Annotated in this window: 56 protein-coding genes, 7 tRNA genes, 1 pseudogene and 2 riboswitches (1 of these 66 cut by a window edge); of the genes and pseudogenes, 10 read left to right on the top strand and 54 right to left on the bottom strand. The window is 39.5% G+C overall.

Going from position 1 to position 57,671, the window contains the following annotated elements; all coding sequences use genetic code 11:
* Positions 1 to 199 carry the final stretch of a methyl-accepting chemotaxis protein gene (locus L634_RS0100840; protein ID WP_026580798.1) on the top strand. 1,547 nt of this gene lie to the left of the window's left edge, so 199 of the gene's 1,746 nt are visible here — the last part of the coding sequence; its start codon lies beyond the left edge, outside the window; its stop codon occupies positions 197 to 199.
* 321 nt (positions 200 to 520) lie between these two features.
* Here the strand turns inward: L634_RS0100840 and L634_RS0100835 are convergent, their stop codons facing one another.
* The 8 genes from L634_RS0100835 to L634_RS0100790 all read right to left on the bottom strand — a co-directional run bounded on the left by L634_RS0100835 (position 521) and on the right by L634_RS0100790 (position 7,746).
* On the bottom strand, positions 521 to 1,069 hold the full coding sequence (locus L634_RS0100835) for an MEDS domain-containing protein (RefSeq protein ID WP_026580797.1): 549 nt from the start codon (positions 1,067 to 1,069) through the stop codon (positions 521 to 523).
* A gap of 128 nt (positions 1,070 to 1,197) precedes the next feature.
* A complete protein-coding gene (locus L634_RS32115; protein WP_084028790.1) occupies positions 1,198 to 1,851 on the bottom strand; it encodes a TetR/AcrR family transcriptional regulator in 654 nt (217 codons plus the stop codon).
* Between the two features lie 361 nt (positions 1,852 to 2,212).
* Positions 2,213 to 3,844, bottom strand: coding sequence for a pyridoxal phosphate-dependent decarboxylase family protein (locus L634_RS0100825; RefSeq protein WP_026580795.1), 1,632 nt, complete (start codon positions 3,842 to 3,844; stop codon positions 2,213 to 2,215).
* 160 nt (positions 3,845 to 4,004) lie between these two features.
* Entirely contained in the window at positions 4,005 to 4,127 is a 123-nt protein-coding gene (locus L634_RS32375; protein ID WP_084028788.1) for a DUF2187 family protein, read from the bottom strand.
* A 448-nt stretch (positions 4,128 to 4,575) separates the two neighbouring features.
* Positions 4,576 to 4,791, bottom strand: a complete 216-nt coding sequence (locus tag L634_RS0100805) for an aspartyl-phosphate phosphatase Spo0E family protein (protein ID WP_026580793.1) — start codon at positions 4,789 to 4,791, stop codon at positions 4,576 to 4,578.
* A 2-nt stretch (positions 4,792 to 4,793) separates the two neighbouring features.
* Positions 4,794 to 5,984 (bottom strand): Acg family FMN-binding oxidoreductase, encoded by a 1,191-nt coding sequence (locus L634_RS0100800; protein WP_034261606.1) that lies wholly within the window; start codon positions 5,982 to 5,984, stop codon positions 4,794 to 4,796.
* A gap of 17 nt (positions 5,985 to 6,001) precedes the next feature.
* A complete protein-coding gene (locus L634_RS0100795) occupies positions 6,002 to 6,649 on the bottom strand; it encodes a TetR/AcrR family transcriptional regulator (RefSeq protein WP_026580791.1) in 648 nt (215 codons plus the stop codon).
* Positions 6,650 to 6,876: 227 nt separating this feature from the next.
* Positions 6,877 to 7,746: a DMT family transporter gene (locus L634_RS0100790; protein ID WP_026580790.1), complete on the bottom strand. Its 870-nt coding sequence runs from the start codon at positions 7,744 to 7,746 to the stop codon at positions 6,877 to 6,879.
* A 118-nt stretch (positions 7,747 to 7,864) separates the two neighbouring features.
* Here L634_RS0100790 and L634_RS0100785 point away from each other — a divergent pair, with 118 nt between their 5' ends.
* Complete coding sequence (locus L634_RS0100785; RefSeq protein WP_026580789.1) at positions 7,865 to 8,773, top strand: LysR family transcriptional regulator; 909 nt, start codon at positions 7,865 to 7,867, stop codon at positions 8,771 to 8,773.
* Positions 8,774 to 9,054: 281 nt separating this feature from the next.
* On the opposite strand, the gene L634_RS0100780 is transcribed toward L634_RS0100785, so the two are convergent.
* The 8 genes from L634_RS0100780 to L634_RS0100740 form a co-directional block, all read right to left on the bottom strand.
* Positions 9,055 to 10,155 (bottom strand): GerAB/ArcD/ProY family transporter, encoded by a 1,101-nt coding sequence (locus tag L634_RS0100780; protein ID WP_026580788.1) that lies wholly within the window; start codon positions 10,153 to 10,155, stop codon positions 9,055 to 9,057.
* Between the two features lie 148 nt (positions 10,156 to 10,303).
* The gene (locus L634_RS0100775) at positions 10,304 to 11,509 is read right to left on the bottom strand and encodes a Ger(x)C family spore germination protein (RefSeq protein WP_026580787.1); all 1,206 of its coding nucleotides are present in this window, start codon (positions 11,507 to 11,509) and stop codon (positions 10,304 to 10,306) included.
* A gap of 149 nt (positions 11,510 to 11,658) precedes the next feature.
* Positions 11,659 to 11,892, bottom strand: coding sequence for a hypothetical protein (locus L634_RS0100765; protein ID WP_026580786.1), 234 nt, complete (start codon positions 11,890 to 11,892; stop codon positions 11,659 to 11,661).
* Between the two features lie 141 nt (positions 11,893 to 12,033).
* Positions 12,034 to 13,638 (bottom strand): spore germination protein, encoded by a 1,605-nt coding sequence (locus tag L634_RS0100760; protein WP_026580785.1) that lies wholly within the window; start codon positions 13,636 to 13,638, stop codon positions 12,034 to 12,036.
* Between the two features lie 482 nt (positions 13,639 to 14,120).
* Positions 14,121 to 14,726 carry a hypothetical protein gene (locus tag L634_RS0100755; protein ID WP_051428131.1) on the bottom strand — a complete coding sequence of 202 codons (606 nt, stop codon included), beginning with the start codon at positions 14,724 to 14,726 and terminating at the stop codon, positions 14,121 to 14,123.
* Positions 14,719 to 15,336, bottom strand: coding sequence for a TetR/AcrR family transcriptional regulator (locus L634_RS32110; RefSeq protein WP_051428130.1), 618 nt, complete (start codon positions 15,334 to 15,336; stop codon positions 14,719 to 14,721). The genes L634_RS0100755 and L634_RS32110 overlap by 8 nt, the downstream gene beginning before the upstream one ends.
* Before the next feature lie 384 nt (positions 15,337 to 15,720).
* Positions 15,721 to 16,641 carry an endonuclease I family protein gene (locus L634_RS0100745; RefSeq protein WP_026580783.1) on the bottom strand — a complete coding sequence of 307 codons (921 nt, stop codon included), beginning with the start codon at positions 16,639 to 16,641 and terminating at the stop codon, positions 15,721 to 15,723.
* 329 nt (positions 16,642 to 16,970) lie between these two features.
* Complete coding sequence (locus L634_RS0100740; protein ID WP_026580782.1) at positions 16,971 to 17,963, bottom strand: S8 family peptidase; 993 nt, start codon at positions 17,961 to 17,963, stop codon at positions 16,971 to 16,973.
* Positions 17,964 to 18,379: 416 nt separating this feature from the next.
* On the opposite strand from L634_RS0100740, the gene L634_RS0100735 reads away from it, so the two are divergent.
* Positions 18,380 to 19,714, top strand: a complete 1,335-nt coding sequence (locus tag L634_RS0100735; protein WP_026580781.1) for an N-acetylmuramoyl-L-alanine amidase — start codon at positions 18,380 to 18,382, stop codon at positions 19,712 to 19,714.
* Between the two features lie 304 nt (positions 19,715 to 20,018).
* Here L634_RS0100735 and L634_RS0100730 read toward each other — a convergent pair whose 3' ends face one another.
* The 11 genes and pseudogenes from L634_RS0100730 to L634_RS0100675 form a co-directional block, all read right to left on the bottom strand.
* Complete coding sequence (locus tag L634_RS0100730) at positions 20,019 to 21,389, bottom strand: sensor histidine kinase (RefSeq protein ID WP_026580780.1); 1,371 nt, start codon at positions 21,387 to 21,389, stop codon at positions 20,019 to 20,021.
* Positions 21,386 to 22,054, bottom strand: a complete 669-nt coding sequence (locus L634_RS0100725) for a response regulator transcription factor (RefSeq protein WP_026580779.1) — start codon at positions 22,052 to 22,054, stop codon at positions 21,386 to 21,388. Before L634_RS0100725 ends, L634_RS0100730 begins: the two co-directional genes overlap by 4 nt.
* Positions 22,055 to 22,905: 851 nt before the next feature.
* On the bottom strand, positions 22,906 to 23,289 hold the full coding sequence (locus tag L634_RS0100715; RefSeq protein WP_051428128.1) for a hypothetical protein: 384 nt from the start codon (positions 23,287 to 23,289) through the stop codon (positions 22,906 to 22,908).
* A 22-nt stretch (positions 23,290 to 23,311) separates the two neighbouring features.
* Entirely contained in the window at positions 23,312 to 23,515 is a 204-nt protein-coding gene (locus L634_RS0100710; protein WP_026580777.1) for a helix-turn-helix transcriptional regulator, read from the bottom strand.
* A gap of 147 nt (positions 23,516 to 23,662) precedes the next feature.
* Entirely contained in the window at positions 23,663 to 23,962 is a 300-nt protein-coding gene (locus L634_RS0100705) for a hypothetical protein (protein WP_026580776.1), read from the bottom strand.
* Positions 23,963 to 24,073: 111 nt separating this feature from the next.
* Positions 24,074 to 25,591 carry a tripartite tricarboxylate transporter permease gene (locus L634_RS0100700; protein ID WP_026580775.1) on the bottom strand — a complete coding sequence of 506 codons (1,518 nt, stop codon included), beginning with the start codon at positions 25,589 to 25,591 and terminating at the stop codon, positions 24,074 to 24,076.
* Positions 25,592 to 25,605: 14 nt separating this feature from the next.
* Complete coding sequence (locus L634_RS0100695) at positions 25,606 to 26,064, bottom strand: tripartite tricarboxylate transporter TctB family protein (RefSeq protein ID WP_026580774.1); 459 nt, start codon at positions 26,062 to 26,064, stop codon at positions 25,606 to 25,608.
* Between the two features lie 67 nt (positions 26,065 to 26,131).
* Positions 26,132 to 27,136: a tripartite tricarboxylate transporter substrate binding protein gene (locus L634_RS0100690; protein ID WP_026580773.1), complete on the bottom strand. Its 1,005-nt coding sequence runs from the start codon at positions 27,134 to 27,136 to the stop codon at positions 26,132 to 26,134.
* A 347-nt stretch (positions 27,137 to 27,483) separates the two neighbouring features.
* Complete coding sequence (locus tag L634_RS0100685; RefSeq protein WP_026580772.1) at positions 27,484 to 28,779, bottom strand: hemolysin family protein; 1,296 nt, start codon at positions 28,777 to 28,779, stop codon at positions 27,484 to 27,486.
* A gap of 50 nt (positions 28,780 to 28,829) precedes the next feature.
* Positions 28,830 to 29,114 (bottom strand): annotated as a pseudogene (locus L634_RS30315) (zinc metallopeptidase); the annotation flags it as partial.
* 60 nt (positions 29,115 to 29,174) lie between these two features.
* A complete protein-coding gene (locus L634_RS0100675; protein WP_232233678.1) occupies positions 29,175 to 29,597 on the bottom strand; it encodes a MerR family transcriptional regulator in 423 nt (140 codons plus the stop codon).
* Positions 29,598 to 29,897: 300 nt separating this feature from the next.
* On the opposite strand from L634_RS0100675, the gene L634_RS34570 reads away from it, so the two are divergent.
* Together L634_RS34570 and L634_RS0100665 are read left to right on the top strand one after the other, a co-directional pair.
* Positions 29,898 to 30,029, top strand: a complete 132-nt coding sequence (locus L634_RS34570) for a hypothetical protein (RefSeq protein ID WP_269521396.1) — start codon at positions 29,898 to 29,900, stop codon at positions 30,027 to 30,029.
* A gap of 271 nt (positions 30,030 to 30,300) precedes the next feature.
* Positions 30,301 to 30,837 carry a DUF3231 family protein gene (locus L634_RS0100665; protein ID WP_026580770.1) on the top strand — a complete coding sequence of 179 codons (537 nt, stop codon included), beginning with the start codon at positions 30,301 to 30,303 and terminating at the stop codon, positions 30,835 to 30,837.
* Positions 30,838 to 30,934: 97 nt separating this feature from the next.
* Here L634_RS0100665 and L634_RS0100660 read toward each other — a convergent pair whose 3' ends face one another.
* Positions 30,935 to 31,606, bottom strand: a complete 672-nt coding sequence (locus L634_RS0100660; protein WP_026580769.1) for a response regulator — start codon at positions 31,604 to 31,606, stop codon at positions 30,935 to 30,937.
* Between the two features lie 5 nt (positions 31,607 to 31,611).
* The gene (locus tag L634_RS0100655; RefSeq protein ID WP_026580768.1) at positions 31,612 to 33,207 is read right to left on the bottom strand and encodes an ATP-binding protein; all 1,596 of its coding nucleotides are present in this window, start codon (positions 33,205 to 33,207) and stop codon (positions 31,612 to 31,614) included.
* Positions 33,208 to 33,440: 233 nt separating this feature from the next.
* Between L634_RS0100655 and L634_RS0100650 the strand changes: the two genes are divergently transcribed.
* The gene (locus tag L634_RS0100650) at positions 33,441 to 35,078 is read left to right on the top strand and encodes a bifunctional metallophosphatase/5'-nucleotidase (protein WP_026580767.1); all 1,638 of its coding nucleotides are present in this window, start codon (positions 33,441 to 33,443) and stop codon (positions 35,076 to 35,078) included.
* A 52-nt stretch (positions 35,079 to 35,130) separates the two neighbouring features.
* On the opposite strand, the gene L634_RS0100645 is transcribed toward L634_RS0100650, so the two are convergent.
* Genes L634_RS0100645 through L634_RS0100630 form a run of 4 tightly spaced genes read right to left on the bottom strand, consistent with a single transcriptional unit; the run spans position 35,131 to position 39,371 of the window.
* A complete protein-coding gene (locus tag L634_RS0100645) occupies positions 35,131 to 36,642 on the bottom strand; it encodes a tripartite tricarboxylate transporter permease (protein WP_026580766.1) in 1,512 nt (503 codons plus the stop codon).
* 14 nt (positions 36,643 to 36,656) lie between these two features.
* Complete coding sequence (locus L634_RS0100640) at positions 36,657 to 37,130, bottom strand: tripartite tricarboxylate transporter TctB family protein (RefSeq protein WP_026580765.1); 474 nt, start codon at positions 37,128 to 37,130, stop codon at positions 36,657 to 36,659.
* A gap of 44 nt (positions 37,131 to 37,174) precedes the next feature.
* Complete coding sequence (locus L634_RS0100635; protein WP_026580764.1) at positions 37,175 to 38,161, bottom strand: Bug family tripartite tricarboxylate transporter substrate binding protein; 987 nt, start codon at positions 38,159 to 38,161, stop codon at positions 37,175 to 37,177.
* Positions 38,162 to 38,210: 49 nt separating this feature from the next.
* Positions 38,211 to 39,371, bottom strand: a complete 1,161-nt coding sequence (locus L634_RS0100630; protein WP_026580763.1) for a PrpF domain-containing protein — start codon at positions 39,369 to 39,371, stop codon at positions 38,211 to 38,213.
* Positions 39,372 to 39,527: 156 nt separating this feature from the next.
* Here L634_RS0100630 and L634_RS0100625 point away from each other — a divergent pair, with 156 nt between their 5' ends.
* Positions 39,528 to 40,394, top strand: coding sequence for a LysR family transcriptional regulator (locus L634_RS0100625; RefSeq protein WP_026580762.1), 867 nt, complete (start codon positions 39,528 to 39,530; stop codon positions 40,392 to 40,394).
* Between the two features lie 292 nt (positions 40,395 to 40,686).
* On the opposite strand, the gene L634_RS0100620 is transcribed toward L634_RS0100625, so the two are convergent.
* Both L634_RS0100620 and L634_RS0100615 read right to left on the bottom strand, forming a co-directional pair.
* Complete coding sequence (locus tag L634_RS0100620; RefSeq protein WP_026580761.1) at positions 40,687 to 41,223, bottom strand: DUF3267 domain-containing protein; 537 nt, start codon at positions 41,221 to 41,223, stop codon at positions 40,687 to 40,689.
* A 420-nt stretch (positions 41,224 to 41,643) separates the two neighbouring features.
* Entirely contained in the window at positions 41,644 to 42,147 is a 504-nt protein-coding gene (locus L634_RS0100615) for a VOC family protein (protein WP_034261633.1), read from the bottom strand.
* 237 nt (positions 42,148 to 42,384) lie between these two features.
* Between L634_RS0100615 and L634_RS0100610 the strand changes: the two genes are divergently transcribed.
* Complete coding sequence (locus tag L634_RS0100610) at positions 42,385 to 42,813, top strand: hypothetical protein (RefSeq protein WP_026580759.1); 429 nt, start codon at positions 42,385 to 42,387, stop codon at positions 42,811 to 42,813.
* A gap of 428 nt (positions 42,814 to 43,241) precedes the next feature.
* On the opposite strand, the gene L634_RS0100605 is transcribed toward L634_RS0100610, so the two are convergent.
* The 12 genes from L634_RS0100605 to L634_RS33715 all read right to left on the bottom strand — a co-directional run bounded on the left by L634_RS0100605 (position 43,242) and on the right by L634_RS33715 (position 53,982).
* On the bottom strand, positions 43,242 to 44,261 hold the full coding sequence (locus L634_RS0100605; protein ID WP_026580758.1) for a MoeB/ThiF family adenylyltransferase: 1,020 nt from the start codon (positions 44,259 to 44,261) through the stop codon (positions 43,242 to 43,244).
* Positions 44,258 to 45,025 carry a thiazole synthase gene (locus L634_RS0100600; protein ID WP_026580757.1) on the bottom strand — a complete coding sequence of 256 codons (768 nt, stop codon included), beginning with the start codon at positions 45,023 to 45,025 and terminating at the stop codon, positions 44,258 to 44,260. The genes L634_RS0100605 and L634_RS0100600 overlap by 4 nt, the downstream gene beginning before the upstream one ends.
* Before the next feature lies 1 nt (position 45,026).
* Positions 45,027 to 45,230 (bottom strand): sulfur carrier protein ThiS, encoded by a 204-nt coding sequence (gene thiS, locus L634_RS0100595; protein WP_026580756.1) that lies wholly within the window; start codon positions 45,228 to 45,230, stop codon positions 45,027 to 45,029.
* Positions 45,227 to 46,366 carry a glycine oxidase ThiO gene (gene thiO, locus L634_RS0100590; protein WP_026580755.1) on the bottom strand — a complete coding sequence of 380 codons (1,140 nt, stop codon included), beginning with the start codon at positions 46,364 to 46,366 and terminating at the stop codon, positions 45,227 to 45,229. Before thiO ends, thiS begins: the two co-directional genes overlap by 4 nt.
* A 3-nt stretch (positions 46,367 to 46,369) precedes the next feature.
* Entirely contained in the window at positions 46,370 to 46,975 is a 606-nt protein-coding gene (locus tag L634_RS0100585; RefSeq protein ID WP_026580754.1) for a thiamine phosphate synthase, read from the bottom strand.
* Positions 46,976 to 47,062: 87 nt separating this feature from the next.
* Positions 47,063 to 47,168: riboswitch (TPP riboswitch) on the bottom strand.
* A gap of 29 nt (positions 47,169 to 47,197) precedes the next feature.
* Entirely contained in the window at positions 47,198 to 48,982 is a 1,785-nt protein-coding gene (gene thiC / locus L634_RS0100575) for a phosphomethylpyrimidine synthase ThiC (RefSeq protein ID WP_026580753.1), read from the bottom strand.
* A gap of 127 nt (positions 48,983 to 49,109) precedes the next feature.
* Positions 49,110 to 49,224, bottom strand: a riboswitch (TPP riboswitch).
* A 140-nt stretch (positions 49,225 to 49,364) separates the two neighbouring features.
* Positions 49,365 to 50,231 (bottom strand): cation diffusion facilitator family transporter, encoded by an 867-nt coding sequence (locus L634_RS0100570; RefSeq protein WP_026580752.1) that lies wholly within the window; start codon positions 50,229 to 50,231, stop codon positions 49,365 to 49,367.
* A gap of 164 nt (positions 50,232 to 50,395) precedes the next feature.
* Entirely contained in the window at positions 50,396 to 50,953 is a 558-nt protein-coding gene (locus tag L634_RS0100565; protein WP_026580751.1) for a hypothetical protein, read from the bottom strand.
* Positions 50,950 to 51,588 (bottom strand): SCO family protein, encoded by a 639-nt coding sequence (locus tag L634_RS0100560; RefSeq protein WP_026580750.1) that lies wholly within the window; start codon positions 51,586 to 51,588, stop codon positions 50,950 to 50,952. The genes L634_RS0100565 and L634_RS0100560 overlap by 4 nt, the downstream gene beginning before the upstream one ends.
* Positions 51,589 to 51,648: 60 nt before the next feature.
* Positions 51,649 to 53,343, bottom strand: a complete 1,695-nt coding sequence (locus L634_RS0100555; protein ID WP_026580749.1) for a cbb3-type cytochrome c oxidase subunit I — start codon at positions 53,341 to 53,343, stop codon at positions 51,649 to 51,651.
* Positions 53,344 to 53,358: 15 nt separating this feature from the next.
* Positions 53,359 to 53,823: a cytochrome c oxidase subunit II gene (locus L634_RS0100550; RefSeq protein ID WP_026580748.1), complete on the bottom strand. Its 465-nt coding sequence runs from the start codon at positions 53,821 to 53,823 to the stop codon at positions 53,359 to 53,361.
* Positions 53,824 to 53,835: 12 nt separating this feature from the next.
* Entirely contained in the window at positions 53,836 to 53,982 is a 147-nt protein-coding gene (locus tag L634_RS33715) for a hypothetical protein (protein WP_198029658.1), read from the bottom strand.
* A 1,050-nt stretch (positions 53,983 to 55,032) separates the two neighbouring features.
* Between L634_RS33715 and L634_RS0100530 the strand changes: the two genes are divergently transcribed.
* Together L634_RS0100530 and L634_RS0100525 are read left to right on the top strand one after the other, a co-directional pair.
* Positions 55,033 to 55,395, top strand: a complete 363-nt coding sequence (locus L634_RS0100530) for a DUF2294 domain-containing protein (protein ID WP_026580747.1) — start codon at positions 55,033 to 55,035, stop codon at positions 55,393 to 55,395.
* 140 nt (positions 55,396 to 55,535) lie between these two features.
* Positions 55,536 to 56,543, top strand: a complete 1,008-nt coding sequence (locus tag L634_RS0100525) for a sodium-dependent bicarbonate transport family permease (protein ID WP_026580746.1) — start codon at positions 55,536 to 55,538, stop codon at positions 56,541 to 56,543.
* A gap of 523 nt (positions 56,544 to 57,066) precedes the next feature.
* Here the strand turns inward: L634_RS0100525 and L634_RS0100515 are convergent.
* The 7 genes from L634_RS0100515 to L634_RS0100485 form a co-directional block, all read right to left on the bottom strand.
* Positions 57,067 to 57,140, bottom strand: a tRNA-Ile gene (locus L634_RS0100515).
* A gap of 6 nt (positions 57,141 to 57,146) precedes the next feature.
* A tRNA-Gly gene (locus L634_RS0100510) sits at positions 57,147 to 57,220 on the bottom strand.
* Between the two features lie 13 nt (positions 57,221 to 57,233).
* Positions 57,234 to 57,307: transfer RNA gene (locus L634_RS0100505), tRNA-Cys, on the bottom strand.
* 7 nt (positions 57,308 to 57,314) lie between these two features.
* Positions 57,315 to 57,389: transfer RNA gene (locus L634_RS0100500), tRNA-Gln, on the bottom strand.
* Between the two features lie 26 nt (positions 57,390 to 57,415).
* Positions 57,416 to 57,491 (bottom strand) — tRNA-His (locus L634_RS0100495).
* A gap of 11 nt (positions 57,492 to 57,502) precedes the next feature.
* A tRNA-Trp gene (locus tag L634_RS0100490) sits at positions 57,503 to 57,576 on the bottom strand.
* A 7-nt stretch (positions 57,577 to 57,583) separates the two neighbouring features.
* Positions 57,584 to 57,667 (bottom strand) — tRNA-Tyr (locus tag L634_RS0100485).
* Positions 57,668 to 57,671: the final 4 nt, after the last annotated feature.

Raw genomic sequence — 57,671 nt, 5'->3', positions numbered from 1 at the left:
TTCAGCTGGAACAGAAGAAGTGACAGCTTCTGTAAATGACCTTGCAGCAATTGCTCAAAGTAACTCTAATTTTACCCAGGATATTAAAGAAAGCACTGTACTACAATTAGATTCGATCAACCAATTATCTGAAGCCTCAAAAGAATTGAATGCTTTAGCAAACGAATTACAAGGAATGATTACTAAATTTAAAGCATAATAAAAATCGACAGGGATTCTAATGCCTGGTCTTGCCCCTGTCAAATTGACAGCATAAAATAACTATGCAGCGAGCGCGTTGATATTTGCGCTCGTTTTTTTACAGCCTCATGGCAGTTCAAAAAAAGCTGCCTAAAGTTTGGCAGCTTTCATAAAGGAACGTATCCATTACCCTCAAATTAAATACCACTTCTCCAACCTTATATTTCTTGTTGACCATTTAGTTTTCCAGAATGCGAGCGAAGGCTGAAAGAAGGAAGAAACCAGCCTTCGCTGAATTAACCTCATTTAGCGGACCAAAGGAACAGTAGGGAAAAGTATTTTATAATTTAATAATTGCAGTATCAGTCATTAAATGAGTATGGGATATAAATAACGATTTTATCAGGTTAACAGGAAGTCTTTGTCCATTATATGCGCAAACTGAAAGCAGCTTCAGCGAAGTCACACTTTCTTGGGCTGCCTTTTCAAATTGTGATATAGCATCCTCTATATCATCTATCTGTCCCAACTCCACATGTGCCCATGTTCTTACTGGTATGTTTTTTTTCAGGAAAGGTTTTAGGATCTTTGTAAAGTTAGCAATGATTTTTGAACTGTTAAAGTTGCCCGCAGACCAATAAAAATCATAATTGTTAATATAGTGTATTCTTTCCATTTGAGTTGAACTTAACCTTAATTTTAATCTATTAAAGATAGTAGAATAGATTCGGTGGTTTTCTATGAGTATTATATGATTGCCATCTTCTATTCCAAGAAGTAAAAAATTTACAGCATTGTCAATATAACATTCCAGGGTCAGGTAGAAATAAAACAAATGACCACCTGGTAGATTAGGCAGAGCTTTAATAGGATTGTTCAATTTTTCCATTTCGACAGTCCCCTTCCTTTAAGTGATGGTGAAATACCAATAGGCTCCTCCTTTCGTAATGGCTTAAATTCTAAATTTATGTTAGTAATTACCAACATACATTATCACTTAAAGGGCTTTGGCATACTTCAAGTAAGAGGATTGAATGTATGCCCTTCAAAAGTGTCATATATAGATTCCATTTCGGGCTTTATATCCGATATGCCCGTCCAGTAATTTATCCATAGACTTTTTATTGTATGTCTGTCCAATTGTTTTTCATCATATAACAGTGTAAAAATGGCGCCATCTATTAGACAAAAATAGCTTTTTATTAATTCAGAAATAGCTTGTTCTTTTATATCCCCTTTTTGAATCCCTTCAGAGAAAAATACTGCAATCTTATCTTTAAAGTAGTTTTTGATCAGTAAATTATGAATTTCTTGCAGTTGTTTTTTTAAATGTTTAGGGGGAAAAATAACAGCTCTTTTCCAAAACTTTGATATTGATATATCCTTTTTTATTGTATTTATATATAACTCAAAGGTGATTCCCAGTTTTCCTTGTATGGAACAATTCATTTGCTCTAGAAGAATAAAATGCTCCCTCATGACTTTCTGATAATGGTTAGCAATATCCTTATAAATACTTAGGAATAATTCATCCTTATTTTTAAAGTGTGCATATATCGAAGATTTTCGAATGCCGGCTCTTACAGCGATATCGTTTAAAGAGGTTCCTTCAAACCCATACTCTGAAAAAAGCTGAAAAGCTCCTTTTTTTAAAGTCATATATTTACTCATTTATTCCTTTACCTACCTATCGTTCGTTTATTTGATAATATAATATCATGACAAATGATATTATTCTATCCTTTTTTATGTGAATAGTCCCAAAATAAAGAAAATTTTTCGAAGATTGATAGGTAAAAACGATTAGGGGCCCTATTTTTTCGAATTGATTGACTTCATTCCCAACTCAGCTATAAGACGATCGGTCAATAAAAGTTACAGGCCAAATAATTGCACATAAGGTTGCGATAGGTTCAAGAATAATAACCAGGCTGAGCGAAATGGCTAAAAATTTAAATGATGCCCCATCAATAAAAGCGACAAATACTATTTGCCGCCTTTTTGGTTATTCCTATTTGACCGATTTTTTCACTTAAGCCAAAACCAGTGATTTGCTATGAGCATTGATATGTTCTTTTAAGAAAGAAATATATCTATTTACATCTTCAATTGTGGTATATGGAGAGATTGAGAAGAATTTATGTGCATAAACTGCTAATCTTTTATCACAGTCGCGTACATTAATTAATCTTTGTTTAGAGGTATTCCCAAAGTATATACAATCCCTTTCAATACCAATTAATTCAGCAAATTCGTCATTATACTGATTAATATCAATAACCTCTTCTCTGGTTAGTTTCCCCTCTTTTTCTTCTTTCCAAAGGACTTTATCTGGATACAACCTAAAGGTTGTAACTGGAGAGACTTCGTTAGTAACTGCTGCATTAGGTAATTCCTTTAATAAGGATTCTCTAAAAGCAATGTTTACAGAAATATAATTAGCTAATAAGGATTGATACCCCTCTATCCCCATTGATAGCAGCGCAGCATAAATAGGGATGGCACTGCCCATGCGAGAGCATTCCAATGTATAGCTAGTATGATAACTTCCATAACCTCTGTTGCCGACATAAGGTGTTTCAGAAGAATCTAAATCTACATATCTCAAATCTTCTTTGTTTTTCAATAAGAACAGACTGGTTATATAAGGTGTTTGACCTAACTTGTGGAAATCAAAGACCATACTGTCAGCGAGGTGAATGCTTTTAAATTTCCGCTGGTAGTTCTTCAATACGGAACAAACTTCTTCTTCAAAATTTAACGGGTTAACCTCAAAATCATAATCGTTAAAGAATGTATACATGCCTCCCATTGCAGAATCAGCATGTACATAGATAGGCTGTAACTTATATTGGTTCTCTAGCTCGCTTGTAATCTTCTTAATACGATCGATATCATCAATTCCAAAGGTGTCTGTTGTACCCATAGTCGCAAGGACATACACAGGTATTCCTCCATTGGAAATAACTTTTTCCATTTTTGATTTTAGATCTTCCAAGTCCATAGAATGATCCTCATTTATTTTTACTCGAATCATATTGTTGATCCCTATACCAGTAGCTTCCGCTGACTTATAAAGACTGTAATGGGATAATTCCGAGCAGAAACAATATATATTATTAGGAATCCCTTCCTTATTTGATTTCGGGAATTGGCGGGCTATCGCAATTCTCAGCGAGTTAAAAACTGCTCCTTGGCCTCCCCACGTTGTATAACCTGCACTTGTATTTTCGTCATACCCAACAACTTTGGACAACATACTAGTCACTTTAATTTCCGCTTTAGCTGCTCCTGACCCTTCAACGTCCCATAAAGCATTACCATTTAGCAAAACCATTACTAAATGCCCTAAAATACTAGCTATATTCGGAAGTGGAGCGGCATTGGCTACATAATTACTATTAACAAATCGATGTCCCTTTGCAAGATCCATCAACTCTTCGATTGTGACATCCATTGGTAGCCCTTTTTTAGGAACAGCTGCTTCGACAAGCAAACGATTATAATAATCCTCAGTATAATCAGGCATTCTCCCTAAGGTTAATTTTGAGGGATCCTTTAATTCATCCATATTTGTGATAATAGTATTAATATACTCTAAAATTTTTCCCCTTTGCTGACCATTTCCATCAGCGCTAGGAAATAGTTCTTGAAGCTCTTTCATTGTTGCCATAAAAAAATCCTCCAAATCTATCTATAAATAAAGCCTATTTTTGATTTCCATTGTTCCTGCTTTGATATTTTCACATTCCTTTCTGCACAAGATTCGATAGTTGTTATGTCCGACAACTGTTTTACTTGTTTTATAATCAAGGTGCTCCCCTTTATTCATTTTTAATATCGACTAAAACGCTCCTATCATTTACTTTAAATACAATTCCGGTATGAATCATATCTTTTCTCTCAAAAGAAACCCTATCACCAATTCTTGCTTTTATTCTTTTCATACTTGTCACTCCTGCTTAGTAGTTACAAAAAAAAGGCCCAAAATAAAGAGTCGCATAAACAACTCAGTATTTTGGGTTAGCTGACTATGTAGCGCAAAATCAGCACTGCACCATAGAGATAGAACTGTAATATTTAATAAAGGAAGTTATTTTTTTAGAGTTTTTTTGAGGGGTTCGTTTTTTTAATAATGTTTTTTTTATTTTTAAATTTAAAAAATTTTAATGATAATTTTGATAATTTTTTATTAACTTTATGTACAGACATTCTTATTCCTCCCAATGCTGCTCATGATATTAATAATGTATTTCAATGGCTTTGTTTTAAACTGCTCTCCCCGTTAGGACAAGAAGAAATCCGCCATATGCTGACTTTAAATCTTGACCCATAGGTCAAAAGGACCAATAATAGGCATCAACCCTTCTTGAAATCAGCGCTCTGGTTTGATATTCAGTTGGTTTTTAAAATTGGTTTCTTATTGTTGTAATGATTTAAAAACAAGCTTTGCTGGCTGTACTCTAGTTTTTTATTTTGGTGTATAAGAATTAGAACATCTAATTCTTGGCTTAATTGAATGGTTTTTTCATGTGAAAGCCCATTATGCTTAATACTTTCAATCATTAAAAGCCTGGTTTTTTCAATTTCTTGTTTTAGTAGTTCATTCATATCTATCTGTCCCTTAAGATATCGCCTACATCTTGTCTCATTGTTAAAGGAGATGCCGATGTTGGACTTCCTATCCGAACAAACATTTGAATGGTGTATCCATCTTTAGCATATTTAGCATGGATTTTTTCGTATTGCTCTTTCATTTCAGGGTATTCTTCCAAAACTTGACTAGGCGGTTGGACAACTATGCCTAAACTATGAGACTTTAAAACAAATCGACTATATAGCCTACCTGCTTTAATTTGACTCACTCGACTATTATCTTTTGAAATAATCATTGCATAGGCCGGTGTGTGGTCTACAGCTGTTTGAGTTGACTTTACAAACAAATCAGCAGAGGTCTTTTCACTATTAATAGCCGGGAAAAGTGTGATTAACCCTTGCATAATATGCTTTTTCATTCCGGATATACCTTGCCCTTCAACTGAATAGCCATATCGATATTTATTTTTCTGGTATTCATTTGCCCGGAATAAATTCGCGGATTCTTCATTTATTCTTTTAAGACTGGACTCAATCTTTGCTCCATTTACAGCAAACTCTCCTAGGGTCTTACGGTCAGAATCACTTTGGAATATTTCCAGCTTCAAGTCCGGTTCGTTATTAATCTCTTTTAACGTTTTGATCTCTTGGGAAGTTAATTCTTTATCCTTATAAGGAGATCGGTTAGTATCAGGCTTAAATAAATGCTCGTAGAGTGGATTTTCCTTAGACTTATCAGGCTGAATAGATATTTTTGCAACTGGTTTTGTCTTCATGCTGGTTTTTAAATCGTTTTCATCATATTCACCTTCTGGAAACAGTTCAATTTCTAATTTATACCCTAATCTTTCTCCTGCAGCCTGAAGGTACTCGAGAAAAGTTCCTTGTGAAATTAAAGTTTGTCGTGCCAGTGGGTCAGCTAAAGGCACTAGTTTATTTGGATCGGAGTATAAATAAAATATTTTAGGGTCTGGGTCAAGACGCACCTGCCATGGCTGCATATTATGACCGCTTGGAGCAAGAATTCCATGTGCAGCCAATTGTACCCTAGGGTCACTATACCTTTTATAATAAGAGTTCATCCAAGGTTCTGAGTATCGATCTTTCATGAAAGCACCACTTGAAATAAGTAAAATGGAAAAAAGAACTAATAAGAGAGCAATGGCTGAAATGATGATAATTCCCATTCTCTTTTTCACCTTTTTCATTTTTATTCTTCCCTTCACTATCGTTGGATGGAGTGAATTAATACATCATAGGTCCTATGAATTAAATCTTCCGGATTTCTATTATGGAACTTCCTAATGTAATTAGCCTTTTTCTTGGCGATAGTAAAGGCACCTATTGTACTTGACCATAGAACAAATGCAGTATCCAGAACATTTAGTCCTTCTCGGATACTTCCATCCTTCATCCCCTGTATCAGTGAGTCAGTCAAAAACGATAGCACCTTTTCGCCCTGTTGATAACATTCATCTCTCGAATGATCCGGGATTCCTTTTTCAAAATCTTTTTCTCCCGTTTCATATTCAACAATTGCCTCAAAATAATTGGGGTGCTTGTTTTTAAATTTAATAAGTGTTATTCCTATTTGCTTAACCCTTTCTATTGCACTTCCCACCCCAAGTTGACTTATATCTTCCTCGAGCATGGCAATCAATAGCTTATAACCCTTTAACATAATCTCAAAATAGATTTGCTCTTTACTATTGAAATACAAATAAACTGTCCGCTTGCTAAACTCGGCTTCCTTTGCAACGTCGTCCATTGTGGATGAAGTATATCCTTTTTCGAAAAAAACTCTTTCGGCTGCCTCTATTATGTCATTTCTCTTCAGTTCTTTTTCTCGCTGTTTTCTTTCAAATGCACCCAATCCTACCATCCTTTCATTAATACGCAATAAGGTAAACTCTAAGTTTACTTAATTACATATTAATGCATTTATAGTTCTTTGTCACTACTAAAATGAAATAACAGGAGATTTTTCCGATCCAAAAGATGGAGTGTTAACACTACTGTTGCGGATTCCTTAAAAATCGGGTATGTAATCATACCTCTCAATTCTTTTCAACAAATTTGTGGAGTTACTGGCACCAAACATTATAATGAGTGGTCCGATGAGTGTTTTGAATCCGTTCCTTGCTTTCTGAATATCACCAAACCGCCTCCTGCTATGAAAATCACTCCAAGCACCTGTGAAATACTTGGCACCTTATGCCAAAATATCCACGATAGCATGAATCCAAATATAACTGAACTATACATCAAGGATGAAACCATATTGGGATGCATATATTTTAGTACATATGATAAAAGCTGCTGTGATCCAACACTCGTTAATGCGATCCCGAGTATTAACAAAATCCCTTTAAAACTTATATATTCTATTCCGTTACTGATCATATAAAAAAAGGAAATCACTGTTGAAAACAAGAAAAAATAAAAGATAATTGTAAAGCTATCTTCAGTTCTCCTTAAGGTTCTTATAAGGACGTTTGAAGCAGCTGAACAGACAGCCGATAATAATGCTAAGATGGAAGCAAAGTTAAGATAGTCAATGGAAGTCGGATTAATTGTAAAATAAACACCTAAAAAGCCCAGAGTAATTCCTAAAAGGACAGTCTTTTCAATTTTTTCTTTAAAGAATACAAGTAAAATGATTGGAATAAAAAAAGGATAGGCAGAATTAAGTGCCAAGGCATTCTCTACCGGTATAAATTGTAATGAGATTGTATACAAGGTAAACATTAGAAAACCAAAGAAACCACGTAATAAATGAAGTAAAGGGACTTTCGTGCCAATCTTCGGCTTTCCGCCGACAAAGTAAAGAGGAACCAGGATCATAAGCGATGAGAAAAAGCGAAAGAAAGTAACGGAGGATTCATTTGCATATCCATTAGCCATTTTAATCAGTACAGACATTAAAGAATATAAGAAACCTGCTAAAATAGTCATTATGATATTAAGCAAATGGCTCACTCCTCATACAAATTTTTGATTTATATGAGTGTATATCATAATGCGTGGTTATGTATAATACTCTTTGCTTATATATACATAAGTTTTACTTATATTTAGGAGGTCAATAATGAATCTTGAGCAGATGGAATACATAACAGAAGTATCAAAGACTCAATCTATTTCGCTTGCTGCACAAAATCTTCATGTTTCACAAGCGGCTGTTAGTCAATCCATTTCATTGTTAGAAAAAGAATTAGGGCTGAAATTATTTACTCGTTCTCGTTTAGGTACAATTCCAACTGATGAAGGTAACATCATTATAAGGAAAGCATTTGAAATCATGAAAAAAATGGGGGAAATTAAAGAAGAGGCTAAATCTATAACATCGTTGTATACGGGAGAATTAACTATTGCTGCTATACCTAGTTTATTTTTGACCTTATTGCCTAAAACTCTATCTAAGTTTAAGAAAGATTGCCCTCATGTGACCGTTTCCATCAGTGAAATGGGCGGGAAAGAAATAATTGATGATATTAGGCAACATAAAGTTGACCTTGGATTAATCGTATTAAATAAAGAATCTTTAATTGACTCACAAGAGACACTTATCTTTCAATATCTGTTGCAGGGAGAAATGAGAGCCTGCGTTCACAAGCACTCTCCTCTGGCTTTAAGTAAAAAATTAAGAGTCCAGGATTTAATTGATTACCCCTTTGTCCTTTATAGTGGCCATAACTGGGAATCAGCCATCCAACAATTTGAAAAGAAATATGGACCTCTCAACATCCTTTTTACTTCAAATAATTCAGAACTAATAAAGAAAACTGTATCAGAGGGATTGGCTATTAGCATATTATCGAATTTTATGCTGAAAGATGACCCATACATAGAAAGCGAAAATATTATCACAATACCAATAATTGATTACAAACCCACTCCAATTTCGTTTGGATGGGTATATTCAAAAAGTAATCCAAGAAAAAGTAATATTAAAAAGTTTTTACACTATTTACACGACTATGTGCAACAACTATAAAAAAGCAAATTATTGTAATAAGCTAGCGAATAGGAAATATACATTTATTCTGATTTAACATTTAGACTAAAAAAAGCAATCTCCTTCGCTGATAATTTTGCTGGAGAAAGTGGATCCAATAACTATAACGACTATACTTATTATCTGAAATTCCAGTAGACCATAGAACGGTATTTCTCCTGGATCATCTCCCCCAAGAGTGTTTTTCGCAGATCAATATAAGGACCAACATAGACTTAAACAGAAGGATTCTTACAGCTAACTATTTTCATGACTCTCTGTTATCCTTTCTCGATTCTTCTTCGGCATACAGCCACTGCTAACAGTAATAGAGGAAGGAATAACCCGACAGTTAAAGAGTAAGCCATTCCTGTTTTTAAATCCCACTCTTGCATATATGCGACATTGGGATATACCACAAGGGAAAGGACAATGGCAATCATTCCTAAAGGTAAAGTAAAAGGGCGAAATTCTTTAATGTTAAGTATTTGTGTAAACCCTAAAACAGAGGCGTAAAAATAAACAACCAGCTTAAAATAGATGGTAATCATCCACATTCCAGCCATAATAGCTTCAATTCGTGTAATAAAATTGCCAATATTAATCCGTTTCGCCAACTCATAACCTGGATACACTAGATTTTCTGAAAAATAGGGACCAAGAACCAAAAGGCTTAATAAAGTGATGATGATCATCACCAGCCCGCCAATTACAGTTCCGATCAAAAAAGATTTTTGAGCTTTTTCCGGCTGATTGACATCAGCAGGAAAAATCATCAATAACACCACAGCATTTATTGTAGACGTGACAACAAGAAACAATGTTCCGTGAAGTAATGGTTTAATCTTCACTTCAAACATAGGCTGAAGGTTTTCAATCTTAATCTCGGGTATGACAGACAACACCAGGCAGATTAAGAAGAAAAAGAAGAGCAGGATAAAAAGCTCTGCGGAACGCGCAAATGTTTCCAGCCCCTGTCGCACTGCCATCACCATAATGGCACCCATAAGAATCACAGTAGCCTCGAGTGGCGTTTCCGGCATTATTTCTACAATGAAAAAATTACCGGTATAAAATAAAAGAGCAGAAGAATATAAAAATGCCAGCGAAAAAAATAAAAGAGAAATCGATTTGCCCAGCCATTTTCCTAAAACCTCTTCATTCATTTGTACAATTGTCATCTTTGGAAACATAAGACCGAGCTTGTTATATAGCAGGATGATCAGCAAACTGAATCCCACACCGAGGACGGCTGCAATCCAAGCATCTTGTTTCGCCTCGGTCGCCAGGGCTGATGGTACAATTAAAATAGATGTACCAATGTTAAATAAAATGACTAAAACCCTGAATTGACGGACCGATATTTTCTCGCATTTAAACAACGCATCACCTCCTTTTCCATTGAATGTAAAAGTGAATATAAAATTAACATGCGATTTAATAATGACGCAAAATCTAAGTTTATATAATCCTCCAACCTTTTCGGCAGCACTTCAAGAAAGTGTAAATGCTTTTTCCAGTATAACTATCCTACTCTTTTATATTTTCCAGCGGCGAATTTCCAATTGTGCCTGTCCGTCGAAGCTTTATATCTATTTTTACTTCTATTGGCATGTTAGTGAATTTCTCATCCCATTCCTTCTTTGCCTTTTTCCAATAGTCAGGATTCGAACGATGAATCGCCTCGCCAAAGCCAAAAACATCAACGTTAAATTCTTCCTGTGTTTTTGCTATACTCGATTCAATTATTTCTTTAAGTGTTCTTTCCGCTTCCTTTTCCAAATCATCTATCGTTTTCGTTTTCGATAAATCCAGCTTCCGGCATTGAACATCTCCAACATTTCCTTCTAGCTGAATTTCAACAGTTCCTTTTGGTGATCCATTTTCAACATTCGCTTTCAGATCCGTTTTCGTACTAATGACCTCAATTCCTACCTTCCCTTTTTCGTCAGGGCAAGACACTTCGCCAATCGTACTTTTTACATTGCCTAGAATATAATTAACCGTTTTACTTTCATCTTCGTTCAGCCAGCCGATTAATTTATCCTCTTTAAACACTGCTAAACCGCTATATTTCAATGTAACATCTGGGGCAATTTCTTGAACATGTTCGCTCTTTTCTGCTTTTTGGATATCCCCCGATATCTGGAGCCCGGTTAATTGTGCCTCTTTTCCCTCAGCCACGATATCCCCTATCAGTTCGTCCATGGTCACTGCCATTGAAGGGGCCCATGCTTTCTCAGACGTTTCAAGTGATTTAAATAGCTTGCTGGCAGGAATATTTTCTAATCCCGTCAACACTTTTAATACGTTCTCCGCATTCGTATCTTTCGCAATCACAACGTAAAAGTCTGATCGCAATTCATGATCCCTTGATAAAAAATCCAACACTTCACTTAATCCTTTTTCAGCTAACTCTTCACTTAATACCAGAATTCGAATATGCGGAAAATAAAGTTTTCTAGCCGTAACCGTTGTCATTCTTCTTATCGCTTCAAAGACAGTGTCTCCTTTTTCTTGATATGTAGTCACTGGTGTTTTCTGACCGCCTCCTTGTTTGGCAGCAACTTCCCCAGGATTGACGACCTGGGTTGTAATAATAAATTGATCATCTTCTTTATCTATCGCCATACCGACCGTGATCGCAAGATCATTCAATTCCTTCCGGTTCCAACAACCTGATAAGAGATTAAGCAACAGGAAAATCATAATAAATAAACTACTTTTTCTTTTCACATTGAATCCTCCCTTCTTGCTATAATGGCAATACTATTATCCGCCTTTTGAAATTTTGTTTATCGCTTTAAGTTTTCCTTTCTTGCCCCAGCTTCTAAGGTTAAACCTCACCCTGCTATTCCTGCTTCCCAGGCCCCTCTCCATCCTCTTTACCTCATTAAAGCCATCAATAGATCACTTAACGGTTTAAACATTGCTGCAATCCAATCGAAAGGATTGGGAATTTTCATATCCAAACCTTTCGCAATACTTAACCCGCTCCCGCAAAGCAGCAACAGTGAAAAAACCCCTAATTCTTTCATCTGCCTTTTCTCCAAAAGCGGCGGTACCTCCAAAACAATGATCATAATCGCTCCGAGAAGTATTCCTATAATGACCCACATATTGAACTGCTCCTTTAATTTTTCGAGTTCTACTGCATTTACCGCACTAAAGAATATTTAGTTCTCCTTACAGTTTCAAGAACGTCCTCTCATTATTATTCAGCCATAGCTTTAACTGTTCATTTACCTTTCCTCCAAAACCTACTTTTGATTGCGAGGATCTGGCTTTGGTAAAGGAGTATCTTCTCGTTTTATATTTTTCTGACTGATCAAGCGCGGACGCGAAAATAATCCCCAGCGAGGAAAGCGGAAAATGACATCTTTTTGATCTTCAACAATAAATGGAGCAAGCGGAGACATATAAGGAATTCCAAACGAACGCAAACTGCAAAGATGATTACTAAGAGCAATCAAGCTGACAATGATCCCGAATAATCCAAATGAGGCGGCCAATCCCATAAAAACAAAACGCAGCATTCTTACCGAAATAGACAGGCTGTCAGAACTAACAAGAAAGCTTGAAATCGCTGTAATTGCCACAACAATAACCATTGCTGCGGAGACAATACCAGCATCCACTGCGGCAGTTCCAATTACCAATGTCCCTACAATCGAAACAGCTTGACCAATGGCTCTTGGCATTCGAACACCGGCTTCGCGCAAAATTTCAAAGGTGACTTCCATCATGAGCGCTTCGATGAAGGCAGGAAAAGGAACTCCTTCTCGTTGAGCAGCCAGGTTAATAAGAAGCGGAGTCGGCAGCATTTCCTGATGAAAGGTCGTGACGGCAATGTAAAATGATGGACCAAGCAGCGCTATAAAAAATCCAATAAAACGAAGTATGCGGAGAAGAGTGACAATATCAGCCCGTTGATAATAATCATCAGCAGTTTGAAAAAATTGAACAAATAGTGAAGGGACTATAAGAGCATGCGGGCTCCCGTCAACAAAAATAGCGACACGCCCTTCCAATAAATTTGCGGCAGTTACATCAGGACGTTCTGTATGGAAAATAGTTGGGAATGGTGTAAAGGTTTTATCCTGAATTAACTCTTCAACATAACCGGTCTCTAAAATTCCATCAATATTAATTTGATCGAGACGCTTCCGAACTTCCTCAACCACTTTGTCATTGACGATGCCTTTAATATATGCCATTGAAACGTTAGTTTTTGTAACAGTCCCGAGCTTCTTCGTTTCAAACCAAAGATTTTGATCATTTATTTTCCGTCGCAGCAATGCTGTATTCGTCCGTAAGCTTTCTGAATAAGCTTCTTTTGGACCACGTACTGTATTTTCACTTGTTGCTTCCGGAACGCCGCGTTCCTTTCCGCCCTTCATACCAATTGCAAAACCTTGTGTATAACCGTCCAGTAAAAGAATGACATTGCCTGCTAACATTAAATTAAATAAATGGTTATAGTCTGTTAACTCTTTTAAATCTCCGACTGCCAAAACAGAATCCTTCAACAGCTGCAAAAGGTGATCCTTTGAAGCAACATTTTTGTCTATATCTATATCCTGTATATTGAACATGAGAGATTCCAAAACGAAATTTTGAATTGAGGCTGTATCAATTAAGCCATCGGTATAAAAAATTCCTGCCTTTAGCTTTCTTTCCTTACCTATGCGAAATTCCCTGATGATAATATCATCGCTGTCACCAAGAGTTTCCTTAACTTTTCTAATATTTTCGCTAAGGCTTGAATGTAAGTCGTTTTTCTGAGTATGTTCTTGATTTTGACTTTTTAGTGAAGACAAGGATTGTTTCCGACGATTTATTAACGATTTATTAAAGAATCCCATATTTCCCTCCTTGTCACTTCTTAAGGCTATAATTCCCTCCATTAGTAGTTCTTATTACTCAACTTAACTAATATAGGAAATTTCTCCAGACCATCCAATTATTGATGAATTAGTCATACGAAGACAACGAAGACAGGGACTTATTTACTTAAGGAATATTTGATAGGTGGTCCAGCATCTCCCTAATGGAAACGGTTTTGTTACTTAAAAAGGGGCTTGAAGCATGAAGAAAATGACATTTGGATTTAATCCGATATTTAGATGCCAGTGCAGAACATGATTAAGCCTCCTTTTTTCAGGGATAATTCCACATCTTCGGTAATTACCAATCTGGCCCTTTACATAAAGAAAACACTTTCCAATTTCAGAAAAGTGCCTGATTGTTGAAGATAGTATTAAAGACTCTAGGTTAGATATCCAATGAGTTGCTTTTACAGCAGCTTCTTCTATAAATGGAGTGAACTCACTTTATATCACTTTAATTAAGATTGAGCGACTTTACTCTCTCTTTTCTTTTCTTCAAGTTTCCTAAACCCTATATAAATTAAGCTGATACAAATTACTAACCCAATGATTGCAGGGACAAAGATTGATTTCCCTGCTTCTCCGCCAAATGCAACACTCCAAATCATTTTTCCTACAGCCATAAAAACCACTACAGATAAACCAAACCATAAACTACGCTTCCAGAAAGCCACTCCTAAAGCAATGAATGAAATGGGTATAAGAGATGTCATCAATATTTTGGCAAATCCCCAATCACCATTTAAATAGTCTTTTTCCATATCTAAGAATTGCTTTACTTGTTCGCTAATAATATCAGGCTTTGGAAACCAGAACATGCTAGTTAGCAGCAAAAAAATTGTTCCTAAAATACCAGCCACACTCTTTTTGTATGCAAAATAGCAAAAAGGAATAAGAAACAATGGTCTTATATACCAGCTTAATTGATTTTGATGCCGTTCATATGCCCACTCAAAAAAACTTTTATTAGTGAATGCTAAAATAAGGAATAAAATAGTAAGCACTCCAAAAATCACAGCAACAGTTTTATCATATTGTTTGATTTTTCTTTTCATGTCATTCATTTCTTCCTAATCCTCCGCGCATAAAATCAACGTAATAATCAAGGTTCTTTAACATTTTTTGAAGTTCAAAATCTTCTTCCCTATAAAAAATTTCATCAAAATGAACAAACAGGTAACTTATCGTTCTTACAAGAAAATCCTCAGAAAATTCCTCTTTGAAGTTTTTATTTTTTATTGCTTCCTTTATCATTTCTTCAAGCAATTTTTCTGTACTATTTCCTAACATATCTTTTGCCGCTTCGTATATTTTGTTGCCCTTTTCTCTCATGAACATCTTGCTTAATTGGTAATACTTTGGGAAAGCTGCAGCAAATTCTACACCAATTCTTGCCTGTAACTTAAACTTTTCAAAAATGTCCTTTTCCACATAGTCTTCTATATATTCTTTAGTCCTGTTACTCACATATTCCCATTTGGTTTTAGCAGAAGACTCCAAGACAAATAAATAAAGTGCTTGTTTATCCTGAAAATGATAATAAAAAGTACCCTTACTAATACCTGCATTTTTTAAAATGTGATTTAAAGATGCGTCTTCAAAATTTTTTGTTATAAATTCATCTAATGCTGCTTCAAATAATTGAGCCTTTCTTTCAAATGATTTTTCCTTCAATTTTTTATATACCTCCTGATTTTTTTATATACCTACTGGTTCATTTTTATAGACCACAAAGTCTAGACTGTGTGGTCTACACAGAATAACTCTTTTTACTTAAACTGTCAATAGTGTGTATAGCCGCTCTGCTATTAAGGAATTAGGATTCATTCACTCCACAAGCTGGTTCGATTGCGGAACAAAAAAAATCCTGTATATCGTACAGGACTTTAAATTAACCTTTATTATAAATATTTGAACCAATTTCTCATAAGATGGCTGGATTCAGTTGGCAGTCGAAAGTGAAATAAAACAACCGGCTATTCCCCATAAGAAAGTTGGAAAGAGGAAAAGTTAAATCCAATAAATGAGAAGAAGGAAGATGACAGCGATGCTCCCCTTCTAAGATAAGCCGGACATAAAATCGATTTTGTCAGCGTGTTGCGGAAAATCGACGAGAGGATTTCTATTTTTTTGAATAAGGAAGATCTCTTTGTTTCGATGTTTTTCATAAATGGATACCTTATAATGTCGATGCCAATTTAGCAGCATTTGAATGTCTTTACCGCTGTAGCGGGTAATTTCTCCCGGATATCTCAACAAAAAATACAATGTCGCCCTGGCAGCTGCACCTTTTCCGCTTTCGGGCTCAAACTTTCCCTCTTCGTATTTCCCGCAATGTGTTTTAATCGCTTCTGTCTCCATTTTGGGAGAATAGTCAGCGAAATCAAAATAAGGATAATTGGATCTAGTAGAATTACAATCTTTTTCACATGTAAATAGATGATGCAAGTCGCCTCTCATTGGATTTTCCTTATCAAACCAGGATTGAGGGACGACATGTTCACAATTATACATATTTTCACTTTCAATGGCTGCCGCAGCTTTCATCCAATCATCCTTGTTTTTGGGATTCCTTTTTAACAGCTTGTCATACCCTTCTTTTCTCTTTTGATCGGTGTCGTGATCTTCTTTTATGACTTGTTCAGGATCCTTTTGTTTTCCTGAATAGATGCTCTTGAGGGTCCCGTCCATATGGAGGTCAACGGTGGAATAGAGATAATCACGGGTTTTGGCGTTATAAGGGAGCTGATTTTCATGTGTATTCGTAATTAATTGATTTAGCTGTTTATATAATTCTGTTTTGTCCTCTTCATTAAAATCAATGTTCTGATAATAGTCATTGACGATCCGAGAATCCTCTTCTTCGTCATAATAATCTTTTGCATTTTTTTCAATCTTCTTTTTGTAATCCTTTAGCGCCAGTAATGTAGCTTTTAAATCTTCACGTTCATTTGTTGCTTTCCCTTGCATATCCTCCATGATGCTTTCCTATCTCCTTTCTTTTTTATATATGCTCTGTAAAACTTCTGCTCCAGGAGCTCAAGCTGTCAGCGGGCTGTCCGGGAGTCTCCCGCATGACATTGAATAAGCTTACTCAAATGAACACCTCGTCATAAGAAAATGCGTTAGCATTTTCGCAGGATTAGCACCTTCCGCGCCATTCAACAGGGTGCTTAGAATCTACAATCAGCTTTAACACAGCCTTTATATAAGATAATGGACTGAGAACAATTGCCTGTCCGTTGCTTGAGGCAACAGTTATTATCCGATATGCAGGAATAGTCCACTTCCGCTCTCTTGCAATCTAGTTATTTTGGCTGTTTATTATCCCCATCCATACTGGGAGCATTGATCCTATCATTTAATTGTTCAACTAAGTTCAGTAAGAGAAAGCCGTTCCCTTCAGCGCTTTTCCGGTAATTAAGCGGCAGGGTGCGCCTGATAAGCTGGGCATAGACCTCTGCTTCCATTAGGGGTCGGCCAAACTCTTTTTCACTTAAATTGATAATTAAGGCTAAAGCTCCTGCTGTATGCGGAGCGGCCATGGAGGTTCCGGACAGTTTTGCAAATTTATTATCCGGATACGTTGATAGGACATTTACACCTGGCGCTACAAGATCTACTTCATTATTTGTATTCGTAAATGGAGCAAGCTTTAAGTCCATACTCACAGCACCGACAGAAATGACTTCGTTATAAGCACCAGGATAGGCATACTCAAATGTATCCTCTTGGCCGTCCCCCTCATTTCCAGCAGCAACTACAACGGATACATCCTGATTAACTGCATTTTGAATTGCATTATGCAATTCAGGTACATCATGCGGACCGCCTAGTGACATGCTAATTACTCGAACCCGTTCATTTTTAGGACCGCGCCATTCAACAGCATATTTTATGGCATTTATAATCCATTCATAATTACCAGAACCTTCTCCTGTTAATGCCTTTAAACATAAAATTTGAGATTTCGGAGCAACCCCTACAACACCGTTATTATTAAGGCTTGCTGCAATGGTCCCTGATACATGTGTGCCATGACCGTTATTGTCTTCAAAATTGGAAATGTCGCCATTATGATCTGTTGTAAAATTCCTTCCGCCAATTATTCGATCCTTAAGATCCGGGTGATCGGTGTCAGCACCGGTATCAATGACCGCAATGACAATGCCTTCACCTTGATTGCTTTTCTCCCATATGGCAGGGGCCTGTACCAATTGAATCCCCTCTGGTGTTTCATTTGTGCTTTCTGCAATCGACTGAACGGTATAAGGTATCAATTTAACCTTTTTTTGCGTCATCTTTTTTATCCTCCTTCGGAAGTATTTTCAAGATATATATATGTAGCTGATAAACGAAAGTGTACAAGTTTCAATATATTAAAATATTTTTGTAATAAATTAAGTTTTATTTTAATTGGATGATAGAGAAGATATAAACTGCGTTGGGCTGTCTCTTTCTATTTCACTATTTATTGATATCATGCCACCTCCAAAACCGAACGTTTGTTCTTATCTTATCATAAGATGGAAGGCCCTGGCAATAAGTAAAATGTTATTTTTAGGGTATAACCTGTATATATGACAGATTCTTTTGAAAAGGATAATGATAAATATCCTAAAATATGCAGAAAGTATTGAACCTGTCCTATACAAAATTGAATTTATTCCATATACATGTAAAGAAGATAAATTTAATAGAAGAAAGGTGAGTATTGATGAAGCTTTATTTAGATCCTGGTCATGGCGGCTCAGACCCAGGTGCCCAGGGCAATGGATTGATGGAAAAGAATATTACTTTAGATATTGCTCTTAAAATACGTTCAATCTTAACTTCTCAATATGAAAATGTTGAAGTAAGGATGAGCCGAACAGCGGATACGGCCAAGAGCTTAAGCCAGCGGACAAATGAAGCGAATGCTTGGGGAGCCGATTTTTATTTGTCGATTCACTGTAATGCTTTCAATGGATCCGCGAGAGGATACGAAGATTATATCCATTCAAGCTTATCCGACTCTTCAGCAACCGCAAGATATCGGGATATCATCCATGCAGAGGTAATCAAATTAAATCAGCTGCCAGACCGGGGCAAAAAGAAGGCCAATTTCCATGTTCTTCGTGAAACCGCGATGCCTGCCCTTTTATCAGAAAATGGCTTTATTGATAATGCACAGGATGCAGCACTGATGAAACAATCATCATGGCGCCAAAATGTCGCACAAGGTCATGCAAATGGAATAGCAAAAGCATTTAATCTTAGGCGCAAACAGCAGGAGGAGCCTGGCACAGTATATAAAGTCATTGCCGGGTCGTTCAAATCAAGAGCTAATGCGGATGAGCGTGTTACTTTCCTTCGGTCCAAAGGGATTGAATCGTTTGTAGATACCGTATCTATCTCAGGTTCCATCTGGTACAGGGTACAAGCAGGAGCATTTTCGAGCCGGGATAATGCAGAAAAACGCCTGCAGGATGTTAAAAGGGCAGGAATTAGTGATGCCTATATTATTTCTGAAGGTACAGCAAGTCAGGAAGGATACTCCATTTCGGGCCAGACTTTTCTCTCCCCGGAACATATGAATCTATTTGTAAAAAACGTCAATCCAGAAGCGCTGGAGTTAGGGATGTATTATTTAACGTTTGGAGAATATTATGGAATCAGGGGTGACATTGCCTTTGCACAGGCCATGCATGAAACAGACTATCTCCGATTCACGGGTGTTGTGAAGCCTGAGCAGAACAATTTTTGCGGGTTAGGCGCAACAGGTCCGGATAACCCGGGCGCAAGCTTTAAAACACCAAGGGAAGGTGTGCTTGCCCATTTGCAGCATTTATATGCCTATGCATCTGCTAAACCATTGCCTGACGGATATCCACTTGTAGATCCGCGTTTTGATCTTGTAGAAAGGGGCTCTGCTCCAACATGGGTTGGTTTAAACGGAAAATGGGCTGTGCCAGGCACGAATTATGGCCAGGCCATACTTGGTATGTATGAAAGAATGATTAATAGTGCCAAGGAAAGCCTGGATAACGTTTTAAAAGAGGTAAAAGGCTAATCTTCTCTGGCTTTTTGCCCTTTTTGTTATTTGAATTTTTATCATTCCCGCTATTAAAATGTGCATAGATATCTTGTACAAAAATTTTAAGAGAGGAATGAATATCCCAGTATCCATTTACGCAAAAAAGCCAATCCGCTGCGGAAAGGCTTTCTTTTTTAAGATTTCTATAAATAGTTATCAGCTTGCGTAATACTACTTCATGTTTTACTTATTCATCTCCTCCAGCAAACCAATAATCGTCATTCTGCTTTCTAAATTTCGCAAAATCGAACAGGTAAATGATGAAAATGAAAGCAATGAATCAGCACCCCTTTAACCGTACAATTTTAACCTTTGTCCCTTCTATACCAGACTCTATCTCCCAATCCAGCTTCATGCCCTTCACCATCATATCGACGATGGATAAGCCGATTCCAGCCCCTTTTTCCTCAGAGCTGTTATTCATGCCTTTCCCATGGTCGATAAAGACGATTGCGTCATATTCATCCGTCGATTCGGTTCTCACCCCAAGATACTGGCCTTCCTTGGCATGGCGAAGCACATTTTGCAGAAGATTGTCCATAATGCGCCCCAGCCATATCGGATCGGCTTGCCATTTCTGCTCAAAGGGCTCTATATCAATCATGATTTTAAACCCTTCTTTTTCAAAAACCGGATACCAGGAAGCCAAACTTTCGCGGACAAAGCGGACAGCGTCCATCTCCTGCAGATCAAGCTTATGCTTGCTCGCCATTAACAGCGTGTAAGACATCAGGTTTTCAATTAACCTATCAATATTTACAATCGAAGTCTCCAATGCTATGACAGCCTGCCTTCCTTCCAGTGACAGATTTTCTTTTGCAATCGAATACGTTTGTGCATTAATCTTTGTCAAAGGGGTCCGCAGATCATGAGACAGGTTGGCGATCAATTCCCTCCGCAGCTGCTCTTCTTCCTCTTCTCGACGCTTGCTTTCCTTCAGTTCATCGACCATTTCATTAAATGTCTGTTCCAGCCGGCCGATTTCATCATTTTTTTGTACATCAATCCCGATTGGGAGATTGTCCAGATCCCGTCTTTGCATCGCCTCTTGTAAATGCAATAGCCTTTTGCGGATACCCCGGAAGAATAAAAATGAAACGATAATAAATAGGGAGAGAATCAGCAGCAAACCCAATCCTAAAAATAATCCATATTTCTCTGATATTTTTACTAAAGGCGGATTAAACAAATTCCTGGGAATTTCAAGAACAATAAAACCGTTTCTTTCATCACCGCCAATGAAACTGATCACTGTAAACGGCTCTCCTCCATAACGCTCTTTAATGAACTTGGCTGTATACACAGCTGTCCATTCAGCCGGAAGCTCTTCTTTTACATCCAATTCTTCCAGCAAGCGGCCATTTTCATCAATCCAAAACATCGATGCATCAGGGTACTGTTTTTTCCATTTAGAAAAAAGCTCGCTAATGCTTTTCCTTGAGCCACTTTCAAGCCTCTCCGCTTCAGCATGCCACCGCTCCTCAATTCTTCCCGGATCGTTTTGTTCCTCAGAAGCCTTATTTCCATGAAAGCCTTCCTCAAATCCCATTGCAAGAAAAGCAACTATTAAATAAGCCGCTTGAAAAAGAAATAAAGCGGTCAGGATAATCGCCATATACTTCGCCTGCAGCGATTGAAAAAACTTTTTCATCTTTTCACCCTGTAGCCAATGCCGCGAATCGTTTCTATAACCTTTGGCCGGGATGGATTCTTTTCTATCTTTTCACGAAGATAGCGGATATGGACCATTAAGGTTTTATCCCCCTCCAAATACTGCTCACCCCAAACACCTTCATAGAGCTGCTCTTTTGTTAATATCTGATTTAAATGGCGAATAAAATACTGAAACAGCTGATACTGCTTTCCTGTCAACTGAATTTCGCTGCCATTATCCCGATTAATGATCCTCAAATCTTTGGTATGTACGCTCAAGTGGTGCAGCTCCAGCACCTGATCGTTCTTTTGGAACCGCCTTAGCAGAACCTCAATCCTCGCAGCCAGCTCATCCGGCTGAAAAGGCTTTGTTAAATAATCATCTGCAAAGCTAAGGCCCTCCAGCTTATCCTCCACAGCCGTCCGAGCTGAAAGCATCAAAACCGGAAGATCACTCTTCTCCTTTTTCATGCGCTTACCAATCGAAAAACCATCCAGCCCCGGCAGCATGACATCCAATATTGCAATATCTGCCTCCGGCACATATTTTTCTGCATCTTCCCCAGACTTCAGCCAATATACTTCATAGCCTCTCTCCTCCAGATCATTCTTTACCCAGCTGCCAATATCACTTTCGTCTTCTATGTATAAAATGCGGACCATTTTCTCCACCCTTTACTTTTCGTTTACCAAATTGTTTTCGGATTATACTCAATGATCACCTGTTGAAATACGCCATCAACTCAGCCCAAAAGACTGGGCCGTTTCGTAATTGCCAATATGAATTTCATTTTTTCCGCCATTAGGTTATTCTCAACTTTTACAGATAATTCCTCCTATACTACGATTCTATTAGAGATAGGTTTTTTTTCAATAAAAAAAGACTTCAATCCAGCTATTATTTTAAAAAAGGCTGTTTTTTTAGATTGCTTCTTTTAAATAAAGTCCTTTTATATTATTGATATTAATTTCATATTTTTGGAAATCAATTGAAAGAAAAAAAAATAAAAACTGGGTTACTAATTATAATGGTACTAAGCTCTTTCGTATTATTTTTCATCGGGCACTATATGATTGGTTTTGCAATTGGTGGAGTTTTTATGGTTTTGGCTACATTTTTAGGTCAGTGGCCTTCCCATAAGAATGCGGATTATGTGCACAGGAACATACATAATAACAGTAATAAAAATGGTAGCGTTTGGAGAAAGCAACAATCTATACTAAAAGAACCATAAAAAAATCCAAATGAACCAATAGACTTGGAAAAAGATATATAACTTTTTAAACCAGAAAAGACTTTCCAAAGTTTTAGCTGCTGGCTAAATGATTATCAGCTTTTTTGAGATATATCCTTAACTTTTAGCTTATATATCATCAACTTCCGAGATATATCATCAACTTCGCTTATATATCGTCAACTTTCGAGTTATATCATCAACTTACCTCATTTATCGTCAACTTACCAAAAGCGAGACGAAAAAACTAGAATACTGAATTTTTACAGGGTCTCTTTATCAGTAAATCCTCGAATAAACAACAAACGATAAAAACACCGTGCAAATCAGCAATGTGGATAAAATATGGATAACTTCGATTGATGTTAATATAAAAAACTCCAGCTGCAGCCCAATGTTAAAGGCTATTAAATACATCATCATGGCACAGAACGAAGCGAACATTCCTTTTTGCCTGATTAGTTTCATCCGTTCATCCTTTTGTTTGAATTGAGGGTAAAGATAACTTAAACAAAAGCACATGACCGTCATCCCAACCATGATGTAAGAGCCTGATGGCGGGGCGGAATCTGCCATGATGCCTGCAAAAATGATAAAGCCGCTCAACGCCAAAAAGAATAATCCAAACATAAAATATGCAATTTGTAATTGATCTCTCAACATTGCTCCCCCTCTATTCGTAAGCCTAGTCTTCCTTCCCTTCATAGATGAATATTTCTTCTATTGCAGTGTTAAACGTTCTGGCCAATTCAAATGCGAGTGGAAGGGATGGATCATACTTTCCCTTCTCGATTGATATAATGGTTTGTCTGGAAACCCCGAGCTTATCGGCGAGCCGATCTTGGGACAAGCCATGCTTCTTTCTAAACTCGACTAAATTGTTTTTCAACTCTTTCACCTCATTCTATCTACTAGCCTAAAGTAAAGGCAGCTTTACGTAAAGGGAACTTTACATTTCTCTCAATAAAGAACGTCTGCCAGCAGACAGACGCTTTTATTATTTATTCAATTGTATGATAGCTTTTAGGGCAGCAGCCTAGTTTTCATCAGTTGTTTCTTCATTCATTTCCATATCGGATTCGGTACCTTCACCGGTGCCATCCATGCTGCCTTCATCGGCTGGAGCTTCTTCATCTGTGCCAGGGTCCTGCATTTCAGCATCATCTGTTGTACCCGGATCTTGCGGCTCATTCTCCGTATTGTTTTCTTCCATTTCATTCTGTTCCAATTCCACATCTTCTGTTTCCGGCGGCGGCTCCTGTTCATCGGCTCCGCAGCCTGCCAGCAATAATCCTGCACTTAATGGGACAGATAGCATTAACTTTTTATATTTCATGTATTGTCATCTCCTTTTCCAGTATTATGGTTCCATTACGTCCATTCCCGCTATGCTTTTGGGTAAACGAGTTTCCGGAAAAAACTGTACAAGGAGATGGTGTTTTCTGAATTAGCTAATATTTTTATTCTGTTCCGGACTTGCTGCTGCGTATTTCTTCTTTTTTGTAAACAGCGGAACCAAAATTGTCAGCAAGCTGATGATAATAAGCGTTAAGGCGATCGGCTTATCCAGGAAGATGGATAGGCTGCCGTTTGAAATCGTTAATGTCTGCCTTAAGGCTTGTTCCATCATTCCCCCTAGAATAAAGGCCAGAATAAATGGAGCTGCCGGAAACGAAAACATTCTCATCAGGAATCCGATAATCCCGAATGCAACCAGAAGGTACAAATCGAATGTATTAAAGCTGATCGCATATACCCCTATCAAACTGAAAATTATAACGAGTGAGATTAATAGCGGCCTTGGAATTCTCAGCACTTTTGCAATGTAAGGAATCAAAGGCAGGTTAAGAATTAATAAAAAGATGTTGCCGACATACATACTCGCAATGATTCCCCAGAATACTTCCGGCCGATCTTGAATTAATAATGGCCCTGGCTGTACGCCTAATACTAAAAACGCTCCCAATAAAACGGCTGTTGTGCCTGATCCCGGGATCCCTAAACTTAAGAGCGGCACAAACGCTCCGCCGGTAGCCGCATTATTGGCAGTCTCAGGTGCTGCCAGCCCCTTGACAGATCCTTTTCCGAATTCTTCTGGGCGCTTTGCCAGCTTCTTCTCCATAATATAAGCAATAAATGAAGCGATGGTTGCCCCTGCTCCAGGCAGAACACCAATAATAAAGCCTAAAAATGATTGCCTTGTCATCGGCCCGCTCATTTCCTTCATATCCTGCTTGGAGATTTTCAAGCTTCCTAATTCTTTATTATCGCTCATGGAATTGTCTTTTCTATTCATTACCAGTGTGCAAACCTCAGCCAAAGCAAATAGTCCAAGGGCGATAACTAGAAAGTCTATTCCTTCAAGCAAATTGGGATTGCCAAATGTAAAACGGCTTGTACCTGTTTGGCTGTCAATTCCGATTGTAACGACGATAAATCCCAATGTTGCAGAAATAAACGCTTTAATCGTGGATCCATCTGACAAACTGGCGATCGCTGTCAGCCCCATAAACATAAGTGCAAAATACTCGGCCGGGCCAAATGAAACTGCCACAGCTGACAGCAGCGGCGTGAACAGCATAAGCAGAATAACACTCACAGTACCGCCTGTAAAAGAAGCAATCGCCGCAATCGCAAGCGCTTTGCCGGCTTTTCCCTGCTGGGCCATTGGATAGCCGTCAAAAGCAGTTGCAACCGTTCCGGCGACACCTGGTGCATTTAAGAGAATCGAAGAACTCGATCCTCCAAATATCGCCCCGTAATACACTCCCGCCATCATTACTAAAGCAACGGTCGGATCCATGCTGTAGGTAATCGGAATCATGATGGCAATCGCACTGATTGGCCCGAGGCCTGGCATCATCCCGATGAAGGTCCCTACAAATACACCAATAAATACAAACAGGATTCCCTGCAAACTAAATGCAACCTGAAACCCTGACATTAACCCTTGAAATGCATCCATGCTCTTCCCTCCTCTTATAATGGAATAATGCCCGCTGGAAGATTAATGCGAAGCAAATAATTGAACAGCCCATAAATCGCCATCGAAAAAACAACAGACACAATTCCATTGGCAAGATGCTTTTTATACCCCAGAAATAATGAACAGCAGAAAATAAATAGCGTTGTCATAATTAAAAATCCAAGAAATTCAAGCAATGATATATAAATTAAAATAAATGCCAGTACAGCCAGCAGCACCAATACATTGTTTTTGCTTATGCTTCTCTTTTGCTTTTCCGCTTCCGTTTCTTCCTTCTTATCAAAAAATAACAGGATGGCGAAAAATAATAATAGGAACCCGAGCCCCTTAGGGACAACGTCAGCATCGATGATGGCATTCGGATATTTCGGCAGGCTGAAGCTTAAAATCAAGTAAACTCCTGCAATAGCTGCGAGGATGAGTGCCATTTTTTGATTAATTCTTGTAAGCATTCCATTCACCTCTTTTTATAGAATGAAAGATAGAACAGCTAATAGGTGTCCTATCTTTCTTTTAAACTTAATTTCGAGCCAGTCCTAATTCTTCCAGAAGGGCTTCCATTTCTTTCGCTTCATTCTTTAAGAATTCACTGTACTCTTCACTGTCCATATACAGCTCTCCCCAGCCATATTTTTTGCGGATTTCATCCCATGCTGGCGAGTCATTCAGCTCTTTGAATTTTTCCTCATAGTATTTTACAGCGGCAGGATCCATGTTTGGAGGTCCGAAGAAGCCTCTCCAGTTAATGAATGTTTCGTCAATTCCCTGTTCTTTGGCAGTCGGGAATTCAGATAAAACCTCGCCTTCCAATCTCTCTTCAGATGTAATGCCAAGAACTTTAATTTTGCCTGCCCGTACTTGTTCAATCGTTTCAGCTACCCCTGTTGTATAGACATCAACACTTCCATTCAGAACAGCCGTCAATCCGCCTGCATCAGGATCTGAGATATATTTAATCTTTGTAACATCCACTCCGGCTGCTTTGGCAATTTTGACAAATTGCATATGGTCCATGCTTCCTGGAGAGGAAGTTCCGATAACACTCACACTGGCCGGATCCTTTTTCATATCTTCAAATAATTCGTTCAGATTGTCCCATTTTGCATCCGCCTTCACAACGAATGCACCGTAATCAGCTATAACATTCGCAATGGGTGTAAAGTCATCATAGCCATATTCAGATTGTCCATTTAAAGGCACCAGCACTAATGGAGGTGATCCAACAAACATATGGTGCGGGCTTCCGTCTTTCCCGGCGACATAAGCCCATCCAATCGCTCCTCCACCGCCAGCCTTATTGACGACCGGCAAGCGCTTATCAATGATTTTTTCCTGTTCAAATACTTGTGAAACCATCCTTGCAGTTGTATCCCAGCCGCCGCCAGGTCCTGCAGGTGCCGTAATTTCAATTGGCTGTGAAGGTGCCCATTCCCCGTTTGCACTCGTATTTCCGCCTGATTGACTCGAACAGCCAGCAGTCACAAGCATGATTAAAGCAGCTGCTGTACCCAATAATTTTTTCATCCTTTATCCCCCTCTGTTTCATTCATTTTTCCATCCTTAAACGCTATAATAAGTCAGAAAAATAAAAATGTAATCGTTTTCAAAATATCCTGCATAAAAATCTTTTTGGCTATTTTGTTCATTTTGTTCACGGGGATTCTGTTTAAAAACAAAGGGGGCATTAATAAGAAAGCGAGAGAATGCTATAGAGATTTGAATCTTACAGCCATTTGAACTTAAGCTAATTTTCGCAGAAAAAGTTGAAGAACTAGAATAGATGAGGAAAGAGCTTTTATACAGCTTACAGCAATACTTTCACAGTGGTAAAAAAAGAGCCAGGGATCATTCGACCCATGGCTCCTGAAAGTTTATCCTTTTATTACTTCTAAATAATGCAATTGATGTCCGTCTTTTTCATGCACTTTAAACGTATAGCCTTCAATCTTTATTTCAGTTCCTATCTCTGCATCCATATTTTGAGTCAGGAACCATCCGCCAATTGTATCGACGTCTTCGTGTTCAAAATCCGTTCCCAACAGATTATTGACATCCTCAATAAGCAGCTTGGAATCCAGAATATAATGATTGTCGTTTAACTTTCTGATTTCAGGTATTTCGTCTTCATCAAATTCGTCCCGGATTTCTCCGACTATTTCTTCGAGTATATCTTCAACTGTGACTAATCCTGATGTTCCGCCGTATTCATCCATCAGAATCGCAATATGGGTTCGCTCTTTTTGCATTTTTACAAGAAGATCATGGATTGGAACCGTTTCAATTACTTGGATCACAGGGTTAATAAACGATTCCAGATTTAATTTTTCCAAGCTAGTTCTGCTTGTTAAGCTAGCTGTTAGGAACTCTTTTACATTAATAAAGCCGCGAATATTATCTTTATCTCCATCTACTACAGGGTATCTTGTGTAATTTTCGGTTTGGATAATATTCATGATATCGTCTAAAGTATCCTCAATCGAAATGGAAACCATTTCCGTTCTCGGCACCATGATTTCTTTAGCGATTCTTTCATCGAATTCAAAAATGTTATTCATATACTTTAATTCATTTTTATTGATTTCCCCGCTTTTATAGCTTTCGGAGAGAAGGATGCGCAGCTCTTCCTCAGAATGTGCCACTTCATGTTCGGAAGCTGGCTTTAAACCAAAGAGCCCAACAAGAACACGGGCTGATCCATTTAAAAACCAAATAAAAGGATACATAATTTTATAGAACCCGATAATCGGGACAGCAAACGCTAACGTAACAGCTTCTGCTTTTTGAATGGCAATTGTTTTTGGAGCAAGTTCCCCAACTACTACGTGAAGGAAGGTTACTAAAGCAAAAGCGATACCAAACGATAGTAGATGGGTAAGTGATTCATTTAGATTTAAATACTCGAACAAGGGGTGCAGCAGCTTTTCTACCGTCGGCTCCCCAAGCCATCCCAAACCTAACGCAGTGATCGTAATTCCCAGCTGGCAGGCTGAAAGATATTCATCCAAATGTGAAGCGACTCTTTTTGCCTGAACAGCTCCTTTTTTACCTTCTGTTATGAGCTGGTCAATTCTTGACATTCGCACTTTTACAATGGCAAATTCTGTTGCTACAAAGAATGCAGTTAAAGCAATTAATAAAGCAATTAATAATAAATTAACGGTTGTCAATGGGCAGTCTTACTGCGAGTAAGACATACACCTCCTAAAGTTTTAATCATTTAGCCTTCTTCTGCCTGATTTCCCTGAATGAAAATCATAACAAACTTAATTAGTTCAAATAAGGAGATAAGCGCTGCGGCAACATATGTTAGTGCTGCAGCATTCAGTACTTTTCTAACACCCTGCTCCTCATCGTTATAAAGGATCCCCTCAGCCAGCATTAAATTTCTGGCACGCTTACTTGCATCAAATTCAACCGGCAGGGTTATTAATTGAAAAACAACCGCTGCTGAGAAAAGGACGATACCAACCCCGATCACTGAATTGTGCCCCAATAGAAATCCCCAATGCTAAAAAGATCAGAAAATCCATAGGGTGAAACAACATATATCTTTCCTCCAGTGTTAACTAAATAATAAAAGTAAAGACTGTATTAACGATAAGCTCTCAGGTGAAATATTTTTTTTGAATTCCTCATATTTATCTGGGTCATTTTCTTTTAGCTGATTAAGAGCCTTTGTAACGTCTTTCTCCAATCCTTGAATTTTCAAGCGGAGTTCAAGAACATCCACCTCTTCAGAAAACCGGCCGATAACCTTCTTTTTAATTTCTTCAAGTGACATGCCCTCTTTTTTACATTGTTCAATGAAAGCAATTCGATCTATTGAGGAGATGTCATAATAGCGATAATTTGAAGAGGAACGTTCCGCTTTAAGTAACCCGAGGTTCGTATAATAGTCAATCGTCCTTTTAGTAACCTGCGCTTTTTCAGCTAACTCCCCAATTCTTAACTTCTCAGCCCCATTATCTCCCCTCCTAACTATCACGTGATACTTTAATTATACCGTTTACTAATACTTTGTTCAATAAATAAACTTAATGGGGTTTCTACAAACAGCTGTGCAATATACTCCCGATGAAGCGAGCTTCTTGACCGAAAGCCAACATGCTAATTTACCAGTACTAATAATACAGCTTTTCTTTTAATAGAGGACAGGGTTAGTTGAATCAGAAAACCAACTGGCATAGCTTGAACAAAAGAAAGCAAACTAAAACCGCGGGTGCCAAAAGCAGAGAAAGGGCATCTATGGAGATATGGCCTAACAAACGGCAAGGGTGGTGAAATCATGGCGAAAAACAAGAAGAATCAGTCTGACCAAAGGAACAAGGCACTTCCAAAAGATGTAGAATTTGCGGATGACAGAGAAAATGGACTTGAGAAAATAGCATTAAAAGCCCAAAGAGAACATCGAAAGTAAACAGAGCTGGGGCAGTTAACCTGTCCCGCTCCTTCTCTTTTAGGCAAAATATAAGGTTTAACTGATGGGTGTATAGGTCTAGTTGAAGGAATTATGAGCATAATTATAGTGTTCGGGAAATAAGGAAAGGTTTATTCCGGATCTGAAAATAGTTTAACGGGTATGGGCTATTTTAAAGTAATCAGAATAGCCTCCAAAATTAAATACAGAATAAAACCATTCTATTAGGTTAAATTAACTAAAAATAATGTCTTGTTGAGGGGGCCTTAATATGAATTATTTTGAAATATTATACGATACCTTTAAACCTTTTCTGGATGGCGAAAAAAAACCGTTAAATACATTAGAAGCAAGTAACATATGGTTATATGCAGGAATGGGTCAAAATACATTACGGCTTGAGGAAATTTGGGTAAACACGATTCAAGATATGGAATTGAAAAAAATAGTAATGAATGTATTCCGTGTTCATAAAGAAATTGTAAATGAGCTAAATGAGTTTCTATTGAATGAAGGTGTGCCATTGCCCAAACCTAGTGCACCTAAGCCAATAGGTGATTATCAGGCTATTCCAGAAGGGGCAAAGTTTACAGACCAGGAAATCGCTGATTTATTATCTTACAATTTGCTAGTTGCCATGACGCAAGGAATGAGAGTAATGACAGAATCAATACGTGCAGATATTCAATTTATGCTCTCTAAGTTTTTGCTCAAGCATTTGTCTGTTTCAATACCATTTAAACAGCTTATGTTAGAACGAAATTGGATTCAGGAAGCTCCTCCGTACATAAATAATGCTAAATCATGATTCTTTTTTTTCGCAACAGGGACTCAGGGCACAAAAGCAGAAACTCAATCCTTTTTAAGAGCATTAAAAAAGCACCTTACAGCAAAGGAAGGTGCTGTTAAATCAAGTAGTATTTCCGCTCAGGCCTGCCGACAATTCCGTATTCCAGTTCTGCTTTTGCTTTCCCTGCCGATATTAAATATTCAAGATACCTTCTGGCTGTTGTTCTGGAAGCGCCCAAATGCTCACTTAATTCTTCTGCGTTAATCCCATGCTGTAAGTTTTCCATCGTTTCTTTCACTTTCGTCAATGTTAAGGGGTCAATTCCCTTTGGCAATACGGCAGGGACTTCTCCGGCAGGGCGTCCGGAAAGGACTTGATCAATGACAGACTGATTAAATTCATCATCAGATGCAAGCAGCTCTCTCCGGTTCATTACTTTCTCCAAAGCAGACTTGAAGCGATTAAAATCAACTGGTTTCACAATATAATCAAGTACCCCATTCCGAATAGCGGGCTCTACTACTTTTCTCTCTGTTGAAGCAGTAATTAGAATGACATCAAGCTTTGGAAAGTTTCTTCTCAATTCCGGAAGGATCGAAACCCCGCTTCTGTCTGGCAGATAATTATCCAGTAATAAAACATCGATCTCTTCTTTTTCTAATAGGGCAAGCGCCTCAGACGCATTTAATGCTTTTCCGGCAACTTCCACACCATCTATTTTCTCTAAAAATTGTTCATGAATAGACGCAACACGGAAATCATCCTCTGCTATGGCGATTTTCATCAAAGTGTTCACCCCTTTGGCTGTTTTTTAGGCAAGTAAATGGATAGGACCGTTCCATCACCAGGATTGGATTGTACCTCTATCGTTCCATTAAAGTGTTCAACAGCTTGTTTGACAATAGCCAAACCAAAGCCTCGATTTTGTTCACCCTTAGTGGAAAAGCCTGTCTCAAATATTCGTTCAGCTTCCTGCTCTGGAATGCCCTGGCCATTATCATAGACCTCGATGACCAAATCCTCTCCAACATCTATCGCGAAGAATGTTACCTCGCCATCTTTTCTGCCTTCCACCGCTTCAAAAGCATTATCAACCAGGTTGCCGATAATCGAGATCACTTCTGAATATGAAAAATATTCCGGGAGAGCTTCCATGCTGCTATTTTCATCAATCATAAAACGGATCTTCTTTTCTGAGGCTTTGCCTAATTTCCCAAGCAGCAAGGCTTGAATTTTCGGGTCATGTATTTGCTCAAAGATAATTTTATTCTGGCTTTCAATTGCCGATGATTCAGCTTGAATCATCTTAATCGCTTCATCGTATTTTCCTAATTGCAGCAGGCCGGATAACACATAAAGCTTATTGGAAAATTCATGGGTTTGCGCCCGCAGGTCCTCTGAATACTTTCTCACTTCTGTTAGTGTCTCGACCATTTTATTTATTTCTGTTTTATCTCTGAACGTTGAGACAACGCCAATGACTTGATTATTTTCAATAATCGGAGTCCGATTGATGATAACGTCTTTGTTTCTCAGGGTAACTTCATGGTCCCGATCCGGTTCTCCTGTTTGAAGCACTTTGTAAACACCTGTATTGGGGAGAATCGTTTCAATTTTTTGATTCAATATATCATCTTTTACACCCAATAGATTTTTAGCTGATTGGTTGATCATTCGAATAATTCCGTGTTTATCAACAGAGATAATTCCTTCTTTTGTAGAATAAAGAATCGCATTTCTTTCCTGGTAGAGGGAAGTCATCTCATAGGGCTCCATCCCCAAAGTAGTTCTGCGGATATTCCTTGCCAGCAGGTAGCTTGCTGTCATCCCAATCAGTATAACGAATAACGAAATAAAGCCGATCTTTTTCCCCCGCTGAAATACCATCTCCTGCAAGTCTTCCATTAAATACCCAACGGATACAACACCGATAATTTGTCCTTCCTCATTCCTAATGGGCCCCTTCCCTCTGATGGACTTTCCAAGAGATCCCTTTGCTTTGGAAATATAAAACTCTCCTTTTAGTGCCTGGCTATTATCTCCCCCAACCATTGGAAGGCCGAGCTTCTTTTCATCCGGATGGGCATAGCGGACTCCTTCTATATTTCCGATTACGATGAATTCCGCTCCCGTTTCTTTTCTAATTCTATTAACCAAAGGCTGAAGAATCTTTGACGGCTCACCTTCCTCAAAAGAAGATACAACCGTAGGCATCGCCGAGACCGCAATGGCCAGCTGAAGAGCCTGATTGCCCATTTGTTTTTCCACATGCTTATATTCAATTACTAAAGAAATCACGAGAAAAATTAATATAATAAAAATCGTATTTAAGATATTTGAACCAATGATCTTTGTTTGCAGAGACATGGGAAGTTTCTTGGTTTTCATAGTCACCCCTAATTGAATGCAAAATTTATAAATCTATTAATATTCTAATAATATTTTTCTGCTTTGTCATCATGGTCTGCATTCTTATCCGCTATGGAGCCATTCTTTCTTTTAAATAAATTCTTATTCCACTAAAACCCCGTGAATTAAAATTTTATCCTCAAAAAGCATTTTCAGGTTATTTCCCCTATTTTCACAAATACTATTTCTGCATAAATCAGCGGAGGACAAATATGAAAGTACTTATTTTCATCAATTTATTTATCTTATTGAGCGTACCTTTAAATAGCAGTCAGCCTGAAGGAAAAGGCCATTGGGACAAACAAGGCCTTTCAGAGGATTACCATGGCCATATAGACGACCGCTCGGAATCCATAAATCCTCAAATCCGATTGCTGGGCATTAACGATTTCCATAGCCAGCTGAATGTAACCCGGCAGGTTAATGGTCAGCCGGCAGGACGGGCCGATTACCTGGCAGCTTACTTGCGTCAGCGTGCGGCAGAAAATGAAAACACAATCCTGCTTCATGTTGGCGATATGATCGGCGCAAGTCCTCCCGTATCAGCCCTCCTCCAGGATGAACCGGCCATTGAATTTTTGAACAGGATGGGATTTGAAATTGGTACAGTTGGCAATCATGAATTTGATAAAGGAACAGCAGAACTGCTTCGCCTTATCAATGGGAGAAAAGCCGCTGCCACAAATGGATTATCAGGTTCCCGATTCCCTTGGCTTGCAGCCAATGTCATCAGCAGGCAAACAGGAAAAACGATTCTTCCCCCTTATAAAATTTTGATAAGAAGCGGAATGCCAATCGGCTTTATTGGAGTAGTTATGAAAGAAACACCAAGCATGGTCGCACCAAGCGGTGTGGAGGGGTTAACTTTTACAGATGAAGCAGAAGCCATTAACAAATATGTCAGCGAGCTCAAACAGCTGGGCGTCCGCGCGATTGTCATACTTGCCCATATCCCTGGAAAGTCAAACGCCAATGGTAAACAGCCCTCAGGCCGGCTAATAGATTTAGCAAAAAGTGTGGACGACGAAGTGGATATTATATATGGCGGACATAGCCATGCCTATTTGAATAGCATTGTGGACGGAAAACTGCTGGTACAATCCTATTCATACGGAACCGCCTTCTCAGATGCAGAAATTGAAATAGACCGGAAAACAAAGGATATTGTCAGCAAACAGGCTGAAATTGTGACCGTTTATCAGGAGAATATCAAACCAGCCAGCGATATAACCCAAATGATTAAGCAATATGAAAAAAAAGTCGAACCCATTGTAAACAGAGTAGTCGGAACCGCTGCAAACCAGATTACAGCGGAGCGGAACAAAAGCGGTGAATCAGCCCTTGGAAATCTCATTGCCGATTCCCAGCGGACAGCCACGAGCACCAATTTCGCCTTCATCAACCCCGGCGGAATCCGGGCAGACATTGATGCAGGAAACGTCACATGGGGCAGCCTATACACAGTCCTTCCCTTCAATAATAAATTGATCAAAATGAGTCTGAAGGGCCGTCAAATCCGTGAAGTCCTTAATCAGCAATGGCAGCCAAACACAACAAGATTCCTGCAAATATCAGGCATCATCTACACATGGGATGACAGCCAGCCTGCCGGCAAAAAAGTAATGGACATCCACCTTTCTGATGGAACAGAGCTGGAACCGAACAAAACCTATTCGGCAGCCGTAAACACTTATCTGGCAGAAGGCGGAGACAATTTTACCGTCTTTCAAAAAGGGACAAATAGAGAAGCCGGGCCGATGGATATTGATGCGTTAGTTGATTATATAAAAAAATTGCCGAAGCCTTTCAGCTCGGAGATTGGGGGACGAATATCGAAAGCAAGACCCTAAAAAAATCCCGGGTACCTCATGCCAATTCAGGTACTCGGGAGAATTTCCTGCTTTATACCGCTTCTTTTTCCTGGTCATCAAAAGCTTGTTTCTTCTTTACGAATTTTGCAATCACTGGATAAAATAATGCTAGAACCGCCAAAAATAATATTAATCCTGAAATCGGCTGCGTTATAAAAGATAGATAGTCGCCTTGTGTTACTAACAACTGTCTCCTAAAATTCTCTTCCATCATTGGGCCCAGTACAAGCCCCAAAACCATCGAGGCGGGAGAGAAGTGGTATTTTTTCATGAAATATCCCAACACACCAAATAAAAACATCACCCAAACGTTAAACATGGAATTACCTACTGCATATGAGCCAACCATCGATAAAAGAACAATAAGTGTGCCAAGAATGGAATATGGAAGCTTTAAAACTGCAGCAAACGCTTTAACTCCTAAGCGTCCGCCAATAAAGACCGTCAAGCTCGCAATTAGCATAGAAAAGAATATACAGTATAGCATTAAAGGCTGTTCTGCCATTAACTGGGGGCCTGGCTGCAGGCCTTGCAGAGCAAGCGCTGCAAGGATGATTGCTGTTGTCGGACTTCCCGGTATACCCAGTACAAGAGTTGGTATCATCGCACCGCCAGCAGCTGCATTGTTTGCGGTTTCCGGGGCAACTACACCCTCTTCTTCCCCTTGCCCAAACATATCTTTATTTTTGCTTGATCGCATTGCCTCCCCATAGCTTACAATGGATGCGATGGAGCCGCCCGTTCCCGGGAGGATACCGATAAGCGTTCCAATTACAGCGGACTTAAGCATTACCCACTTATGCTTAAGCAATTCAATTAGCTTGATCGTTTCCAAAGAAACCTTATTACTCATGTTTAAGTTTTTATGGTTTTCTGTTACTTGATTTAATACTTCTGCTAACGCAAATGCACCAATCATGATTGGAATCATTGCAAGGCCATTCATAAGCTCAATATTTCCGAAAGTAAATCGATCAGCGCCAACAATTGGATCCATGCCAATCATAGCTATCATTATCCCAATCATCCCTGAGGCAATAGCCTTAATAGGTGACTTGGTTCCAATAGATGAAATGACCATTAAGCCCAATACAGTTAACGCAAAATACTCGGCACTCTGAATTTTTAGTGCCACGCTGGATAATGGAGGGGCCAGGAATAACATAATAAGAACAGAGAATATGCCACCAAAAGCAGAAGCACTTATAGCAAGGCTTAATGCTCTCCCCGCTTTCCCCTTTTTTGTCATTGGATATCCATCAAATGTGGTTGCCACTGCTTCCGGAGTTCCCGGTGTATTAAATAATATGGCTGTAATGGATCCTCCATAAGCCGAACCGGCATAGAGAGCAACCAGCAAAATAATAGAAGGCAAAATCCCCATGTAATATGTAAACGGCAGCATTAATACAATTCCCATTGAAGAACTAATCCCAGGCAGTGAGCCAAAAAACACTCCAACTAGCATCCCCACAAGTACAAATGCCAAATTAGCTGGAGTTAACGTTGTCAATAAACCATCTATTAATAGTTGAAAATCCATGGTATCCCCCCTTACTAATATAGGTAATAACTCATTTCTTTAATGAATCCAACTCCCCTTGGCAATGGAACAGTTAAAATTTTTCCAAACACAAGTGTAAATATAATAGCGACAATGATGGAGTTAACTGTCATCTTGATATACTTTTTTTGCCCCAGAAGAAAAAACAGCGAAAAACAAAAGATTATGGAAGACAGAGTGAAGCTAATAACTTCATTCAGCAAAATAAAGATGATAATGGAAAACAATAATCCAAAGTATGCTATATTCAAATTCAAAGGGGAAATTCCTTCGCTGTTCGATTTCATTTTCCGAATCGCATTAAACAAAGATACTATAAGCAATACTAAAATAATCACAATAATAAATTGCGGAAACCCTGCTGGTCCAATTGAATCAGCCGAACGGCCAGATGTGATAGTAAAAGATTCCTTGAAGAAAATCCCCATAACTAGTATTAATACAACATGAAATATAACTTCTCCCATCCCCTTGCCTCCTAAAACAGGCGGCTCACAAGCCGCCATTGAAATTATTTGAGTCCCGTTTTCTTAGCTACTTCATCAAACATTTTATAATCTTCTTCCATTGCAGCCCTGAATTCTTCAGGACCTAAAAAACCATCCCTTATATTTGTCAGCGACTCTGTGTTAAACTTTTTATACTCCTCTGTTTCTGATGCTTTTTTCATCTGTTCCAATAAATAGTCTTTAATTTCCTGCGGAGTATCCTTTTTCACAACAAAGCCTCTCCAAGATCCTATGGTTACATCAAATCCTTTTTCAACTGTGGAAGGAGTATCTTTTAGTTCTTCAATCTGTGTTACACGCTCATCATTTAATACAACAAGCGGCCTCATTTTTCCATCTCTTATATAGCCAACAGTATTAATCAATTTATCAAGATAAACATCAACTTCTCCGCCTATTACAGCTGCCTTTACTTCAGAACCAGAGCCATAAGGAATAAATTTCACTTTTACTCCTGTAGCATCCGCAAGAGCATTCAATGTTAAATCATCCAAACCACCTGGACTCACACCAGCAAAAGAAATTTCTTTCTCTTTACCAATTTCTAAAAGCTTATCAAAACTATCAATTTGACTGTTAGCGGGTACTGATAGGACGTAAATATCCTCTTGAATACGTGCAATCGGCTCGAATTCTTCTAAAAACTTCATATTCTTGCTCTTGCCAAGAACATCTGCTATTACGTGTGAAGGTGTTACCTCTAAAACCGTATAACCGTCATTACTTTGGCCATGTGCATATACCATACCGACAAGACCGCCACTTCCATCCTTATTAACAGGCTGAAGCGGTTTGCTCATATCTTTTGACATAATTTCAGCAAACTTCCTCGCAAAAGTATCACTGGCACTGCCCTCCCCAAAGGGGACAACAAGTTCAATTGGACGTTTTGGATAATCAATTTCTCCTGCAGCAGATTCTTTTGAACTGCATGCAGCCAACAATAAACTCGTAATTATTAATGCAATAAGCAAAAAGTTCTTTCTCATCTCCAACCTCTCCTTTTTGTAAGCGTTTTAAAAATTAGGCATACATTCATTATGATCCCATCAATTCAATTGGCACGAGTGTATTCCCCTCCATTATTCTTCTTGCCGTTCGGCCGATTCCCCCTTTTATTAGCCTATATGATGATCCATCTGATTCTACTTCTACATTTACAAGGATTGTACCAGTAGGATGGCCAATAATAATTTTGCTGGAGATATTTTTCGATATTAACGTATTAGGTATTGAACCAGGTATATTGCAGGCTACTCCTAAACCGATGGCCCCGCTTACTGCAAATGCACGATGCAAGGTTCCCATCGCAATATATCTTCCAATAATATCAATTTTGGATTTTAATATTTTCTGGCCAGTTTCATCAATATAATCCGCTGGCTCCGCAACAATAACCATCTTTGGTAACGCATGCGTCTCAGGACTAACGGTTTCATTTTCTTTATATATTCCTATTAACCTTCCGCACTTGACTCGAATATCTTCAATTGACTGCTGTATTTTGGAATTATTCATTTCTAATGAAAGCTCTGTACCTTCCAAATTTAAATCTGAAGCTTTAATAAATACCAATACATTTCCAACATCAATGATAGAAACTCCTATTTGATTATTTTTACTAAGATGAATGAAGTCGACCACATTTCCAGTGGGTAAAAGTTTACCAGTAAGGGCACCGCCAAAATCAAGAAAATTCACCATTATACAAGAGCCCGTACCGGAAACACCAGAGATGGAGAAATCACCATCATACACAATATGGCCATTATGGACGGGAATCTCAACTTCCATAATCCTCTTCGTGTTAGTGTTAAAGATCCTGACTTTGGTTGAACCTTCTTTTAACTCGACCAAACCTTCTTCGACTGCAAAAAGCCCTACCGCTGATGCCATATTTCCACAAGTAACATTATAATCAATTTTCTGATTATTCGTGCTAACCTGTCCAAAGGTGTAAAAGATGTCGCACCCTAACTTATGGGTTACTCCTACAATGGCCACTTTACTGGTTAGGGGAGTACCGCCTCCGATTCCGTCGATTTGGCCATTTTTAGAGCTGCCATAAATTTTTGCTATAACTAAATCCCTTTCATAAGGGTCTTTTGGCAAATCAACATCTTTTAGGATTAACCCCCTGCTGGTGCCTCCCCTCATTAAAACACTTGGTACTTTATACAACTGGCCGTGAATGTTCACAACAAAAACACCTCGAAAATAATATTGATACCATGGTATAAACAGAGTATATTGAACATTCAGAGATAAATAAAATATCAATTTTCTATTATCTCCCATAAAAATTTTTTATTTCTAAAAATATTAATATACGGAAATAACAAAAGAGGTGTAAAAGTGGATAATTTTGATTGGGATTTGCTCATTACTTTATTTGAATGCAAAAACATTACAAAAACGAGTGAAATTCTTAGGATTTCACAGCCTTCCATAACATACAGATTAAAAAGATTAGAAGAAGAGTTTGGAGTAGAGATTGTTCATCGGGGCCGTCGAGGGGTTGCTTTTACACCACAGGGAGAATATTTAGCAGAATACGCAGCAAAAATGAAAAAAGAATACCAAAAAGTAGGTGAAGAAGTTTCTAACTTTGAAAATAATATTCAAGGCATCTTGCGAATAAGTGCTTCAAGCATCTTTTCAAGATATAAACTTCCGCCTATACTTGGAAAGTTTAATGAGAAGTTTCCTTTAGTTGAATTTCATGTAAACACCGGGTGGAGTGAAGAAGTGATTAACTCAATTTTTAAAGAACAATCACAAATAGGTATATTACGGGGAAATTATAACTTTTCTCATGAAAAACAGTTGCTAATGGAGGAAAACTTATTAATCGTGTCCAAGAAGGAAATTGATCTAAAGAACCTTTCGAATCTGCCCAGAATTTATTACAATACGGACACTTCTTTAAAGACTTTAATAGATAATTGGTGGACAGAAAATTACGTTTCACCCCCGACCATTACAATGAGGGTTGATAACATGGAAACTTGTAAGGAGATGGTACTGAATGGCCTCGGCTACGCTATTCTCCCAAGTATTCTTTTAGAAGAAGATGAAGATTTATTTAAAATGCCGTGTCTGACCAAACAAGGCTCTTATGTAAAAAGGAAGACTTGGCTAATCTATAAAAAAGAGTATGCTGACAATGTTGTAATAAAAGCATTTTGCGAGTTTTTAAGAGAATGGGATTTTAAAAAATGATAGAACAAACTTATTTATATATTAAGATAACATATAGGGTTTCATTGGGCGTTACTTTTTATTTAAGCCCTTCCCGTCAATAATTAATTTCGGGTGCGCTTTTTATCGAAAAACAAACCAGCAATAATTCCTTTGAATAATGATTTATTGCTGGTTTGAACAAATAAACGCTTAATGAGCTTCCCGGCATTTTCTTATGTTTACAAGTGACACCCATTGCAATTATCCTCAAAGATAAGTTTAAACGCATTCCATGTTTAACGTATCCCAAATATATGGTTTAGTCTTAATTTTATTCATAAACCGTAAATTGCGGTTTTGTCGGGTGGTCAATGACAAGGGAGTCATTTGAAAACGTCAAGAGCTTTCGATATAAGGCAAGATCGCCCAAACAGCCTGCGGTCAGTAAGGATCCCAGAATGGATACAGCAGGCAAGTTCATCACAATACCCAGGACCAGGGGCAATAAGCCCGTCGGTACGAAGGGCAGCAATAAAACTTTTTTCATTTGCTGAACCGTGATCGGCCGTTTCGCGTGAGCATACGCTACACCCAATTTCAAATTGACTCCCCATGACATCTCTTTCCAAGGTACGCCGCCAATATAACGAAAACCAGCTAAATGTATTGCTTCGTGTAAAATAATGATCACAGCCATACCGGCTATAAATAAAAGAAAACCGCTGAAGGTAAAGCTGATTTCCCCTTCACTATAAAGCACCGTATGGATAAAGAGCACACCAACTATCATCGCAGCAGTTGCAATTGTTAAATACATTTGCAATTTTATCATTGAAAAGGAAACAACAGTTTCTTTCCTTTTACCCAAACCTTCACCCCCGCACAAATTGTTCTATCCTATATTTACGGAATAAAAATGGGAAAGTTTCACATATTTTCATCTAACGCAAAAACAGAAAAACCTGAATTTCCCTTACCGATTTAGATTAGTAAACCCTATAAATAAGCAAAATTCAGGAGAATGATCAATCAAATGATGTTCTGGAACAGGCAAAAGATTTTTTCCTAAATAAAATGGGGTTGAAGCTGAGGATTTGGAAAGGATAAAAAATAGAAAAGGTGTTTACTTGATGATTCCGTTAAGGGAAGATAAATAAGCCAAAAAAGACCTGTCTGTGATCTGCTAATAGCAGCTGTGACAGGTCTTTTAAATATGGCTAAGAATACAGCTCCACAAAATATCGAATAAAACATTTACACTTTCTGACCTTTCAAAAAAAGGGCAGCCTTATCCCTCATATGCTCTCTTCAAGAGATTTAAATCGATCTTTGTCTTCATTTGAAGCAATGCCTTCATAACTCTTTCGGACTTCTCTGAATCTGGGCCGCTAATCATTTCGCTTAAATCAGCGGGAACAATTTGCCATGATACGCCGAATTGATCCTTAAGCCAGCCGCACGCTTGAGCCTTCTTGTCTCCGCCTTCAGAGAGCTTGTCCCAGTAGTAGTTTATTTCTTCTTGATTGTCACAATGAACAATAAAAGAGATAGCTTCTGTAAATTTGAACTGCGGCCCTCCATTTAAAGCAACGAATTCCTGCCCCTCCAGTCGAAATTCTACAGTCATGACGGCTCCCTCTGCATTTCCTTCGGTTTCATGGCGTTCTCTCCCATAGCGGGTAATCCTGGTGATACTTGAGTCTTTAAAGATGGACGTATAAAAATTCGCTGCCTCTTCAGCTTCTGTATTAAACCACAAGTTTGGCGTGATTTTTTGAATTTTATTTTTCACAATGTCAGCTCCTTTTTCATTGCTTTCCTTCCTCCCCATCCTATCCTAAATAAAAATGGTTTACACGATACCCTTCTGGCATATCTACTTCCGTTGTTCCTTCTCTGCATGTTTCATATTTTACCAGTTTCTGACCATTTATACCTATTTCACAGGAAAAACCTATCACCAATAGCAGCATACTTGTATAATCAAGCCAAGGAAAAAAATAAAAAGGAAAGGAACGGATTAAACAAAGTGCTATACATTTGGGATATCGAAAAGATCATAAAGAACACGTTAGCTGAACACGGTCTGGGTATAACCTATGAATTTAACAATAAACTAAATGCTCCTATGAACTTTAACGTATCAACAAATACGTTAAAATTTAACTACCTGCAAGTGAACGGATACATAGCCAAAGTTAACTTCAAAATAAAAGAAACGGATGAGAACATTGTCAAATTGCTTGTTTATCATGAAATCGGCTATTATCTGGATTTTAAGAAAAACAAACATGATATAAAGACCCTAATGTACGGAGAAGATGAGGAAATAGAGCAGCTTATGGCTGAAATCGAAAGGAATTCGTGGGAATTTGGCCGGACATTGGTGCCTGAACATCTGGTCCATGCTTATGATCAATTACGGGAATTGGATAAACAGCTCTTAAAAAGCCATTAGGAAACAAAAGCGGAAGCGCCTTGAAATAGGAACTTCAGCTAAAAACCGCCACGTCCTATGGCGAACGCTGATGCCAGCACATCCTGTGCAAGTCCGGCAGGCATAAGACGAATCACGCAGGAAACCTCCCAAAGCTCGCTTTAGTCGGACGATGTATCGCTGCCGAAGCCTTCCTTGTCCTGATTTCTGGAGTGATTTGTTACGTTCCGAGCTGCTCGAAGCATCATTCTCCTAATCATGCTCCTCTCAAAATATTCAAGGGAGTCTATTCGGGATGAAAAATGGGCTAGGCGCTGGAGCTAGATGCAGATAACTTTTCACAAAGTTATTCACATGATTGGATTTTATAATTTCCTAAACAGGAACAAATGAAATGCGCCTCCTTTGCTAAGAATAGGAGGCGCATTTTTCTAAAAAACAATCCCAGCTTAACCTAAATACCGATGATACAAGTTTTTAGCCTGAAGAATATCCTTTACCCCATGAACCAGCACTCTTCCATCCCTGAAAACAACCAATCTGGCCTGATCGATTGAAAATGAGAGCAAATAAGGATTGCTCTCTACATGGATTCCTTGAGACACCAGGGATTTTTTCAGATATATAATATCCATATTCTGCAGGGCTGAAGGCCTGATTTGAACGGTATCCCTCCCGCATAGCAGCGCTGTTTTTGTCTGATTCTCATAATCAAGGAAGGGATAAGCTGGATGAATCCCGCAGGATAAGCACTCCGGATTTTTTAAGGAAGATACATTAATGGAACTATAATGATTTTTCCATAAATCAAAAGAAACAAGCGTCCTGCGTAAGGATTCAAAGTCTTCCGTTAATATCTTTAATGCTTCCGCAGACTGGTGAGCCACAACCATTTGAATAGCCGGCTGAATAACACCAGCTGTATCGCAGGTGACTCCTCCCAATGGCAATTTGTCCATCAGGCAATTCAGGCATGGTGACATCCCGGGCAAAATGGTATAGGTCAATCCATAGCTCCCCACACAGCCTCCATATATCCATGGAATCCTGTGCTTTTGAGAGATATCATTGATTAGAAAGCGAATATCAAAATTGTCTGCTGCGTCAATGATTAAATCTATACCCTCAATCAAATCTTCTAATTCCTGTACACCGACATCCATAATACGAGGAATAATTTGCACCTCTGAATTAATGGCATTCAATCGGTTAGCGGCGGCAATGGCTTTTGGCATTTTTTGAATAGCATCTTCTTCACAATAAAGCTGCTGGCGCTGCAAATTGCTCCACTCCACATAATCACGATCGGCAATTGTTATTTTGCCGACTCCTGCCCTTGTAAGCGTTTCAGCATTTGCAGCCCCTAATGCGCCAGCCCCTATGATTAAAACATGTTTTTCCCTAAGCCTTTTCTGGCCTTCTTTGCCAATGGGAGGGAATAAAATCTGGCGGGAGTATCGCTCATTCAACTAAAAACCATTCCTTCTGCCGGGCTGCTTGCTGATGCATAACGTTTTTTGGGCATCCTGCCTGCTTCATAGCCCAATCGCCCTGCTTCAATGGCCAGTTTCATTGCTTGTGCCATTTTAACAGGGTCTTTTGCAGAGGAAACAGCCGTATTTAATAAGACTCCATCTGCTCCCAGCTCCATTGCCAATGCCGCATCTGCCGGGCTCCCAATTCCAGCATCCACAATAATCGGGACTGCAGCCTGCTGAATAATAAATTGGAGATTAACAGGGTTGATAATTCCCTGCCCGGAACCAATTGGCGAAGCACAAGGCATGACCGCGTGGCAGCCCAGTTCTTCCAGCTTTCTGGCAAGCACAACATCATCAGAAGTATACGGCAGGACAATAAATCCCTCGTCTAATAGGATTTCCGCCGCTTTTAGTGTTTCTACCGGATCAGGCAAAAGTGTTTTGCTGCAGCCGATTACCTCAACCTTTATCATGTCACACAGCCCGGAAGCTTTGGATAGCCTGGCAATCCGCACAGCTTCCTCGGCTGTCTTTGCTCCGGCCGTATTAGGCAGTAATTTATATTTCTTTAAATCCAGCTTTTCCAAAAAGTTGGGCTGGTTCGCTTCGAAAATGTTCATACGGCGTACAGCAAACGTAAGCACCTCTGTTTCAGAAGCTTCTACAGCTTCCTTTTGCACATCAAAGTTTGGATATTTTCCTGTTCCCAGCAGCAGCCGAGAGTTAAATTCATATGGTCCAATTTTCAGCATATTATCCGCCTCCTACAAAGTGTACAATCTCGATTCGATCCCCATCTGACAGAATGGTTTCAGCATGCATGGATTTATCCAAAATATGCTGGTTTAGTTCAACAATGACTACCTTTTGCTCCAAATTGAAATGCTCGAGCAGAAGGGAAACGCGATTAACTGTGTCCGGAAGCTCCATAGCATCTCCGTTAATGACAACTTTCATAAAAGCACCCCATTTGACGTATGGACTAAAGATTCAAGGCGGGAAAGCTCAAACGGATTTGGCTGCTCCGTTTTTCCTTCGAGGATGTCTGCCATCAGTCCGCCTGTTGCCGGGGCAAGGAGGATTCCATTCCGAAAATGGCCGGCCGCAATATATAACCCTCTATAAACAGGATGTTCTCCTAAAAAAGGCTGGCCATCAGCCGATTGCGGACGAATTCCTGTCCAGGCCCGCTCCCATTCAGCCTTCGCTATATCCGGAACAAGGTTTTGCGCCTTTTCCATCAGCGAGGATATCCCCTCAAGGGTCACCTTCTCATCAAATGAATTGACCTTAACGGTCGCTCCAACTACTAATCTCCCAGATTGCTTCGGAACGATATAGCATCCATGTGAAAAGATCGTCCCCTGTACAAGCGGTTTTTCAGGTATCACCGAGAAGCACTCGCCTTTAACCGGAATAATGGGCAGCGAAAGGCCCGCTCTTTCAAGAACCTCCCTGCTCCAGGCCCCGGAAGCCACGATAACGGATTCTGCCAGGAATTCTCCCTGGCTGGTTTTGACCCCATGAACCTTTTCATCTTTTAAAATAAAATCTGATACGTGTGTATACTCATAAATTTCTGCACCGAGGGCCATTGAAGCTTTTGCAAAGGCAAGGGACAATTCATATGCCTGAACCTGTCCGTCATTCGGTATATACATGGCACCCAGCAATTTGTTTGATACGGATGGCTCACGTTTGATCAGCTCATCAATAGGAAGCCATTCAGCCTGCTCACCCGCTTTTCGCTGGCTTTCTATTAATCTTTTTAATTCCAGCTCCTGGTCTTTATCAGCCGCCACTTTATACATGCCCTTATTTTGGTAGCCAATATGTACTTGTGATAAATCTTCCAGTTCCGGGATCAGGCTCCGATACATGGAGCGGCTTTTGCATGCCAGCTGGAATAGCGGTCCGTCTTCTGCAAGCTCCGTTTGGGCCCCTAAAATTCCAGCTGCAGCTCCGGAAGCCTTGCCGGCTATTTTCCCCTTTTCCAAAATGGCCACTTTATAGCCTCTTTTAGCCAGCTGAAAAGCAATGGAACTTCCGTTAATGCCTCCCCCAACAACAACGGCGTCAAAAACTTTTCTCATACCCTATCCCTCCTCGTTTAGTTTCTTTGAAAATAACTTTGCTTCTTTGGCAGGGTCTTTTGCCTGCAAAATCCCAGACATTACAGCAATTCCATCTGCTCCTGCCCCCAAAACCTCAGGGACATTCTCTGGTTTAATCCCGCCAATTGCCAATACCGGGACATCAATTTCCTTTTTAACAGCCTCCAGTGCCTCTATTCCCCTTGGCGGGATCCCCTTCTTGGAATCGGTTTCAAATATGTGTCCAAACAGGATATAATCTGCCCCCTGTATTGCTGCCACTTTAGCTTCTTCAGGAGAATGTACGGAACATCCGATAGGCATTTCAGGAAAACACGTTTTGACAACATGGGCCGGCAGACTGTGAAAAGCAAGATGCACACCTGTTTTACATGCCCACGCAACATCCACCCGATCATTTATAACAATTTTATGAATGGGGATTCCCTCTTTAAGAAGCAGCTCTACTCCTGCATATAGCTCCCTTGAGGTTCGATGTTTTTCCCGCAAGTGAAACTTATCTGCAAAGGGTTCCACTTCACCTGCTATTTCAGCAAAAGCCTCCAGAGAAAGCTTTCCATCTGATATAACATGCAGCTGTTTCCTCATAGCGATAACTCCCCTGTTTTTTTATGCTTTTAGCAAATTAAAAACCACCTTCTAAATAGAAAGTGGCTGTACGGGGCTTATGAATATAGCCCCGATACTCCACTTCCCTACGCTGGTATGCCAGATCAGGTTCCAAGGGTTTTAAAGCTTTTGCTTTAATCTCAGCCTGCAAACGGCACCCCCAGCAGATATAATTACTATTAAATTACTAAAATACTATTTTTACTGATAAATACTTCCCCCGGTTTTTTTAAATTCCTCAGCTTTTTCTTCCAAGCCCTTCTGTATCGCTTCGTCCGTGTCAAGCTTATTCTCTTTTGCATAATTCCGGATATCCTGCGAAATTCTCATGCTGCAGAATTTTGGCCCGCACATGGAACAGAAGTGAGCTGTTTTAGCCCCTTCAGCCGGCAATGTCTCATCATGGTATTCCAATGCGCGTTCAGGATCAAGCGACAGATTGAATTGATCCCTCCAGCGGAATTCAAACCGGGCTTTTGACAGGGCATCATCTCTTTTTTGTGCTCCCGGGTGGCCCTTTGCCAGATCTGCAGCATGCGCTGCAATTTTATAAGTAATGACACCCTCGCGTACATCATCTCTATTTGGCAAACCCAAATGTTCTTTAGGAGTAACATAGCAAAGCATTGCCGTACCATACCAGCCTATCATGGCAGCCCCGATTGCAGAGGTAATGTGGTCATATCCTGGAGCTATATCTGTTGTTAGGGGCCCAAGTGTATAAAATGGCGCTTCCTTGCAGATCTCCAATTGTTTATCCATATTCTCTTTAATTAAATGCATTGGAACATGGCCAGGTCCCTCAACCATTACCTGTACATCGTGTTCCCATGCAATTTTCGTCAACTCCCCAAGTGTCTCGAGCTCTGCAAATTGAGCCTCGTCATTGGCATCTGCAATCGATCCCGGGCGCAGCCCATCCCCGAGTGAGAAGGCCACATCATAGGCTTTCATGATCTCGCAGATTTCTTCAAAATGTGTATATAAAAAGTTTTCTTTATGATGATGCAAACACCATTGGGCCATAATGGATCCGCCCCTCGATACAATTCCGGTTAAGCGTTTTGCCGACAGCGGAACATACCTCAAAAGGACACCTGCATGAATGGTAAAGTAGTCAACCCCCTGCTCAGCTTGTTCGATTAAGGTATCTCTGTAAACTTCCCACGTAAGATCCTCGGCAATGCCATTAACTTTTTCAAGTGCCTGATAAATTGGCACGGTGCCGACCGGAACGGCAGAGTTCCTGATAATCCATTCACGTGTGGTATGAATATTTTTGCCTGTAGATAGATCCATGATCGTGTCTGCTCCCCATCGAGTAGCCCAGGTCATTTTTTCTACCTCTTCCTCAATAGAGGATGAAACAGCAGAATTTCCAATGTTCGCATTAATTTTTACGTGGAAATTCCTTCCGATGATCATCGGCTCTGTCTCAGGATGATTGATATTGGAAGGAATGATTGCCCGGCCCCTAGCTATTTCAGACCGAACAAATTCCGGATCCATATTTTCCCGAATGGCTATATACTCCATCTCAGGAGTAATGATCCCCTTTTTTGCATAGTGAAGCTGGGTAACATTCTTTCCTTTTTTTGCTCTCAATGGCTTGCGGGATAAGCCAGGAAAAACTTTATGATTAGCACGCGGATCATGTTCATCGCGGTACCCATTATCCTCGGGCTTTATTTTCCGCCCATCATACTCTTCAACATCCCCGCGTTCATGAATCCACCGGCTTCTCAGAGCAGGAAGCCCTTTTTTTAGATCTGCCGTATATTGAGGATCCGTATAAGGTCCGCTCGTATCATATACGCGAACCGGCTCATTGATTTCCTCTCCAAAATTTCCGGAAGTGGGACTTAACTCTATCTCACGCATTGGAACCTTTATATCAGGCCTGGATCCCTCCACATAGACTTTTTTGCTGCCAGTAAAGCTCGACATAATGGAAATGTTCTTCTGATTTAATGAACTTGCCGTCATTGATATCTCTCCCTTATTAAAAATGTAAGGACGAGACCTAGAACCAAGGAAGTGCCAGATATGTTAAAAAGCCGGTCCACATAAAGATGGACCGGCTTAACCGCAGATGTTTTTGCACAAAAAATTCTTTTGCACATTCTAACTTCCCCACGCTGGTATGATCCAGATCAGGTCCAAAGAGTCAAGAAACTTAAACGCGTTTCTTTCTCAGCCCAAGCTATTGGGCACCCCCAGTTATTGCTATTAAATTCTCCTACAGTATACATAAAGCAGTAAAAAAATGAAAGGAATTTAAAAAATTTTTTCAATAATATTTTTCCTATTACAGCAAAGCACCCGCAAATATCTTTATGGAAGCCTGTTTAAAATGCAATTTTACTCATCAATTCGGTTCTACATGAACATGGACATCATAGACTCCATAATCCTGCATCATCACATTCTCCACATGTGTTGCAATATCATGGGCCTCTTTTATATCCAGCGTTGAATTTACGAGAATGACTACATCAATGACTTCATTGTTTCCATAGCTTCTCCCTTTAATATCTTTAATCCCTTTCACGCCATTCACTTTCCTAATAACACTCTGATAGCGTTTAATCTTTTGCTCATCAAAGCCATCTGATAGCTCATGGGAGGCTTGTCTAAAAATTTCCCAGGCTGTTTTGCAAATTAAAAGCCCAACGATGATGGCTGTCAGCGGATCAAGCCATGGCATATTTAACTGTGAACCAAATATCCCTACAGCGGTACCGATACTGACCCAGGCGTCTGAAATATTATCTTTTGCCGCTGCCATCACGGCTTTGCTGTTAATTTTAAGAGCCAATTTCCTGTTATAGCGGTAAACAAAATACATCGCCACTCCTGAGAAAAGGCCTGTAAAAGCTGCCATGATGTCAGGGGATTCCTGCACACCTTCAAACATGGACCTTATAGCATTCATTAAAACTTGCAGTCCCACTGCTGCCATAATAAAGGATGCGACCATAGAAGCGATTGTTTCACTTTTCCAGTGGCCATACCCATGGTTTTTATCAGGCGGACGCTGTGAAATCCGAAGTCCAATAAGGACAGCAACAGATGCAATAATATCAGTTGTATTATTTAGGCCATCCGCTTTCAATGCAGCAGAATCGCTCATATATCCAATAGCTAGCTTTAGGATCGAAAGGCATATATAAGCCGCGATGCTAATGACCGCAGCCCGCTCTCCCAATTTCAGTTTCTTGTACTTTTCGTCCATACTCTTGCCCCCTGTTTTGCACTTGATTATATTACCAAGCAGAAGACGGTTGGGTCTAGAGCAATCTTTTTGAGCACTTTTAACTAAATAGGCAATATACAAGTATGTTGAATGAGGGAAAAATAGAAAAGTGCATATCCGCCCTGCAAATATGCACTTCAAATCTATTCATACTTGGAAAAGTCCATAAAATAGCTGTAAACCGAGTAAACAACCATGGCAAATGCCATTGTGATAAATCCCCAGCCCAATGTAATCTGTTCAATGACCAAATAGTTGTTGCACAGCTGTACGGGTGACCAAATATACAGCCACCCCAGTGCCAGGAACAATACTGTAAAAAAGATAATAAGAGCATGTTTCCAGAAAGAACTTAGCTTAGGCCAGCTGTCCCGTAATGGCACTCCAGCTAAAAATGGCAGCGAGATGAATTTAAAAACTTCTACACTTGTCAGAGTCAAAGCTTCATCCATAGTCCTTGGAAAGGACCAATACACCATGATGATTGCAAACAGCAAGATTCCAGGCACACCGTTTTCATTCCATTTTGCAAAGAACGCCGGAAAGCGCTTCTGAAAAAATTTCGCCATCAGGAATCCCGCAAAAACCAGCAGCGGCATTTGCATATGCATATGGGTAATCATGATGGATTCCAGCAAATGGGCTACAGGCGGGAGCATCAAAGCAAGAAGCAGCAAGAAACCATAGCCTGATTGCTTCATCCCTCATCCCCTCCATTACGCTGCAGAACTTTCGTTACCCGATCCGCTGCTTCATCAACCAGTGTGTAATCCATTACTTCCACTAATCGTCCTTCAGGATTCACGAGGTAAAAAGCAGAATTATGAGCAAAGTTTCCGTACTCATCCGGTATGACGATGACACCGAACCGGTCTAATAGTGACTTTAGCTCCCGCGGATCCGGAATCCTGGCCATTCTCCACGTTTCCCCATCACTGCCAAATGCCTTTCGATACTTATCCAGTGTTTCAGGATCATCCCGCCCCGGATCAAAGCTAATGCTTAGAAACTGAATATCCTGGCCGATATATTCTTTCGGAATCTGCTTATACACTTCAGACATATTGACCTCCAGCTCCGGGCAAACCGTTCCGCATGATGTATATAAAAAAGTGATAAAGACATACTTTCCTTCAAATTCGGAGAAAGAATAGGTCCTTCCTTTATTGTCCTCAAGCGTTACATCCGGAAACTGCGGCTTGTCGTCCATCAGCTGATTCACCCTCGCAGTCTCAGCAGTAAAAGCCTGAAACCCGTCTGTGCCAATATAAAATAGGACAACGCCAAATATGAGGACAATTAGGGTAGATAATGCCGTTCTATTTTTCGGAAACATGATCTTCACTTCCTTTTAAAAGAAAGAGACAGCCCAGCCAGCCGAGCTATCTCTCCATCCTTACCAGGTCTTATATGGCGGTGAACCTGGAGGGGCATTGACAATGAAGTCTACCAATGGGATAACATATGCCATGCCGACAAGGACAAGCATGCACACAATCCATAAGCCCCAGCGCTCTGTCCATCTTGGGGTTGGCGCTGCATCCTCTTCCACTTCCGCAATCGGGAATTCAGTATTTCCTTTTGGAGCAAAGAACATTAGATAGAACACTGCATACACCTGGATTAGGACACCAATCATCAGCAGTGTTCCGCCAATAGCCAGGAAGAACAGGTATGGATCCCAGCTTAGAGCTGTTGCGTTATCAAAATAGGTGGAATATGACGTTCTTCTTGGTGATCCCAATAATCCAACCCAGTGCATGGCCGTTGACATGATCAGCATACCAATCGTCCAAATAATGGTTTGGATAACACCCAATTTATTAATCTGCGGAGTCAGCACTCTTTTTGATACATAAGGAACGAGCCAGTAGCTGATGCCGAAGAACGTCATGACTACGGACATTCCAAGGGTTAAGTGGAAGTGGCCGACAATCCACATGGTATTATGGACAACTTGGTTCAATTGGTTTGTGCTTTGAACAATACCGCCTGCTCCTGCAGGGATAAAGGCTGCCATCGCGATAAATGGTGCAAGGAAGCGGACATCGCCCCAAGGCAATTTTTTATACCAGCCAACAAGGCCTCTTCCGCCTTTCTTTCTGGCTGTGCGTTCAAATACGGCAAACATCGCATAAGCTGTCATCAGGGATGGAAATCCAATGGCTAAACTCATAAACACGTGCATATATTTCACTGGTTCAGAAATGCCAGGGTCAATAATCTGATGGTGAAAGCCTCCGGTAATATTCATCATAACTAATGCAATAACGACAATCCTTGTTAAAACATCACTCCATCTTCTGCCGCCAATGATCTTCGGCACAATGACATACCAGGCAGAAACTGCTGTTAAGTACCAGATGTTAACGAGTGTGTGCCCAAAAGCCCAAAACAAAGTACGTGCAACCATAACATTGATTGTTTCAACCCAGCCGAAAGCCCAAGGAATGATGGTAAAAACTTCAATTGCTACCGGAAGGCTTCCGAAGAATAAGAGAATAAACACTCCTGTTGCAAAAAAGGATAAAATCGGAACATGCTGCCCCGGATGGCGTTTTCTCCAGCTTGCCACATTGATAAAGGCACCGAATGCGCACATCCAAACCCCAAGGACAATGAACACCAACCCAATATAGAAAATCGGTGAAGCAGCCATTGGCGGGTAGAAGGTGTACATAACAGATGCTTCATTCATTAAAATGGGAATAACGGCTAATACAAATCCAAAAATCTTCATCCAAAAACCGATCCAGGCCATCTTTCTGACCTTAGGAAGCAGGCCGCCCAAAGTATGGGATAATCCTGCATAGAAATAGCCAATTGTAAAGAAGGCGGACAGTACGACAACCAACAGCAGGCCGTGGGCCGTCAGTACCTGGTAGTAGTTCAGCCAAGCCGGCAATTCCAGCAATCCAGCCCGGTTTAAGCCTTGCAATAAGCCAAGCAATCCGCCCAGCAGGATGGCTAAAAAGGCAACAGATAGGTATGATTTCGTTAATCTCGCATCCTCCAGGCTGATCCCCATTACTTTATTTGCTTTTTCTCTAAATACTTGCGATTTCGTTGTATTTTTTATAATGGTTTCCACTGTATATCCCCCCTTTTATTTAACTTTGATGGTCGTGCTCATCATTTGGTGTCCAGCACCGCAGTACTCATTGCACAGAACTAAATATTCGCCAGGCTTATCAAATTTCTGGGTGATCTTTTGTATATAGCCTGGAACCACCATCGCATTCAAGTTCGTTTCGGCAACCTGGAACCCGTGAACCACATCTTTAGAAGTTAATGTGAAATGAACGGTTGATCCAGCAGGCACTTCGATTTCACTTGGTGTAAAACTAAACACCTGCAGCGTCATAACCACTTCATATTCGTTCTCACCAATTTTTTTAATGCCTGGCTGATCAAACGGCTCTGTTTCATCTACTTTCTGAGGATCGATTCGCTCCCCATAGCTTGGAGGCCCCATCTCCAGCGCAAATGTCTGATAACCCGTGATAAGCATAAATCCGATAATCATCCCAAAACTTAAGAATAGCCATATCTTCTCAGAGCGATGCATCATTGTTTATCCCCCCTATAATCTGGCCATGTACAGGCCATACACAATTAAATACGTAACAAAAATACCTAATCCCACGATTGTTACTGAAAAAATGGTCCCCTTTAAAGTGCCCTGTTCCTTGGCTGCCTTGACGCCCTGGCTCACTTTTCTCGTTTCCACCTTTCATCATCCCCCCTACTTTTTCTTACTTACATCATAATTGAGAACATTTTTCACAAAAGTGAACTGAATCACACTTCTTTCACATTTTTTCTTTTTATAGCCAGTCCCTCATTTCCGAAATACTCAATATTAACAAGGCTTCGTCTATTTTCTCCGCTCATGTACGCCTCTTTGGCGTTCACAAATCATTCACAACTGACTTTTCTTTAATTTTCATCTCAGCTTTTGAGCTCTCATTGACACTCCTTCTCGGATTAGTTCCCTTCAGCCTCTCTTTGGTGCTCCCAGCGGCACTATTCAATCACGATTAGTTCCCTTCAGCTTCTCTTTGCTGCTCCCAGGGGCACTATTCATCACGATTAGTTCCCTTCAGCTTCTCTTTGCTGCTCCCAGGGGCACTATTCATCACGATTAGTTCCCTTCAATCTCTCTTTGGCGCTCCCAGCGACACTATTCATCACGATTAGTTCCCTTCAGCTTCTCTTTGGCGCTACCAGCAGCACTATTCATCACGATTAGTTCCCTTCAGCTTCTCTTTGGCGCTACCAGCGGCACTAATTCCCCTAGTCAGTTCCCTTTCACCACTTTAAAATCCGATAAGAGGAAACAAATAAGCCAAAAAAAAGCTTTTTAACAAAATTGATTTTCAAAATGGGGTTTTGTTCAATAGATGGAAAAATCGAAAGGAAGCTTTCGAGGGAACATTTAAAATGCATTTGCAAACGGGAATCAGAGGCAGCCATGAACATGATGGCATAGGACATGGTTTCAAAGGGGATAAAAACCAAAACATTTTTGAAAAATTACTGTTGACTTTTTTGATAGACGAAGCTAAAATTTAGTATAATTTAATAATTAAAAATCGAGAGATGGTTATTTTCACTTCGAACTAATAGTAGAACTTTAGCTTATTGTCAATGAATAAGATTGATAATGAGAAAAAGATCCTAACCCAATAAGAAGGAAAAAATAAAGATAAATCGGTATATTTTCTGGACTTGTGATTAGTCTGGGGAATATACCGTTTTTTGTTAGAGGGGGAAAAGCATGAACAAAACAAAAGGATTTATTGAATCAGAAATCAGTAAGGCTATCACTCAATGGGAAAAGGATTTCCTTGGGCGCGGATCTGTATCGGTAAAAACGGATATTCTGCGGGATATGATTATCGTCACCTTAAGAGGAATTCTCACACCGGCTGAATATTCAGTGTGCGAAACAAAGGATGGAATCTTTTCCATAAAAAAAATGCGATCTGAATTAGTTGAATCAGGCATAGAAGATCTAAAGAAAATTATTCTAAATATCACGGAAAAAGAAGTAAAAAGTTTTCATACAGATATAAGCACTCGCACAGGTGAACGAATCATGGTATTTAAGCTATATAGTGATTTGGAGAAAGATCTTTAAAAAAAGGGAGATTTTCAAAAAGCTATCGCAGCTAGTTGAGGATAAACCGGCAGCTTTCGGAATCTATGGCCCAACAAGGCCAGCTAAATTCTGAAATTGCCGGTTTTTTTATTGGAAAATATTAATTAGGGGAAATGCTAATGTCTGACATCATACTGCAAAATTTATTGTCACCAGTTGTTTTATTTTTTGTATTGGGTATTATTGCCGCCCTGGCAAAATCTGATTTGAAATTCCCAAATAGCCTAAGTGAAGGATTGAGTATTTATCTATTAATTGCCATTGGTATAAAAGGAGGAATTGAACTTTCTCATTATTCCATTGAATCTGTCATCAGACCCATTGCAGGTGCACTGTTTTTGGGGATTGCCATTCCGTTTATTACACTTTTTCTTATGCGATTGATTAAGATGGACTTGAAAAATTCGATTGGCTTAGCAGCTACTTATGGTTCCATCAGTATTGTTACCTATGGAGCCGCACTCTCATTTCTTGATAAAAACGGCACAAGTTATGAAGGGTTTATGAATGCCTTAGTTGTACTTATGGAAAGTCCGGCTATTTTGGTTTCATTGCTTTTATTAAAGATAATCGAAAATAAAAATGAGTGGTCGTCATTTACCTCCCAAAGGATAGGATTGATTCATCCTTCGGCCAATCTGATCGATAAAGAAGTCATAAGAGATAGTATCTTTGGAAAAAGCATATTGCTTTTAATGGGGAGTTTATTCATTGGGTTAGCACTTGGCGAACGTGCCGTTCCCATGGTAAAACCTTTATTTATGGACTTATATAGCAGTGTTTTAATCTTATTCCTTTTAAATATGGGATTGATGGCAGGACAACGATTGTCTGAGGTTAAAAAACATGGTTTAAAGCTGCTGCTTTTTGGACTAATTACTCCACTCCTTTTTGGGGTTTTGGGTGTTATAGTCGGGAATTTTGCAGGCTTATCCTTAGGCGGAACTGCTTTAATGGGAGTTTTAGCTGGGAGTGCCTCTTATATCGCTGCCCCAGCAGCTTTAAAAACTTCCGTACCAGAAGCCAATCCATCCATTTATTTGGGCCTGGCTTTAGGCGTTACTTTTCCATTCAATCTAATCATCGGAATCCCTTTTTATTATGAAATAGCTAAATTACTGCACTAGGAGGAATTATGAATGACAACGAACTCAAAGGCATTAATTATAACAGGGTTTAATGAAGATTTATATCAGCTCCTCCCCCTCATCCATTGCCAGAACTTCAGACTTCTGTCCCCCCCTGTATTTTTTCTTCTATATCCAGAAAGCATAAGTGAGTTTTATCCTTAAAAAAGTACAATAAAAAGCCAGATCAAAGAAATCCGCCTAAAAATCTTTTTATTTATAAGGCTCTGTTAAATTTGCCTGTTGATTTCAGCACGAGGTATTCGCTTTCCGCGGGCGGTCCAACTCTCCTCGGTGCATTCGCACCTGCGGGGTCTCCCGCTGACACGCTTCTCCCGCAGGACATTGAATAAGCTTCCCCGAATGAACACCTCTTCGTAAGGAAATGCGGTAGCATTTTCGAGGAGCTCGCACCTTCCGCTCCAATCAACAGGGTGCCAAAATCAAAAATAAGCTTTAACACAGCCATTTATAAAAAAAAACTAACCCGTATTGGATTAGTTTGGAATCGTATGTATAATAATGGGCCTAAGTGGACTCGAACCACCGACCTCACGCTTATCAGGCGTGCGCTCTAACCAGCTGAGCTATAGGCCCATATTTTGGAGCGGGTGAAGGGAATCGAACCCTCATCATCAGCTTGGAAGGCTGAGGTTTTACCACTAAACTACACCCGCATTTAGCTATGTTTGGAGGCAACACCCGGATTTGAACCGGGGATGGAGGTTTTGCAGACCTCTGCCTTACCACTTGGCTATGCTGCCTTGAAAATGGCTGGGCTAGCAGGATTCGAACCTGCGAATGACGGAGTCAAAGTCCGGTGCCTTACCGCTTGGCTATAGCCCAATAAAAAAATTTTTAAAAAGGAATAATGGGGCGATTGATGGGAATCGAACCCACGAATGTCGGAGCCACAATCCGATGCGTTAACCACTTCGCCACAACCGCCACTGTCCTACTGGCAGGGGTAGTAGGAATCGAACCCACATCAAAGGTTTTGGAGACCTTCGTTTTACCATTAAACTATACCCCTATTTAAATGGTGGAGGGGGGCAGATTCGAACTGCCGAACCCGAAGGAGCGGATTTACAGTCCGCCGCGTTTAGCCACTTCGCTACCCCTCCATAT

Origin of the sequence: Bacillus sp. J33 (assembly GCF_000518885.1) — a bacterium.
Taxonomy (GTDB): Bacteria; Bacillota; Bacilli; order Bacillales; family Cytobacillaceae; genus Cytobacillus.
Note: the sequence above shows the minus strand (reverse complement) of the source record. Positions and strands in the feature narration are given on the sequence as shown.

What these genes read in the sequence shown, in the direction of transcription:
- L634_RS0100635 (WP_026580764.1), bottom strand. Translation starts at nt 38,161, where the DNA reads ATGAGAAAGAACTTTTTGCTTATTGCATTAATAATTACGAGTTTATTG.
- L634_RS0100585 (WP_026580754.1), bottom strand. Translation starts at nt 46,975, where the DNA reads ATGAGGAAACAGCTGCATGTTATATCAGATGGAAAGCTTTCTCTGGAG.
- L634_RS0100805 (WP_026580793.1), bottom strand. Translation starts at nt 4,791, where the DNA reads ATGAATGAACTACTAAAACAAGAAATTGAAAAAACCAGGCTTTTAATG.
- L634_RS0100640 (WP_026580765.1), bottom strand. Translation starts at nt 37,130, where the DNA reads ATGGGAGAAGTTATATTTCATGTTGTATTAATACTAGTTATGGGGATT.
- L634_RS0100560 (WP_026580750.1), bottom strand. Translation starts at nt 51,588, where the DNA reads ATGTTTCCGAAAAATAGAACGGCATTATCTACCCTAATTGTCCTCATA.
- L634_RS0100655 (WP_026580768.1), bottom strand. Translation starts at nt 33,207, where the DNA reads ATGAAAACCAAGAAACTTCCCATGTCTCTGCAAACAAAGATCATTGGT.
- L634_RS0100835 (WP_026580797.1), bottom strand. Translation starts at nt 1,069, where the DNA reads ATGGAAAAATTGAACAATCCTATTAAAGCTCTGCCTAATCTACCAGGT.
- thiC (WP_026580753.1), bottom strand. Translation starts at nt 48,982, where the DNA reads ATGACGGCAAGTTCATTAAATCAGAAGAACATTTCCATTATGTCGAGC.
- thiS (WP_026580756.1), bottom strand. Translation starts at nt 45,230, where the DNA reads ATGAAAGTTGTCATTAACGGAGATGCTATGGAGCTTCCGGACACAGTT.
- L634_RS0100755 (WP_051428131.1), bottom strand. Translation starts at nt 14,726, where the DNA reads ATGAATGACATGAAAAGAAAAATCAAACAATATGATAAAACTGTTGCT.
- L634_RS0100550 (WP_026580748.1), bottom strand. Translation starts at nt 53,823, where the DNA reads ATGATGCATCGCTCTGAGAAGATATGGCTATTCTTAAGTTTTGGGATG.
- L634_RS0100525 (WP_026580746.1), top strand. Translation starts at nt 55,536, where the DNA reads ATGTCTGACATCATACTGCAAAATTTATTGTCACCAGTTGTTTTATTT.
- L634_RS32375 (WP_084028788.1), bottom strand. Translation starts at nt 4,127, where the DNA reads ATGAAAAGAATAAAAGCAAGAATTGGTGATAGGGTTTCTTTTGAGAGA.
- L634_RS0100690 (WP_026580773.1), bottom strand. Translation starts at nt 27,136, where the DNA reads ATGAAAAAATTATTGGGTACAGCAGCTGCTTTAATCATGCTTGTGACT.
- L634_RS0100705 (WP_026580776.1), bottom strand. Translation starts at nt 23,962, where the DNA reads ATGAAATATAAAAAGTTAATGCTATCTGTCCCATTAAGTGCAGGATTA.
- L634_RS32115 (WP_084028790.1), bottom strand. Translation starts at nt 1,851, where the DNA reads ATGAGTAAATATATGACTTTAAAAAAAGGAGCTTTTCAGCTTTTTTCA.
- L634_RS34570 (WP_269521396.1), top strand. Translation starts at nt 29,898, where the DNA reads ATGGCGAAAAACAAGAAGAATCAGTCTGACCAAAGGAACAAGGCACTT.
- L634_RS0100665 (WP_026580770.1), top strand. Translation starts at nt 30,301, where the DNA reads ATGAATTATTTTGAAATATTATACGATACCTTTAAACCTTTTCTGGAT.
- thiO (WP_026580755.1), bottom strand. Translation starts at nt 46,366, where the DNA reads ATGAGAAAAGTTTTTGACGCCGTTGTTGTTGGGGGAGGCATTAACGGA.
- L634_RS0100735 (WP_026580781.1), top strand. Translation starts at nt 18,380, where the DNA reads ATGAAGCTTTATTTAGATCCTGGTCATGGCGGCTCAGACCCAGGTGCC.
- L634_RS0100700 (WP_026580775.1), bottom strand. Translation starts at nt 25,591, where the DNA reads ATGGATGCATTTCAAGGGTTAATGTCAGGGTTTCAGGTTGCATTTAGT.
- L634_RS0100650 (WP_026580767.1), top strand. Translation starts at nt 33,441, where the DNA reads ATGAAAGTACTTATTTTCATCAATTTATTTATCTTATTGAGCGTACCT.
- L634_RS0100530 (WP_026580747.1), top strand. Translation starts at nt 55,033, where the DNA reads ATGAACAAAACAAAAGGATTTATTGAATCAGAAATCAGTAAGGCTATC.
- L634_RS0100645 (WP_026580766.1), bottom strand. Translation starts at nt 36,642, where the DNA reads ATGGATTTTCAACTATTAATAGATGGTTTATTGACAACGTTAACTCCA.
- L634_RS0100765 (WP_026580786.1), bottom strand. Translation starts at nt 11,892, where the DNA reads ATGTGGGTCATTATAGGAATACTTCTCGGAGCGATTATGATCATTGTT.
- L634_RS0100715 (WP_051428128.1), bottom strand. Translation starts at nt 23,289, where the DNA reads ATGTTGAGAGATCAATTACAAATTGCATATTTTATGTTTGGATTATTC.
- L634_RS0100600 (WP_026580757.1), bottom strand. Translation starts at nt 45,025, where the DNA reads ATGCTGAAAATTGGACCATATGAATTTAACTCTCGGCTGCTGCTGGGA.
- L634_RS0100825 (WP_026580795.1), bottom strand. Translation starts at nt 3,844, where the DNA reads ATGAAAGAGCTTCAAGAACTATTTCCTAGCGCTGATGGAAATGGTCAG.
- L634_RS0100740 (WP_026580782.1), bottom strand. Translation starts at nt 17,963, where the DNA reads ATGACGCAAAAAAAGGTTAAATTGATACCTTATACCGTTCAGTCGATT.
- L634_RS0100785 (WP_026580789.1), top strand. Translation starts at nt 7,865, where the DNA reads ATGAATCTTGAGCAGATGGAATACATAACAGAAGTATCAAAGACTCAA.
- L634_RS0100760 (WP_026580785.1), bottom strand. Translation starts at nt 13,638, where the DNA reads ATGGGATTCTTTAATAAATCGTTAATAAATCGTCGGAAACAATCCTTG.
- L634_RS0100565 (WP_026580751.1), bottom strand. Translation starts at nt 50,953, where the DNA reads ATGAAGCAATCAGGCTATGGTTTCTTGCTGCTTCTTGCTTTGATGCTC.
- L634_RS0100725 (WP_026580779.1), bottom strand. Translation starts at nt 22,054, where the DNA reads ATGGTCCGCATTTTATACATAGAAGACGAAAGTGATATTGGCAGCTGG.
- L634_RS0100695 (WP_026580774.1), bottom strand. Translation starts at nt 26,064, where the DNA reads ATGCTTACAAGAATTAATCAAAAAATGGCACTCATCCTCGCAGCTATT.
- L634_RS0100730 (WP_026580780.1), bottom strand. Translation starts at nt 21,389, where the DNA reads ATGAAAAAGTTTTTTCAATCGCTGCAGGCGAAGTATATGGCGATTATC.
- L634_RS0100745 (WP_026580783.1), bottom strand. Translation starts at nt 16,641, where the DNA reads ATGGAGGATATGCAAGGGAAAGCAACAAATGAACGTGAAGATTTAAAA.
- L634_RS0100800 (WP_034261606.1), bottom strand. Translation starts at nt 5,984, where the DNA reads ATGAAAAAGGTGAAAAAGAGAATGGGAATTATCATCATTTCAGCCATT.
- L634_RS0100570 (WP_026580752.1), bottom strand. Translation starts at nt 50,231, where the DNA reads ATGGACGAAAAGTACAAGAAACTGAAATTGGGAGAGCGGGCTGCGGTC.